The sequence below is a fragment of the Streptomyces sp. NPDC052016 genome (assembly GCF_044548445.1).
Taxonomy (GTDB): Bacteria; Actinomycetota; Actinomycetes; order Streptomycetales; family Streptomycetaceae; genus Streptomyces.
The window spans coordinates 56776-114446 of record NZ_JBIUBX010000010.1 but is presented as its reverse complement, the minus strand read 5'-3'; the positions used below and the strand labels follow the sequence as shown (position 1 = coordinate 114446).

The window sequence follows — 57671 nt, the reverse complement described above, 5'->3', positions numbered from 1 at the left end:
AGTTGAAGGCGTACTGGTAGATGAGGTGGACGACCGTCGTCGTGGAGCCCTCGGGGCCGGCGCCGCCGGTCAGCAGGAAGGGTTCGACGAAGACCTGCATGGTGGCGATGATCTGCATCAGCAGCATCAGCGAGAGCACCAGCCGGGTCTGCGGGATCGTCACGTGCCAGATCTTGCGGAACACCCCGGCTCCGTCGAGCTCGGCCGCCTCGTACAGCTCGCCGGGGATGCCCTGGAGGGCGGCGAGGTAGATCAGGGCGGCGCCGCCCATGTTCATCCAGGTCGCGGCGATGACGACCGAGAGCATCGAGGTGTCCGGGTCCTGGAGCCACTGCTGCTCGGGCAGTCCGAAGAAGCCGAACAGCTCGTTGAGGAGCCCGTAGCCGGGGTCGTACAGGTACTTGAAGAGGAGGACGGAGGCCACCGGCGGCAGCATCACCGGCAGGTAGACGAGCAGCCGGAGGTAGCCCTTGCCGTGCCGGAACTCGTTGATCACCACGGCGACGACGAACGGGACGGCGAAGCCGAGGACGAGGGCGAGGACCGTGAACAGCAAGGTGTTGCGCCAGGCCTGCCAGAACGCCGGGTCGTTGTAGACGGTGACCAGGTTGTCCAGGCCGACCCAGCTGGTGTGACCGCCCTCGGTCCGCTGGAAGGCCAGGAGGAACTCCCGGGCCATCGGGTACCAGGAGAAGAACCCGAAGCACAGGACCGCCCCGATGAGGAAGGCGTGGGCGGTGAGGTTGCGTCGCACGCTCCTGGCGAGGCGGCCGCCGGGCGGCACGGGGCCCGGTGCGCGAGGCGGGGTGCGGCGGCTGCGGTCCGCCTTGCTCTGGGTCAGGCTCGGGGCCGACATCGTTGCTCCTCGGTGCTGGTCTGCCGGGGTTGTTCGTCGCTCGGCGGCGGGGACGGCGGGCCCGTCCCCGCCCGCGTTCCGGTCACCGCGTGGCGAGGACCTGGTCGACCTGTGACGCGGCGGTCGAGAGCAGCTCGTCGATGTCGGCGTCCTCGTTGGTGAGGACCGCGGACATCACGTTGTCCAGGACCTTGTAGATCTCCTGGGCCTTGGGCGGCTCGGCCTTGCCGGGGACCGGGTTGTCCATGAAGGCCTTGAAGTTCTCGACCGGCATGGTGGCGTGCTCGGCGCGGGCGGCGTCGTCCTTGGCCTTGGTCTCGTTCAGCCAGAAGTTGGGCTGCGGGATGCCGACCGGCAGACCGTCGGCCTTGGTGCGCGCCCAGTCGAACTGGCCCTTGCCGACGGAGAGGTTCTTGAAGTTGAGCCAGGCGATCGCGGCCTTGATCTCGTCGGACGAGATCCCCTTCTTGATCATGTAGTTGTTGCCACCGGCCAGGGTGTTCTTCTGGCCCGGGATCGGTCCCATGCCGAAGTTCTCGTACTTCGCGCCGAGTTGCTGGACCATGTAGGCGATGTCGTCGGGTGCGGCGAGGAACATGCCGAGCTTGTCGGTGGCGATCTGCTTCTGCAGGTCACCCCACTTCAGCAGCTGGGTCTTGCCCATGCTGTCGTCCTCCCAGCGCATGGCGTGGAGGTTCTCGGCGACCTGCCTGCCCAGTTCGTTGTCGAAGGCCGCCTTCTTGCCGCTCGCGTCGACGACGTCGCCGCCGATGCTGTACATGTGCGCGGTGAAGTGCCAGCCGCCGGTGTTGCCGGCGCTGTACTCGCCGAAGCCCGCGATGCCGTCGCCGAGATCGGCGATCTTCTTGGCGGCGGCGCGGACCTCCTCCCACGTCCGCGGCGGGGTGTCGGGGTCGAGCCCGGCCCGCTCGAAGAGCTTGCGGTTGATCAGCAGGCCCATGGTGTAGTTGCTGGTGGGCAGGCCGTAGAGCTTGCCGTCGTGCTTGAGCGAACCCAGCACGTTCGGGTCGATGTCCTTCAGCAGCGGCACGGTCTTGTCGTTGACGTACGCGGTGATGTCCTCGGCGCCGTCGTTGTCGAGCACCTGGGGCAGGTCGGTGAAGTAGGTGTAGAAGACGTCGGGTTGGGACTTCGCCTTCAGCATGGCCGTGAAGCGGGGCGGTTCCAGGCACTGGCCCGGGGTGGAGCGGCCCTCGATGGTGACGTTGGGGTAGGTCTTGTTGAACTCCGCGACGTCCTCCTTCCACTCCTTCAGCTCGGCCTTCTTCGCCGCCGGCGGCATGCAGTCGATGGTGAGGGAGACCTTGGTCTTCGGGTCCAGCGGAGCCGCGGGGTCGGAGGACCCGCCGCTGTTGGACCGCGCGTCGTCGTCGCTGCTGCTGGTGCCGCAGGCGGCCAGTGCGGTGAGCGTGAGGGCGGAGACGAGGGTCAGGGCGCCGGCCCTGCGGACATGGCTCAACCGGGCACTTCTCATGGGTGGACCCCTTCGGGCATGAACGTGGACGGCGCCCCACCGCCGATGCGTTGTGGGGCGCCGCACACTCAACCACCGCAAACAAGACGACGCAATATCTCGCGCTGATTTCGTAATTGTTTGACAGTCAGGCGACGGAGGCGGGCAAGCCGATGTCAGTCGCGGGTCGGCACCCCCTGGGCGGTCGAGCCGCGGACGACGAGCTCGGGCTCGAAGAGCAGTTCGTTGTGCGGCACGTCGCTGCCCTGGATCTGGGCGGTGAGCAGCTCGACGGCCGCCCGTCCCATCGCCTCGATCGGCTGGCGGACCGTGGTCAGCGGAGGCTCGGTGCAGGTCATGAAAGCGGAGTCGTCGTACCCCACCACGGACACGTCCTCGGGGACCCGCAGCCCGCGCCGGCGCGCCGCCCTGACCGCCCCCAGCGCCAGCGGGTCGCTGGCGCACACGATGCCCGTCACACCGCGCTCGAGCAGCCGCGAGGCGGCCGCCTGGCCACCCTCGAGCGAGAACATCGACCGCTCCACGAACTCCTCGGCCAGCGAGCCGCCGGCGGCCTGGACGGCGGCCCGCAGCCTGCGCCTGGAGGGGATGTGGTCGGCGGGGCCGAGGACGAGCCCGATCCGCTCGTGCCCCAGGGAGACCAGGTGCCGCCAGGACTGTTCGACCGCCACCGCGTCGTCACAGGCCACGCAGGGGAAGTCGAGCCCCTCGACGGCCGCGTTGATGAGCACCACGGGAATGCGGCGCTGGGCGAGCTGCTGGTAGTGGTCGTGCGGCGCGTCCGCCTGGGCGTACAGGCCGCCGGCGAAGACCACCCCCGACACCTGCTGCTGGAGCAGCAGCTCGACGTAGTCCGCCTCCGACACGCCGCCCTTGGTCTGGGTGCACAGCACCGGCGTCAGCCCCTGCTGGGCCAGCGCGCCGCCGATGACCTCGGCGAACGCCGGGAAGATGGGGTTCTGCAGCTCGGGCAGGACCAGGCCCACCAGGCGGGCGCGCTCACCGCGCAGCTGGGTCGGCCGCTCGTAGCCCAGGACGTCCAGCGCGGTCAGCACGGACTGCCGCGTCGCCTCGGACACTCCCGGCTTGCCGTTGAGGACCCGGCTGACCGTGGCCTCGCTGACTCCCACCTTTTTCGCCACCTGAGCAAGTCGTCGCGTCATGTACGCAAGCGTAGCGCAAACGCTGCAAGGCGCTTGCGCTACGCAGTCCGGCCATGATCGCCGGGAGAGGGCGCTACGGGTTCTGAAGGATCTTGAAGGTGGAGGTGGTGTTGCGGATGTCCACCGCGTTGTCGCTCAGCTTGAGTCCGTTGAACACGACCTCGCCGACCGCGGGGCCCTGGCCCGGCTCCGGCATCTCGTTGGCCCAGATCCCGAAGCCCGACTTGGCGTCGAAGGCGTCACCGCTCTTGCGGGCGCCCGAGATGCTGACGTCCGTGAAGACCGTGTCCTTGATCGGGTACTGCGGCTGCCCTCCCACGTAGTTCGTCTGGAACATGATCCCGCTGTACGTCGGGTCGACGATGTCCACGTTGTTCACGCGGATGCCCTGGAAGACCTTGGAGGCCGAGAAGACCCAGATGCCGGGGAAGGTCTGGCTGCCCCAGAAGTGGCCGCCCGCCCGCACGACGGAGATGTTCTCGAAGGTCGTCGGATCGGTCCCGAAGCCGTTCATCGGGTAGCCGAAGTCCAGCGACGAGATGGTGATCCCGGAGTAGACCAGGGTGTCGGCGATGTGGATGTTGCGGAAGGTGTTGTGGTGACCGCCGTACACCGCGACGCCCGCGGCCCGCCACGTGAGGGTCGAGGTCAGGTTCTCGTAGACGTTGTTCTTCATGTCGGCGCCGCCCGCGTCGATCGCCGAGAACAGCGCGAAGCTGTCGTCGCCGGTGGCCCGGGCGTCGTTGTTGGCGACCAGGTTGTCCGTGGACCCGTTGGTCATGTTGACGCCGTCGGCGAACATGTTGCGGATCCGGGAGTTCTTGATCGTCACCCGGTCGGTGTTGGCCCCCCAGTACAGGCAGACCATGTGCTCGTTCCAGATGTTGTCGATGACGATGTCCGACACGTTGGAGAAGTCGAACACCTTGCCCGGGCCGTCGATGCGCGAGGTGTAGTTGCCGAAGTAGGCGAAGTTCGCGAACGAGGAGCCCTTGGCCGAGGCCTCGGCCCGGAAGCCGATGTCGGTGTTCTCCTGGGACGCGGGCGCGTGGAACCTGGTGTACCAGGGACCGGCGCCGACGACCTTCACGGCCTTGCCGTACACCTGGAACTTGCTCGACGTCCGGTAGTCGCCGGGCGGCAGGTACACGCCGGTCAGCTTGCCCGTGGTGTCCATCCGGACCCGGTCCAGGGCGTTCTGCACGTCCTGGTGGGTGAACCCGGCGGGCACGGCGTACGCCGCGGGATCGGGGTTGGCGACGGGCGCGACCTGCTCCAGATCGACGAAGTCGACGGCGTAGGTGGAGGTGTTGGCGGCGTCCTTCTGCAGCCTGATCCTGGAGCCCGCGGGGACGGTCTCGCCCAGCATGATGTGCGCCTCGTCGTAGATGTGGCGCGGCGCTCCGGCCCCGGGCGAGTTGCCGGGCGAGGCCTCGTTCCCATACAGCCAGGCGTAGCGGGAGGTCAGCGGCAGCGCCTTCCTGAAGACGCCGTCGACGTAGACGTTGAGGGTGGAGTCGATGCCCCCGCCGCCGGGCGCGTCCGGGATGGAGAACCGGGTGACCAGCGTGTTGGTGCCGGCCCTGGTGGTGAACTCGACGTACTCGCCGGTCGCGTCGAGGGAGACGGCCCTGCGCCCGGACGCCTCGCCCGCGATGTCGCCGACGGTCCGGTTGGGCCCGACGACCCGCGCGCCGCCGCCGACGGCGCCGTCCTCGGCCTCGTACTTGTCGTAGGGCATGTCGGCGCCGCGGCCGACGAAGAGCCGCCGGCTGGAGGTGTTGTTCTCCCGCTTGGCCGGCGGTTCCTCCGCGTCGGGCGCGACCGTGACCTTCACCGTGTACGAGCCGTTGACGGCCGTCCAGCCGCCGAGGGTGACCGGGGCGGTGGTCGCGCCCGGGGCGATGGCGCCCGTGTGGGAGCCGGTGAGCGTCTTGACGACGGTGCCCCGGGAGTCGGTCAGGGTCAGGGTCACCGGGTGCTCTCCGCCCGCGGAGGCGGTGGTGCCCTGGTTCCTCAGAGCGAGCTTGAAGGTCACGTCGTCGCCGGCGGCCGGGGAGGACGGGGACGTGGTCACGGCGGTGGCGACCAGGTCGGAGCCGGGGACCGGCTTGACCACGAGGGCGTCGGGGCGGGTGTAGGTGTTGTCGGTCTCGTTCTGCTCGATGACCGCGTTCGCCTCGTCGGCCACCGCGGAGAGCTGGTAGGAGCCCGCTGCCCGGGCCCCGAGGGAGGCCGTCACCGTGGTCTGCCCGCCCGCCGCCAGCGCGGGCACCGAGGCGGTGGCGACGGTCGTCCCGCCGAGGCGGAGGGCGACCCGGCTGGCCGGGGCGTCGGCCGCGCCGCTGTTGCGGACGGTGGCGGAGACGGTGATGTCGTCGGACTCGACCGGCACGGCCGGCGAGACGGTCAGCCCGGTCACCTGCAGGTCGGGGTTGGGCGCGGGCACGCCCAGCACCTGGAACTCGGCGACCTGTCCCGCCGTCGCGCCGCTGTTGGCGGTGAAGCGCAGCTGCACGTCGGCGGTCCGCGCGCCGACGGGGACGGTCACGCTGTTCGCGCCGTTCGCCGGGTCGAATACGTACTCCTTGGCGGCGACGAGCGAGGTGAACCCGGACGCGCTCTGCTCCCGGCCGAGGACCTGGACGGTCTGGGTGCGCCGGCCCCAGGCCGGGTCGAGGCGCAGCACCAGCCGGTCGACGTCCGCGTTGGAACCCAGCTTGACGGTGAGGGTGTTCGGATAGGTCCCGGCACCGCCCTCCCAGTACGTCGCCGTGTTGTTGTCGTTGGCGTTCTCGGCGACGTAGGTGTGGATCACGGAGGAGGCGGAGATCGGCTTGCCGACGGCGAGGTCGGAGGCGGCGCCGCTGCCGTTGCGGGTGACCGTGTTGCTGGGCGGGGACTGGTTGCCCGCCGCGTCCTTCGCCCGGACGGCGTAGGTGACGGTCGCGGACGCGGGCCGGCTGTCGGTCCAGGTGGTCACGTCGCCGGCGACCGACGCCCGCTTGGTGTTGTCGGCGTAGACGTCGTAGCCGGTGACGCCCTTGTTGTCAGTGGAGGCCGTCCAGGTGAGCCTGATCCGCCCGGCCTCGGGCTCGGTGAAGGCCAGGTTGCCCGGGGCGGTGGGGGCCTCGGTGTCCCCGGTGTCGCCGGCGCGGGTGACGGTGTTGCTGTTCGGGGACTGGTTGCCGGCCGCGTCCTTCGCGCGGACGTGGTAGCTGACGCGGGTGCCCGCGGGCCGGCTGTCGGTGTAGGTGGTGACGTCGCCGCCGACGCTGGTCAGCAGGGTGCCGTCGGCGTAGACGTCGTAGCCGGTGACGCCGGTGTCGTCCGTGGCCGGCTCCCACGTCAGCCGGATCTGCCCGGTGGTGGGCTCGGTGAGCGCGAGGTTCGCCGGGGCGGTCGGGGCCCGGGTGTCGCCGGTCGCGGGTCCGTAGACCTCCAGCTCGGAGATCTGGGCGCCGGGCTGGACGCTGTTGGCGGTGACGTGGACCCGTACGTAGCGGGTGGTGGTCGCGTCGAAGGTGAGGGCGGCCGAGTTGTCGCCGGCGGCGTCGAAGGTGTACGCCTTCTCGGCCGTCAGGTCGGTGAAGTTCGTGCCGTCGGTGCTGCCCTGGAGTTTCAGGGTCTGGCTGCGGGCGGGCCAGCCGTCGGGCAGCCGCAGGACGACGCGGTCGACGCGCACGGCGGAGCCGAGGTCGGTCTGGAGCCACTGCGGGAGGGCGTTGTTGCGGCTCTCCCAGTAGCTGGCCCTGTTGCCGTCGCCCGCGTTGCCCGGCGTGTAGACGTCGGTGTGGCTGCTGGCGGTGAAGGCGCGTCCGCGGGCGAGGTCGACCGACGACTCGCCGGCGCCGTGCACCTCCAGTTCGGAGAGCTGGGCGGCCTGCCAGCCGGTGTTGGCGGTGATCGCCACCCGGACGAACCGGGTCTGGGCCGCCGGGAAGCTCACGGTGACGGTGTTGCCGGCGGCCGGGTCGAAGGCGTAGGCGGCCGAGGTCCTCAGGGTGGTGAAGCCGGTGCCGTCGGCGCTGCCCTGCACGGACAGCGTCTGGCTGCGCCGTTCCCAGGAGGCGGGCAGTCGGAGGACCACCGGGTCGATCCGGTGGGTGCCGCCGAGGTCGGTCTGGACCCACTGGGGCAGGTCGCCGCCGGCGCTCTGCCAGTAGGTCGACTGCTGTCCGTCGGTGACGTTGGCGGCGCCGTACTCGCTGTGGGAGGTGCTCGCCGCGGCGGGGTCGCCGAGGGCGACGTTCGGTCCGCCGGCCGCCGAGGCGACGGTCGGCCAGGGGCCCGCCAGGGTCAGGAGCGCGGCGGCCAGCGCGGCGCCCATGCCGCGCGCGGCGCGGCGGGAGACGGAGGGTGGGATGTGGCGTAGGAGGTGTCTTGGGGTGGTCACGGGTCCCCGATCTCGTGCCCCGCCGCCGGGCGGCGGGGCACGACTCATGTCGGACGAGGGGTGGGGTGGGTCAGTCGCGCGCCGGCTGCCGGGACGCCGAGGCCGTTCCCGCGGTGCCGGTGAAGACGAACTGGGAGCCGGGCTCCTTCACGACGTCGCCCTCGGCGGAGCCGGTGATGGTCACGTCGGTGAGGTTCGCGCTGCCGCGTGCGCCGCCCATCGCGAGGATGCCGGAGCCGTTGTTCGACTTGTCGATGGTCACGTTGCGGATCTGGACGCCCGGCATCGCGCCGCCGCCGGTCTTGAACTGGATGCCGTCGTACGTCGAGTCGTGGATGTCGGTGTCGCGGATCGTGACCCCAGGGATGTCCGGGCCCTGCGCGAACAGGGTGATCGCCCCGAACTCCTGGGCCTCGCCCCAGAACGCCCCGCCCGTGCGGTACAGGCCGTTGCCCGCGATGAGGGTCTGGCCGGAGAAGGGCAGCGGGTCGTGGTCGGTGGCCAGCATGATCCCCGGATAGTTCATGGTGTCGGAGATCAGGTTGTTCTCGATGGTGTTGCCGTAACCGCCGTAGACCGCGATGCCGTTGGCGCGCCAGGGCAGTTGGACGGTGTTGTTGCGGAAGTGGTTGTCGTGGCCGATGTCGACCGAGGTGTCCTTCACGTACTTGCTGGCCCACACCGCGAGGGCGTCGTCGCCGGTGTTGCGGAAGGAGGAGTTGAAGACGGTCGAGTTGCGGGTGCCGTTGGCGAAGTTGACGCCGTCGGCGTAGGTGTTGCGGATCCGTACGCCGTTGAACTCGACCCGGTCGCCCGGCCCCCACAGCTCGGGGATGTTGGAGTAGTCGCGGCCGACCCAGGCGCCCACGTTGGCGTGTTCGATCCACACGTTGGTGATCTTGGTGTCCTTGCCGAAGCGGCCGTTGAACGCGACTCCGCCCTCGGCTCCTCCGTCGCCGCCCCGGATGGTGCCGGAGCCGAAGACGGCGATGTCGGAGATCTTGGTGTTGTCGTCGATGTCGAAGCCGAAGTTGCCCTCGTGCGGGTGGTTGATGCCGCCGGCCTGGTGCGGCGGGGTCAGGGAGTACAGCTGGGAGTGCCACATGCCGGCGCCGCGGAGGGTGACGTCCCGGATGCCGACCTGGTTGAACTGGCCCCGGTCGAGCGGATCGTCGGTGAGGATCTTCTTCTCCTGGCGCCACTGGCCCGCCGGGATCCACACGCAGGGGATCTCGCCCTTCTGGTCCGCCGTGACGGCGCGCTGGAGGGCGTCCGCGTCGTCGATCCCGTCGTTGGGGACGGCCCCGTAGGCGGTGATGGAGACGCACTCGGCGGGCTTGGCGGCGGGCGGGGCGACCTGCTCGAGATCGATCAGGTCGACGATGTAGAAGGCCGCGTCGTCCCCGGCGTCGCGCTGGAGCCGGAAGGTGGTGCCCGCCGGGTAGGTGTCGGTGAGCAGCGCGTGGGACTCGTCGAACAGCCGCCGCGCGTCGCCGCCGGGCCGGTTGGTCAGCCCCTCCGGGTCGTCGGTCGTGCCGTAGAGCCAGCTGTGCTTGGAGGACAGCGTCAGCTTGCGGACGAACCGGCCGTCCGCGTAGAGGCTGAGGGTGGCCTCCCGGCCGCCGCCGGCCGCCGCGTCGGGGATGGAGTTGCGGACGACGATCGAGTTCGACGGGCTGGTGGAGGTGATCTCCACGTACTGGCCGGTCGAGTCGAGGCGCACCGACTCGCGGCCCGAGGACTCGGTGGCGAAGTTGGTGTGCCCGAAGGTGCGCTTGGCGTCCGTCTTCAGCAGGGTGCCGTTGTACCGGCCGTCCTCCGCCTCGTACTCGACGTACGGAACGGCCGCGCCGCGTCCGACGACCAGGGAGCGGGCGAAGACGTTGTTGCTCTCGTTGGTCTCCGCGACGACGCCGGTGGCGTCGGCGGTCGCGGTGAGGGTGGCGCCGCCGCTGGTCGCGGTCCAGCCGCCGCCGATGGCGACCGTGGTGGAGCCGCCGGCGGGGATGCCGTCCGTGGTGCCGCTCAGGGTGGTGCCGCCGACTGTGAGCCGGGTGACCGATCCGGCGGGCACCGGGCTGGTGCCCCGGTTGCGGACGGCGACGGCGAAGGTGACCCTCGCGCCGACGGCCGGGGCGGCCGGTGTGGTGGTGATGCCGGTGACCTCCAGGTCGGGCCCGGGGGCCTGCCCGACGACCAGCCTGGTCGCCGCGTTGCGGCTGTTGTTGCTGTTGTCGAGTTCGGCGACCGTGTCGGTCGGGTCGACCACCGCGGAGACCGTGTACCCGCCCATGGGCCGTCTGCCGACGGCGACGGTGACCTTCACCGACTCGCCCGCGGCGAGCGCGCGGACGGCGGCGCTGCCCGCGACCGTGCCTTCGAGGCTGACGTCCACCGTGGTGGCGGGTGCCGCCGCGGTCCCGGTGTTGCGGACGGTGGCGTCCACGGTGATCGGGTCCGCCTCGGACGGCGAGGCCGGCGACCAGGACAGCTCGGTGACGGTCAGGTCGGGAGCGGGCGCGGCCGATCCGACGACCTCCAGCTCGGCGACCTGTCCGCCGCCCGCGCCGGTGTTGCCGGAGAACTGCAGGCGTACGTCCGCGTACCGGCCGGAGACCGGGATGGTCACCGTGTTCTTGTTGCCGGACGGGCTGAAGGTGTAGTCGGCCCGGTCCTTCAGGGACGTGAAGCCGGACTCCCCCGCCTTACGGCCCAGGACCTGGATGCTCTGGGTGCGAGGACTCCAGACCGGGTCGGGGTTCAGCTTGACCAGGACGCCGGTCAGGTCGGCGTCGGCGCCGAGGCGCACGGTCAGCGCGGAGGACTGGCCGCTCGCCTCCCAATAGGTGCCGGTGCTGCCGTCGTTGGCGTTGGCGGCGACGTAGTTCTGGGTGGTCGACGTGGCCTCGATCGGCTTGCGCAGCGCCAGGTTGGTGCCTGCCGGCGGGGTGCCGGGGTCACCGCCGCCGCCCGGGTCGCCGTACACCTCCACCTCGGACAACTGGGCGGCGTTCCATACGGTGTTGGCGCCGACCTGGACGCGCACGTACCGCGTCTCGGCCTCGACGTCGAGGGTCACGGTGTTGCCGGACGACGGGGAGAAGGTGCGTCCCGCCTGCGCGGACAGGGTGGTGAAGTTCTGGCCGTCGGTGCTGCCCCGGACGTCGAGGGTCTCGGTACGGGCCTCCCACGACGCGGGCAGCTTCAGCACCACCTCGTCGACCGCGACCGTGCTCCCGAGATCGATCTGCACCCACTGCGGGAACGATCCCGCGGGTCCCTCCCAGTACGACGCCTGGCTGCCGTCGGTCACGTTGCCCGCCGGGTAGCCCGGGTGCGCCCCGCCGGCCGTGACGGGCCTGCCGAGCGCCAGATTCGGTCCTTCGGCCGCGTGCGCCGCCACGGGCAGCAGCCCGACCGTCAGCAGCCCTGCCGTCACCAGGCCGGCGAACAGCTGCCGGCCGCGGTGTCTCCCTCTCCTCATTGAGGTCCTCTCGTTCCCTTCGCCGGACGAGGACGCGCCGACCAGGCGTGGGCGGTGCCCTGGCCGCGCCGATCGCTCCCAATCCAAAATTTGAGCGATTTAGTCAATCTCTTGCAGCAACGAGGTGACAGGTTTCTACCGGCTGTCTTCTTTGTCAACGGATCGGTACGGACCAAGGGGACACTTCCGCCTGGCAGAAGCCGCCTCGGAAACCCGGGCGCGCGCCGCGGTCACCGGAAGGCTCCGGGGACCGCCTCCCGGACGCTGCCGCCGGCCCGGACTCGGCCCGGACACAGCGCCGGCACGGGGCTGGGACAAGGTCGCCGAGCAACACGGCAGCAGGGGCCCGGGAGCACGTACTGGGCGGCGAACTCACCCTCGCCGACGTGCAGGTGTGGGTGACGCTGGTGCAGCTGGACACCGTGCACCGTCACCACCTGGACGCCGCCGCGGTGCACCGGATCACCGACCATCCCCGTCTGTGGGCGTACGCACGGCGGCTGGCGGCGCACCCCGCCTTCGGCTCTCACCTCGACCTGGACGGCATCGCCCGCAGGCACCACGCCCACTGCCGGGGCCGGGAAGCCGCCGGGGCGGCGGTACGGATCGTGGACTGGGCGGCCTGCGCACGACGGGAGGCACCCCCACCCGCCGCGTCCAGAGCGCCTACCTCGACTGGGTGTTCCGCCGGGCGCTCGCCGAGCTGCCCCCTCGGTCACCGTCGCTTGGCACCGCACCACCGCGACCGCCGTCACCGGTCCCCCGGACGGGCCGCAGCACGTGCACCTGGCCGACCGCCCCACCCCGCTCACCGCCGACCTGGTGGTCCTCGCGCAGGGCCACATCGGCTCCACGCCCGCCGCCGGGCACCGGGCCCACGCCGCCTTCGCCCGCCGCCACGGCCGCTTCCACCTCCCGCCCGAGTTCTCCGCCGACGCCGACCTGTCCCGGCTTCGCCCCGGCGAACAGGTCATCCTGCGCGGCTTCGGGCTGGCCTTCATCGACCTGATGGCGCTGCTCACCGAGGGCCGCGGCGGCACCTACCGCACCGAACCCGACGGCACCGCTTCGCCCGCCCCCGCACCAACGCCCCGCCTTCCTCCAGAACGACGCGGCCGCCCGCGCACTCCTGCGCACGCTGAGCACCCTCGGCGCCGTCGATGCCGAGAAGGTGACGGCTCCGGCCGCCGAGGCCGAGACCGCGACGGCTCCGGCCGCCGAGGCCGAGACCGTGAGGGCTCCGGGGGACGGACGGCCCCTCAGGGTGTGAGCACGGGCCGGCGAAACCCGCCGAGTCCATCGGCATCGCCGACATCGTCCGCGTCGTGGACGGACCACCGGTCCCGATGGGCGGGTCCGCCCGCCGGGGCCCGCCCGCCGGGTCCCGCATTCTGGCCAGGCCTTTCGCGGAAGCCCTTCCGCCTGGCAGAAGCCGCCTTGCGTGGCGGCCGCAGCCGTCAGGACCCTGAGTCCAACCACGGCACGCGGGGCGACGGCGCCCCGCCGACAGGGACGGGAACGCCATGCCTCACACCACCGCCTTCGCCCGGAACCAGTGGTACGTCGCCGCCTACAGCCACGAGGTCGGGCGCCAGGACCTGCTCGGCCGCACGATCCTCGGCGAACCGCTCGTCTTCTACCGGACCGAGGAGGAGGGGACGCCCGTCGCCCTGCACGACCGGTGCGTGCACCGCCGCTATCCGCTCTCCAAGAGCCGTCTCGACGGCGACCGGATCGTGTGCGGCTACCACGGCTTCACGTACGACACGACCGGCACGTGCGTGTACGTCCCGGGGCAGAAACGCGTCCCGCGCACCGCCCGGGTCGCCGCCTACCCGGTCGTCGAGCAGGACTCCCTGGTGTGGGTGTGGATCGGCGACCCGGCGCTCGCCGACCCGCGGGCCGTTCCGCGCGCCCGTCACCTCGACTCGCCCGGCTGGACCACCGTCCGCGGCATGGAGCCCATCGACGCCGACTACGGGCTGCTCGTCGACAACCTCCTGGACCTGTCCCACGAGACGTATCTGCACGGCGGCTACATCGGCACCCCCGAGGTCGCGGAGACGCCGATCACCACCGAGGTGGACGAGGGCGCGGGCATCGTGCGGGTGAGCCGGCACATGGACGACGCCGAGTGCCCGCCGTTCTATGCCCGTTCGACCGGCATCGAGGGCCGGATCACGCGCTGGCAGGACATCGAGTACCACGCGCCCTGCCTGTACCTGCTGCACAGCCGGATCGCGCCGGTGGGCGTCCTGCCGGAGGCCGACGGCACCGACCCGCACGGCTTCCACACCGAGATCACGTACGCGATCACGCCCTCGTCCGACGGCAGGGTGTACGACTTCTGGATGGTCTCCCGGGACTGGGCGACCGACGACGACGAGGTCACCGAGTTCCTGCGCGGCAACAACCACACGGTGGTGATGCAGGACGTCGACGCGCTCAACCTCCTGCAGCGCACCCTGGGTTCGGAACGCGCCGGCTACCAGGAGCTGAGCATCAACATCGACACCGGTGGCCTGGCCGCACGCCGTATCCTCGCCCGGCTGGTCGAGGAGGGCGACAAGCCCGTGGAGGCGGTGCGGTGACGTCCCCCTCCGCCCCCGGGTCGCGCGAGATCTACCGCATCGACTGGCTGCCGGGCACCGACGTCCTGCACGGCACCTGTCACTGCGGCGCCGAGCACACCGCCCAGGACCCGGTCGAGATGTGGGAGTGGATGCTCCGCCACCCCGAAGGACACCGGCCGCACCACCAGCCGCGAGAAGGCAGCTCATGACCACCGTGTACGAAGCCGAACTCGTCGTCGACCGTATGCAGTCGGCCGCCGACGGTGTGCGGACCCTGACCCTGCGCCACCCGCTCGGCGACCCGCTCCCCGCCTGGGAGCCCGGAGCCCACATCGACGTCGTGCTCGGCCCGGACCTGGAGCGGCAGTACTCCCTGTGCGGCGACCCGGCGGACCGCGGCGCCTGGCGGATCGCGGTGCTGCGCGAGCCCGCGGGGCGCGGCGGATCCGCGCAGGTGCACGAGCAGTTGGGGCCGGGCGACAAGGTGCGGGTGCGCGGTCCGCGCAACCACTTCGCCCTGCGGCCGGCGCCCCGCTACCGGTTCGTCGCGGGCGGCATCGGCATCACCCCCATCCTGCCGATGCTCGCGGCGGCGGAGGCGGCCGGCGCCGAGTGGAGCCTGCTCTACGGCGGCCGCACCCGCGGCTCCATGGCGTTCACCGAGGAGTTGGCGGCCTACGGCGACCGGGTGACCCTCGCCCCGCAGGACGAGACCGGGCTGCTGGACCTCGGCTCGGTGCTGGACGCGCTGCCGGAGGGGACCCTGGTGTACTGCTGCGGTCCCGGGCCGCTGCTCGACGCGGTCGAGGCGCGCTGCCCGTCCGGCGTGCTACACATGGAGCGGTTCCAGCCGCGGGAGCGGCAACCCGACGGCCCGGACGGCGCGTTCGAGGTCGAGCTGGCGCGGAGCGGCCGTACGCTGACCGTCGCGCCGGGCGTTTCCGTGCTGGACGCGGTCCGGGCCGCCGGTGTCGAGGTGCTCTTCTCCTGCACCGAGGGGACCTGCGGCACCTGCGAGACGGACGTGCTGCAGGGCACGCCGGACCACCGGGACTCCGTGCTCACCCCTCAGGAGCGGGAGGCCGGGGAGACGATGATGATCTGCGTGTCGCGCTGCCGGGGCGGAAGGCTCGTTCTGGACCTGTGAGTCCCGCCGGATGGGTGACCCGCAGGTCCGCCTCGATGCGGGCGACCGCCGCGAGCAGGTGCGGCAGCAGTTCGCGGCGGACGGCGGCCGGTGAGGTGCGGCCGGCGTGGACGGCGATGTTCACGCCGGCCACCACCGTGCCGTCCCGGTCGCGCACCGGGGCGCCCACCGAGCGCAGACCCTCCTCCAGTTCCTGGTCGACGAGGGCGTATCCCTGCCGCCGCACCCGGTCGAGTTCCGTCCGCAGGGCCTCCGCCGAGACGAGGGTGCGCGCGGTCAGGGGGCGCAGGTCCGTCCGGGCGAGGCGGGCGTCGAGGTCCTCCTCGGGCAGATCGGCCAGCATCACCCGGCCCACCGAGGTGACGTGCGCCGGGAAGCGGGTGCCCACCGTGATCGTCGCGGACATGATGCGCCGGGTCGGCACCCGGGCGACGTACACGATGTCGTCGCCGTCGAGGACGCACAGCGACGAGGACTCCCCCACCTGCGCGACGAGTTGCTCCAGGTGCGGCTGCGCGAGCTGAGGGAGCGTCAGGCCCGCGAGGTAGGCGTACCCGAGCTCCAGGACGCGTGGGGTGAGCCGGAAGAGACGGCCGTCGCAGTGGACGTAGCCGAGGTCGGCGAGGGTGAGCAGCAGGCGGCGGGCGGCGGCGCGGGTCAGGCCGCAGTCGCGGGCGACCTCGCTGAGGGTGCGCGCCGGGCGCTCGGCGTCGAAGGAGCGGATGACCGCGAGCCCCCGCTCGAAGGACCTCACGAAATGCGGTGCGCGGGCCTCTTCGGTGGACATCTCCACCCCCAAAGTGTCAACAATTTCGTCAGCCAAACCCGTTGACCCCGTCGAACACGCGGCTCTACGTTCCCTGCACGCCAGTTGAGCACTACTGTGCGGTGTGCGCACAGCCTGTCGGAACACCTTTTTTGTCTGTACAGGAGGAGCCATGCGTCGTCTGCTCGCCGGTCTCGCGGCCGGCACCTTCCTGCTCGCCACGGCGGCCTGTGGCTCGTCCGACGGCTCCGGCTCGTCGGACAAGGGCACGTCGTCCACAGGCACCACCACCGTCAAACTCGGCCTGATCCCCATCGTCGACGTCGCCCCCGTCTACCTCGGCGTGCAGAAGGGCTTCTACGACAAGCACGGCCTGAAGCTGTCGATCACGACCGCGCAGGGCGGCGCGGCCATCGTCCCCGGCGTCGTCAGCGGCCAGTTCCAGTTCGGCTTCAGCAACATGACCTCCCTCATGATCGCCCAGTCCAACAACGTCCCCGTGCGGGCCGTGTCGAACGGCATCGCCTCAACGGGCGCCCAGGGCAGGGACTTCGGGGCGATCACCGTGAAGAAGGGCAGCCCCATCAAGTCCGCGAAGGACCTGGAGGGCAAGAAGGTCGCCATCAACACCCTCAAGAACATCAACGAGACCGCCGTGCGCGCCTCGGTCCGCGAGGCGGGCGGCGACCCGGACAAGGTGAACTTCGTCGAACTCCCCTTCGACCAGATGCCCGCCGCCCTCGACGGCGGACGCATCGACGCCGCGATGGTCGTGGAGCCCGCCCTCGCGACCGTCAAGAGCCAGGGCGGCGTGGAGATCGCCTCCCCGCTGGTCGACGTCGCACCGAACCTCACCGTCGCCATGTACTTCACCTCCCACCAGTACGCCCAGCAGAACCCGGACGTGGTGAAGAAGTTCCAGCAGGCCACCGCCGAGTCCCTCGCCTACGCCGACGCGCACCCCGACGAGGTCCGGCAGATCGTCACCACCTACACCAAGATCCCCGCCGCGGTCCTGGAACAGGTGACGCTGCCCAAGTGGCCCGCGGAGGCCGACCGTTCCTCCATCGAGGCCCTGAAGAAGCTGGGCGACGAGGACGGTCTGTTCAAGTCGGACCCCGACCTGGACAAGCTCCTGCCGTGAAGGGGCTGAACCTGGTGCTCGGTGCGGCCGGGCTCGCGGCCTTCCTCGCCCTCGGCGAGGCGGTGCCGCGACTCGGTCTGGTCAAGGAGGCCTACTTCCCGCCGACGAGCCGCATCGCCCGGGCCCTCGGCGACGAACTCGCCGACAGCGCCTTCTGGACGGCCCTCGGCGACACCCTCACCGGCTGGGCCCTCGGCCTGGCCATCGCGGTCGGCGCGGGCATCGTCGCCGGAGTGGTCATCTCCGTCGTCCCGTACCTGCGCGAGGCGACGGCGTCGACGATCGAGTTCCTGCGCCCCATCCCCTCGGTCGCACTCATCCCCCTCGCCGTCCTGCTGTACGGCACCGGACTGCGCTCGGTCCTCCTGCTCGTCGTCTACGCCTCCTTCTGGCAGGTCCTCATCCAGGTCCTCTACGGCGTCCAGGACGTCGACCCCGTCGCGGAGGAGACGGCCCGCTCCTACGGCCTCGGCCCCTGGGCACGCGTCCGGCACGTCCTGTGGCCGACCGCGCTGCCCTACGTCATGACCGGCGTACGGCTCGCGGCGGCCGTCGCGCTGATCCTCGCCGTCACCGCCGAACTGGTCATCGGCGCACCCGGCCTGGGCGCGCGCATCGCGGTCGCCCAGACCTCCCAGGCGGTGCCCGAGATGTACGCGCTGATCGTCGTCGCCGGACTGCTCGGCCTGCTGATCAACGTCGGCGCGCGAACCGTGGAGCGGCGCGCGCTGGCCTGGCACCAGTCCGTGCGCGGGGAGGTGGCGGTGTGAGGCGCCTAGCGCTCCGGCTGACACTGGTGGTCGCCCTCCCGGCCGTGCTGGTCGCGGTGTGGTGGGCGGCGTCCGCGAACAGCACCGACGTGTACTGGCCGCCCCTGCGGACGATCCTCGAGACCTTCCCCGACGTGTGGACCGGCGAGCGGCTGCGCTCCGACGTCCTGCCGAGCGTGCTGCGCCTCGCGGGCGGTTACGCGCTGGCGGCCGTCGCCGGGATCGCGCTCGGCACGGTCATCGGCTCCCACCGGCGGGTGCGCGCGGTGTGCGAGCCGGTCCTGGAGTTCCTGCGGGCGGTGCCCCCGCCCGTCCTCGTCCCCGTCATCATGCTGTTCGCGGGCATCGGCGACACCATGAAGGTCCTGGTGATCGCTGCCGGCTGCGTGTGGCCGGTGCTCCTCAACACCGTCGAGGGCGTACGGGCGGTGGACCCGGTGATGGCCGAGACGGCCCGTTCCTACGGCATCACCGGCATCGCCGGCATCAGGGACCTCGTCCTGCCCTCGGCGAGCCCGCAGATCTTCGCCGGCCTGCGCCAGGCGCTCTCCATCGGCATCATCCTGATGGTCATCAGCGAGATGTTCGCCGCCAGCAACGGACTCGGCTTCACCATCGTGCAGTTCCAGCGCGGATTCGCCATCCCCGACATGTGGACCGGCATCCTGGTGCTCGGCCTGCTCGGCTTCCTCCTGTCGGTCCTCTTCCAACTGGTCGAGCGGCGTGTACTCGGCTGGTACCACGGGCTGCGCGCCTCCACCCGGCGGTCCCGGTGACCTCCCCGAACGGTTCGAAAGGGCAGGGCATGCTCGACGTACGCGGCCTGAAGAAGGTCTACGAGGGATCCGGACGGCGGGTGGAGGCGGTGCGCGACCTCACCTTCACCGTCGGCGCCGGCGAACTCGTCTGTCTCGTCGGCCCGTCGGGCTGCGGCAAGACGACACTGCTCAAGTGCATGGGCGGTCTGCTGACGCCGACGGCAGGCGAGGTGCTGCTGGAGGGACGGAAGGTGACCGGGCCGCCGCCCGGGATGGCGTTCGTCTTCCAGGAGTACGGGCGCAGCCTGTTCCCGTGGATGCGGGTCGGTGAGAACGTCGAACTCCCGCTGAAGCAGAAGGGGCTGAGCAAGGCGCGACGGCGGGAACTGGTCGCCGACGCGCTGGCCTCCGTCGGGCTCGCGGACGCCGCCCCGGCCTACCCCTGGCAGCTGTCCGGCGGCATGCAGCAGAGGGTGGCGATCGCCCGGGCCCTCGCCTACGAGCCGCGCGTCCTGCTGATGGACGAGCCGTTCGCGGCCGTGGACGCACAGACCCGCGCCGACCTCGAGGACCTCGTACGAGGCCTGTGGCGCGAGCGCGGGATCACCATCCTGTTCGTCACCCACGACATCGACGAGGCCGTCTACCTGGGCGAGCGGGTCGTCGTCCTGTCCGCCTCACCGACCGTCGTACGGGAACAGCTGAAGGTGGACCTGCCGCCGGAACGCGACCAGTTGCACACCCGGGTGGCCCCGCGCTTCGCCGAGCTGCGCACGCACGTGTACGAGCAGATCCAGGCCGCCAAGCGGGCCGGCAACACCGAGGAGGCGGTGCCCGCCGACGCCCCTCCCCTGAAGTGACGGCCGGGTCCCGGCCCGGCCCGGGCGCCGTCGGCGACCTGAACGCCGACGGTGCCCGGTCAGGCCTCGGGGGCGGGAACCACGCTGAGGTGCCCCGCGGTGCGGCGCGGCCGGCGCGCCCTGCGGGGCGCGGGCGCGGCGGCCTCGCGCAGCACCATCGTCAACCGCGTGTATCCCATATCCTGCAGGGTCTTCGGGGTGTCGCCGACGATACGGCACCGGGTGGCGCCCCAGCGAGGGTCCGGGTGGACCAGGGGCCGGACCGCGCCGTCGTGCTCCACGGCCTCCTCGCCGACCGCCCGGATCCAGTGCGGCAGACCCTGCCGGTAGGCGGCCTCCATGATCGGGTCCTGGGCGATCTCCCGGCGGATCGCCTGGAGGCCGTGGTCGTGGCCATGCCTCTCCAGCGCCGCCGCGAAGCGGGCCAGCATCGGCAGGCACCAGCTCGACTCGTGGTCGCCCAGGACCGCCGAGGCGTCGGGGTGGAACAGGACGAACCGGAGGAAGTTGTCGCCCGGCAGGGCCGTCGGATGCGGGCCCACCTCACGGAAAAGTGTCCGGAAAGCGGTGTTCGCCAGGACGACGTCCCAGCGGTGGTCGAGGACGACGGACGGGAAGGGGACGGCCTCCAGGTACGCGGCGTAGTCCTGAAGGTAGGCCTGGGCCTCGGAACTCTCGGGGACGGGCCGCGGTACCGACCGCTGCCCACCTGCCTGATACGCCATCGGGAGGTCACCCCTCTTGCCTCTGCGGCCTTCACGCGGCGCCCCGATCCTGCTGCCCCGACGCGAGGCATGTCAACTATCGTGGCATTCCACGCTCGTTGACGGCTGAAATAGGCCACAGTTGTGGCGAGACCTGGATGTGAGTTCGACCGACCCGCTACTCTCCGGTCAGTTCACGGCGATCGCCTGTGCCTGTGAGAGGGTCGTGAGAGACGTAGGAGACCTGTCGGTGACGGATGGCTTCGAGGTTCCGGGCGCCACGGCGACGGTGCTGCTGTCGGCCGTCGTCGCCCGCGTCACCGCACTCGCCGACCGGCTCGGCGTGCCGCACGCCGAGGTCTTCGACACCGGGCGGCTGTCCGTCGCCTGCGGCGTCCCCGAGTCCGTCGTCAAGGCCCTGCTGAGCGGCCGGCCGGCCGGCGAACCGGATGTGCAGGCCAGATTCCTGCAGCGGCTGGACCTGCTGCGCCGCACCCGGCTCAAGCCCAACGGACGCAAGTACACCCAGCAGGAGATCGCCGACGGCGCCGGCATGTCACGGCAACAGGCCGGCGCCCTCATCAACGGCGACCGCCGCCCCACGATGGAGCACTGCGACGCGCTCCAGCGCTTCTTCCGCGTCCACGCCGGCTTCCTCACCGCCGAGGACCCCGAGGCGCTCGCGGGCGCACTGCAGCACATCGAGCAGGAACTGCTGCAGAAGCTCGCCGCCCGGGAGGCGGCCGCGGCCGCCGAGGACCCGCTGGAGCGGCTGCTGCAGGACCACGGCGTGCGCGGAATCGCCTGGCGGGCCGCACAACTGCCCACCGACCAGCACCGCGACAAGGTCGCCGAGTGGCTGGACATGCTCCTGGAGAGCGTGAAGCGGCCCGAGTCGTGATCCGGGGGAGGACTGTGGGCATCGCCAAGGACATGCGCCGCCTGTGCGACGGGCTGGTCGCGGAGCTGACCCTCCCGGCCCCCGCCGCACCAGCCGACCTGTACACCGCCCTGTGCGACGGCATGAGCAGACGCCGCGGCCGCCCCGTCCACTTCCGTACGGCCGCCTTCCCGCCGGGCACCGCCAGCGGCCTCTGGCTCGACATGGCCGACCAGGACCTCGTCGTCGTCGAGGAACGCACCGCGCCCGACCACCAGTTGGTGATCCTCGGCCACGAGCTGTGGCACATGAAGGCGGGCCACTGCAGTCACCACGTCGAGGGCGCAGCCGTCGCGGCCCGTTTACTCCACGACGGCGCGGACCTGCAGGCGACGGTCCACAAGGTCGCCGCCCGCACCCGCTTCGACCAGGCCGACGAACGGGACGCCGAACAGTTCGGCCTGCTGCTGGCCAGCAAGTGCCGCACCTGGCTGGTGGGTTCGTCGGCACGCGGACCCGCCCGGCGCGATCATCTCGCGGGGCGGATCGAGGCGTCGCTGGGGTACCCGGGGCGGCAGGAGCGGGCCGGGGGCTGAAGGGCCGGGGGCTGAGGGGCGAGGCGGGGCGCGAGAGATCTGCGTCGTGCGTCGTCGGACGAGCGGTATCCGTAGCGCGCCGGCAGTCGGCTGTTGGCAGTCGGATGTCGGCAGTCGGGCCGACCGTCCTCCGGCGACTGTCTACTGTCGCCGGTCGAGTGCCGTCCGTTGTTCGTCGTCTATCGTCCGTCGACGGAACGTCGTCTGCCATCTGCAACCTGATGCCTGCTGTCAGCAGTCTGCTGTGAGCCGTCGACGGTCAACCCTCTACGGTCCGCTGTCCGCTGTCCGCTGTCCGCTGTACGGCGCCCCTTGAGAGTCCGCAGCCCGCTGCCCGGGCCGGCAGTGCACGCGGAACGCCGACCACTCGCCCGCTCAAGTCATCGGTCGCGGACGGCCGATGAAAGCCCTTCACACCAGCGTACAGACCGTTTTGGCCGGGGAATTGGATGCCGTTCCGCCTCCGCTAAGCGGGCGAACCGACGCGAAGCGCGGCCGGATTGTCAGTGGTGGGCGGCAAGCTGGGGGGTGCGCCGCCGCATGGTGGCGTACGCGCCGTCAGGGCGCGTGGGACACGACGCCGACGCGGGGAGAGCCGACCGATGCCCACTGCCGTACTGACCGACCGCGAGCGCACCGCCGTCCAGGCCTATCTGCGGCTGCTGCACACCGTCCGGGCCGCCTTCGGCGACGAGGCCTCGGGCCACACCTCCGGGCCGCCGCAGGACCGGTTGCCTCCGGTGGTCCCACCCGCCGTCCTGGCCGAGGCGGAACAGGCGCTGGCGGCCGCGGGCCTGGCGGGAAACGAGGAGGAGTTCTTCCGGCTGCTGCACAGCTGGTGCCCGGAGAGGTGAGCGGCGAGGTGAGCGGAGGAGGGGCGGGGACGGTGGTGTGGGACCACGGCTCCGGCGCGGGGCCCGGCAGGGACGTGGCGGCCGGTCCCGCATCGCGGGACCTCGCTGCCGGGCGCCGTTCGGCTCAGACCCGTGGGACCGTGACCGCTGTCGCCACGATCCCGCGCCCGACGGCCCAGCGGCCGTCGAAGTGTCCGATGCGGTGTCCGTCGAGCAGCGGGCCGGGGACGAGGAGCCGGGCACGGAAGGTGCCGCGCGCGCCGTCCGTGAGGCCGGCGTCGATGTCGATGTCGGCCTCGCTGAAGTCCAGCCACTTGCGGGTGAGGGGGAACCACGCCTTGTAGACGGACTCCTTGGCGCTGAACAGCAGCCGGTCCCAGTGCACCTCGGGCCGGTCCCCGGCCAGGCGGCGCAGCCGTTCCGCCTCCGCGGGCAGGGCGACGGCGGACAGGACGCCCTCGGGCAGCGGCCGGTGCGGTTCGGCGTCGATGCCGAGGGAGGCCAGGTCGGCGGTGCGCACCAGGGCCGCGGCGCCGTAGCCGTCGCAGTGGGTCATGCTGCCGGTCAGGCCGGCCGGCCACTGCGGGGCGCCGCGCTCTCCGGGCAGCACCGGCTGCGGGGGCACGCCCAGCTTCTCCATGGCGCGCCGAGCGCAGGAGCGTACGACGGTGAACTCGCGTCGGCGCTTGGCGACGGCCCGGGCCACGAGCGCCTCCTCCTCCGGGTACAGCGGCCCGTCCCCGAACTCGCGGACGCCCTCCTCGCCGTGGGCCGCCACGGCGACGACCGTCTCGGGCAGCAGTTCCTCGATCACGCGGCCGTGTCCTCCGTAGGCAGGATGCGGCGCAGCCGGCCGGGCGGCTGCGGGCGCTTGCGCCACTCGCGGGGGTAGCCCACCGACACCTCCTCGAAGCGGACCCCCTCGTGCCAGGTGGTCCGCGGGATGTGCAGGTGGCCGTAGACCATGGCCGCGACACGGAACCGGCGGTGCCAGTCGGCGGTCAGGCGGGTGCCGCACCACATGGCGAACTCGGGGTACCACAGGACGTCCGTGGGGTGCCGGTCCAGCGGGTAGTGGTTGACGAGGACGGTCGGCAGGTCCTGCGGCAGGGCGGCGAGCCGGCGTTCCGTCTCGGCGACCCGCGCCCGGCACCAGTCCTCGCGCGTCGGGTAGGGATCGGGGTGCAGCAGGTACTCGTCGTTGCACACGACACCGGTCTTGTGGGCGTACGCCAGCCCCTCCTCCTTGGTGGCGCAGCCGGCCGGCAGGAACGAGTAGTCGTACAACAGGAAGAGCGGGGCGACCGCCACCGGGCCGCCGGGACCCTCCCACACCGGGTAGGGGTCCTCCGGGGTCGTCACGCCGAGTTCGCGGCACATCTCGACGAGGTGCTCGTAGCGGGCGACACCCCGGAGGGTGACGGTGTCCTTGGGGTGGGTCCACAGTTCGTGGTTTCCCGGCGCCCAGACGACCTTGCGGAAACGGCTGGCGAGGGTCTTCAGGGCCCAGCCGATGTCGGCGACGCTCTCCGAGACGTCACCGGCGACGAGCAGCCAGTCGTCGTCCGACTGCGGGGCCATGCGTTCGACCAGGGCGCGGTTCTCCGGGTAGCCGATGTGCAGATCGCTGATGGCCAGCAGTTGTCCGGCGCCACCGGCCGTCGGCGTCACGTCCGCTCCCCCGTTCCCGCTCGGGCACGTGCGCCCCTGCCCGACACACGAACGGCACCACGACAGCACATTCCCGCGCGCGGGACAAGGAGGTACCCGACCGGCGCCCCGGTGTCCCCGCCCGGCACCGCTCCCGGTGCTCCTGCCGCTCCTCGGCCGGCGCCCTTACCCGTCCCACGGACCCCGTGAACATCATCGGAGAATCCGTAACACCGGCGTTGCACGCCGCACCTCCGCGAAGCCGTATGATCGCCCCAACACCTCCGCTTTGAACGCCCCTTCGCACGGGGCGGTTTGGTGTCCCTCCGTCCACCCTGCCCGGGCACGGGCCCGCTTCGCCCTGCCCGCGAACCGTGAAAGGCGGCCCGCATGGTCTCTCGCGTACGCGTCTGGCTCAACCGCACGTACGCGGAGAACGTGTTCTTCATGGATCAGCTGCGGCGAAATCCGAGCGACCGGGCCGTCGAGATCCATGCCACGCACGCGGACGCCGACTCGCCCGTGCTGGCCGCCGCCGACACCGCCGACCTGGAGCCGGAGGGCCTGTCCCCGGCCGGGTACGTGGAGTACGCGCTCGACCAGTGCGCGCGCCGCGGTATCGACGTGTTCGTGCCCCGGCTGCACCAGTCGGCGATCGTGGCGCACCGCGCCGACTTCGAGGCGGTCGGCACGGCGCTGCTGGCGCCGACGCCCGAGGCCGTCGCCGTCTTCCAGGACAAGGTGATCGCCTACGAGGCCGTCCAGGCGATCGGTGTGCCCGTGCCGCCGTGGTGGCGGGTGCGGACGGCCGACGAACTCGTCGCCGCCGTCGAGGAGTTGGAGGCGGGCGGTCACAAGGCGTGCTTCAAGCCCGCGTCCGGCGCGGGCGGGGTGGGCTTCCGCGTGATCACGCGCGCCCCCTTCTCCCTGGCGCATCTCAGCGGCTTCCCGAGCCCCTACGTCCAGCTGGACCTGGTCGTCGAGGCGCTGAAGCAGGCGGAGGAGCCGGTGGACTGGCTGGTCATGCCGCGTCTGGAGCAGCCGGAGGTGTCCGTGGACTGCCTCACCGGCCGCGACAACCGCGTCCGTCTCGCCATCGCCCGCACCAAGAACGGCCGCCGTCGGGGCTTCACCCTCCAGGACCAGTGGCTGGAGCCGGCGCGGCGGATCGCCGAGGGCTTCGGGCTGCACTACCTGTCCAACATCCAGTTCCGGATGTTCGGCGAGCAGCCGGTCCTGATGGACGTCAACACGCGTCCGGCGGGCGGGCTGCACCAACTGTCCCTCTGCGGGGTCAACGCGCCCTGGGCGGCCGTGCAGTTGGCGCTCGGCGAGGACCCCGGGGAGATCGTGCCGCCGTTCCTGGGACAGGACTACACGGTGGTGTCGGGGCCGCGGCCGGTACGGCCGGTGTCGCTTCCGCAGCAGCGCGTGGAGGAGACGGAGACCTTGCTTCCGGCGGTGCCCGCCCAGGTGGACTCCGTCGAGGACCAGGCGGCCCCGGCCTCCGCGGCGGTCACCTCGGCCGCACCGGCCGGATTCACCGGCTGATCGGACCCGTTCGTCGCACCAGAAGTCCCCCGGAGAATCTCCGGGGGATTTTTTTCGCCCGGGGTGTATCAGGGCCCGAGGTGCGTGCTCTTAAGGGTGTAACGCCGAAAGCCCACGGAGGAACGACGGGGGTACGGGGGATCACGGGGGCCTCCGTGGGAGCGCCGAGGGTGCGGGGAGCGCCCGCGGCATCGCGGAACACCGAGGGACCGACGGGGGAATCGGGGATCGACGGGGGATCCCCGGGGCACGGGGGATCGGGTCGGTCGGCCGCTGTCACGGGGAGCGACCGACCGGCCCGAAAGCGTCCCGCCCGCCGGGCGGGACCGCTGTGCCCGCCGCCGCGTCAGGAGCGGCCCGACCCCCGGTACAGCTCCAGCTCGCCGTCGAGTTCCACGGCGAGCACCGTGGCGTGCGGGTCGAGGTCGGCCGCCGGGGGCGGATCGATCCACAGCACGCCGACGGCCTCGTGCAGACCGCCGACGACTCGGTGCGCGAGCTCGGTCCCGGTGCCGAGCACCGTGACCCGGCGGACCGGGGTGACCAGACCGCGGACGCCGATCTCGGCCCGCGGGATGTCGAACAGGGTCAGATAGAGGGTGCGGCGGTCGGAGGAGAGGGTGCTGGGCCCGTAGTGGTGCCCGGCCGGGAGGCCGCGCACCGTCCCGTACACGGCCTCGGCGTGCCGGCGGATCCACTCTCCCAGACCCTCGAGGCGCTCGATCTGTGGCTGCGGGATCGTGCCGTCCTCCTTCGGGCCCACGTCGAGCAGCAGGTTGCCGCCGCCCCCGATGGTCTCGGTGAAGTAGCGGACGAGCTGGGTGAGCGACTTGTGGTGGTGGTCGTGGTGCCGGTACCCCCACGAGTCGTTGATCGTCAGGCACAGCTCCCACGGCCCCGCGGGCGGTTCGATGGGGACACCCTGTTCGGGAGTGGCGTAGTCCCCCTCGCTGAGCATGCGGGCGTTGAAGACGACGTCCGGCACGTACGACCGGATCAGGGCGGCGAGCTCCTTGATCCGCCACTGTTCCTCGCTGCGCTCCCACTCGCCGTCGAACCACATCAGGTCGGGCCGGTAACGGGAGGCCAGCTCGCGGACCTGGCCGTCGCGGAAGGCGAGGAAACGTTCCCATGCCTCGAGGTCCTCGTCCTCGGCGGCGACCTCGGAGTAGGGGTTGTCCTCCTGCTCCGGCGGACGGCCCGGCCTGCGGGTCGAGGCGTAGTCGGGGTGAAGTGGAGTTCCAGCGGGTTCCCTAGGCGAGGTCATCACGTTGTTGTCGCATATCAGCAGGTCGTCGGCGTGTCTCCGTCGATCACTCGTTAGTGTGGGATCTCTGCAGTAACTGGCAGATTCTGCGAGTGATCCCAGTAATTTGCCGGTTCATGGCGGATTCTGGAGCTCGTCGGCTTTCGCTGATCACAGCACCAGCACCGACGGCGAGCGAGCCGGAGCCTGCGGCAGAGGGCCTGGCGGATGTGCTGACGCTGCAGCGGCAGGCTGCAGCGTTCTCCGAGGGTGGTGACGAGGGCGCGTTCTTCCTCGACACGGTGGCCGAGTACACATGGGCGAGGGACGTGGCTGGCCTAGCGGCGACTACGCTGCGGCGGTTGGTACAGCCCGTCATCGAGGTCTGTGGTTTCTACGACACGGTGCCGTGGCGGCTCACGCCACGGCAGGTCGACTGCTACTTCGCCGGTCCGGGCAAGCGTGGGCGCCGCACGATCCGGTCGAAGATGGTCAAGATCGACGGCTTCTTCGCCTTCTTGGAACAGCGGTACGCAGGCGAGATCCTGCGGCGGTTCGGGGCGGCTGTCGAGTCTCCGGTCGACCCGTTCAACCGGCCCCGGCACCGCGGCGACTTCGGCCAGCGGATCCCACCGTCGAAACGGGCGATGAAGGAATTTTTCGCCGCCTGGCGAAAGGACCTGCCGAACGCGCGCAAGTACCCCGTAGCCGTCCGTGACTACTGCATGGCCAAGACCGCCTACACCTCCGGCGTCCGGGCCACGGAACTGTGCTCGGCGCGACTGGGCGACATCCACTGGGAGCTCGGCCAGTGGGGCCGCTTCATCGTCCAAGGCAAGGGCGCCCGCGGCTCGGGCCCACGCGAACGGGAGGCGTACATGTTCGCCGAGGGCCGCGAGCTGCTGTGGTGGTACGTCGAGGAGATCCGCGGCGAATTCGCCGACGACCCCACCGATCCATGTGCTCCTCTATGGCCGTCCGAGCGGCTGCCGGAGGCGGTCGCCTCGCTGAACGTACCCATCGCGCCAGCGATCGGCCCGGATGCCTTCCGCCGATCGCTGAAGACGGCCTCGGGACTCTACCTGAGCGGGCCGGTCACCCGGCTCTACCCGCATTTGCTGCGGCACGCGTGCGCGACGCACAACTACGAACCGATCAAAGGGCCGTATGACCGTCCGCCGGCATTTCGGCAACCACACCGTTTACCTCGACGAGCTCACCATGAAGCTGCTGACGAACTGGCTCCGCGAACGCGCTGCGCGATGGCCCCACAGCACCAACCCTCACCTGTTCGTCACCCAGCAGACAGCCCTCGACCCAAGCGGGCCACCCCTCGCGAAATACACGCTGCGGCCCCTCTTCCTCAGCCTCGGCATCCAACCACGGCAACTCCGTATCGACGGGGTCCTCGACGAAGCGCACGAAACCGCCGACCCCGTTCACCTCATGCGCGTCTTCGGCATCAGTGACACCACTGCCATGAAATACGTCAAAGCCGCTCACCCCCACCGCTTCACCAAAGATCCCACTCAGGCATAACAGGCGTAACTGGCAACTTCTGGGCGTGGTGGAGGCCGGGTCACCTTGCGTGCCCCGGCCCGGAGCACTGTCTGGTCTGAAATGAGGCCGCGTCTGTATCACCACCGTCCCGCTGGGTTCCTTCCCGCGTGTTCAGGCGTGTGGCAGCAACCGATCGCTGCCGCTCTCCATCACTGCTATGTCCGCCTGCGGTGGGTTTGCGCCAGTGACGGAGCACGTCAGGGCGGCGACGCGGGCGGCGAACATGCAGGCGTTGGTGACGTCTTCCAGGGTCAGTGCGTCGAGTCGGCCGCCGAGGTGTCCGAGGGCGGCGAGGCGGTGCAGTAGTCCGGCAGTGAAAGAGTCCCCGGCGCCGATCGTGTCAACGACGTCCACGGCCGGGGCAGGGACGGTGACGCGGGTGCCGTCGAGGGAGGCGAGGGCGCCGCGCCCGCCGAGGGTGATGACGACGAGGCGGACACCGGCGGCGTGCCAGGTGTCGCATGCCTCTTCGGGGCTGGTGCCGGGGAGGAGCAGGGCGAGGTCGTCCTCGCTGAGGCGGAGGATGTCGGCGAGGGCGCACCAGCGGGGAAGCCGTTCGCGGTAGGCGGAGGTCGGGACGAGCAGAGGTCGGACGTTGGGGTCGATCGATACGGTGACGTGCTCGCGCGCATGGGCGAGGTGGTCCTCGATGCGACTGCCGCCAGGTTGGCGTATCAGTGCCAGGGAACCGGTGTGCAGGCAGGCCGCGTCGTCCTGCTGGGTGGCGGCGAGTTCCTCGTCGGTCCACTGCCAGTCGGCGGCACTGTCGGCGTAGAAGGTGTAGGTGGCCTGGCCGGTCTCATCGAGGTCGGCGACGGCGAGTGTGCTGGGCTCTGGGGCGGTCACGCTGCCGGTCAGGTCGACGCCGGAGTCGCTGAGGCGGGCCCGGAAGAGGGTGCCGAAGACGTCGCTGGAGAACCGCCCGAGGAAGCGGGTGGGGGTGCCGAGCCGGGCGAGGGCGACGGCGGTATTGGCGGGGCCGCCTCCGGGCAGGGCGCGCAGCGCGAGTTCCCCGGAGCCGGAGCGGGCGGGGTCGGTGAAGGCGTCGGCGACGCACTCGCCGAGGACGGTGACGCTGCTGGGGGCCTGGGATCTAGCCATGGCGACTGCTTGCCTCTCTCGGTAGGGCGCGGGCTGCCAGCCCGGGACGGTGGCGTGATGCAGCCCATACATAGGTATTGACATGCCGCTCAAGACGGACGTAACTTCCCTGCCACACGGAAGTAACGCGCGTTATTAAAGCGCGAAACCGGAGGTGCTGTCTCGCCCCCGGTCGACCGAAGGGAACCGAAAGTGGCCACGAACAAGACACGTCGCGTGACCATGAGCGACGTGGCCCGCCACGCGGGTGTCTCGCGGACCACGGTCTCCTTCGTCCTTAACGACAAGCCCGGCGCCGCCATCCCCGACGAGACCCGTCAGCGGATCCTGGAGGCGATCGACGAGCTCGGCTACCGGCCCAACGCTGGGGCGCGGGCGCTGGCCGCGAACCGCAGTGGGTGGTTCGGGCTGATCACCGAGATCGTGACCGGTCCCTTCGCCGCCGAGGTGATCACGGGAGCGCAGAGCCGCGCCTGGGGTGACCGCAGGTTCCTGCTGATCGCCGCGAGCGAGGGCGATCCCGTGCAGGAGGCCGCCGCGCTCGACCAGATGCTGGAGCATCGCGTGGAAGGCCTGCTGTACGCCACGACCTGGCACCGGGCCGTCAGTCTGCCGAAGGCCGCCCGCGAGGTGCCGACGGTTCTCGTCAACTGCTACGACGCGGAAGGGGAGCTGCCGTGCATCCTGCCCGACGAGGCGTCGGGCGGTTACAAGGCGACCCGCCGGCTCCTGGACGCCGGGCACACCCGCATCGGGTTCATCAATCTCGACCCGAAGATCCCGGCCGCCATCGGCAGGCGCGAGGGGTACGAACGTGCCCTGCGTGAGGCCGGGATCACCCCCGACCCCTCCCTCGTCATCCCCGGCTTCGCCACTGCCGACGGCGCCTACACCGCCGCCTGCGACCTGCTGGACCGCCCGGCCGGCGACCGGCCGACCGCGCTGTTCTGCGGCAACGACCGGATGGCGATGGGCGCCTATGACGCGATCAAGGAACGTGGGCTGCGCATCCCGCACGACGTGGCCGTGGTGGGGTTCGACAACCAGGAACTCATCGCCGCCTACCTGCGGCCGAAGCTGACGACGCTCGCCCTGCCTTTCGAGGCCATGGGCACCAAGGGCGTCGACATGCTCGCCGCTCTCGCAGCGGGGCAGCCGCTCAACACCCACCGGGTGACGATCGACTGCCCGCTGCTCGAACGCTCGTCGGTCTGACCGCGAATCAGTCCGCCGAGGAATCCCATCCCCGTCTTCGTCCTGTGTGTTGAAGAGAGGAAAAGAGTCTTCATTATGGCACCCTCCCGCATACCTTCACGGCGGCTGCGCCCTGTCCTGAGAGCGGTCACCGCGACCGCCGCCGCAGCCCTGGTCCTGTCCGCCTGCACAGGTGGCTCGGGCGCCGCCGGCGCCGGTGACACCTCCGGCAACCAGCTGCTCACCATCCCGCGCGAGGACCTGGCGACGTTCACGCGCAACTTCAACCCGCTCTCCCCGCAGGCCGCCCCGATGACCTTGCAGTCGGTCTACGAGCCGCTGGTGGTGCACAGCATGGCTGACTCCAAGGACACGCCGTGGCTGGCCACCAAGTGGGAGCAGGCCAAGGACGGCAAGTCCCTCACCTTCACGCTGCGCGACGGCGTGAAGTGGTCGGACGGCAAGCCGCTCACCGCCGAGGACGTCGTCTACACCTTCGAGCTGCAGAAGAAAGTGCTGGGCGGCTTCGACTACCTGGACAAGGTCACCGCGGTCGACGCCCAGACGGTGAAGTTCGCCTTCAACAAGGCGTTCGCTCCCGCCTTCTTCGAGATCGGCGGCCACTACATCCTGCCGAAGCACGTCTGGTCCAAGGTGAAGGACCCGGCGAAGTTTACCAACCCCAACCCGGTCGCCACCGGCCCGTACACCAAGGTCGAGAAGTTCCAGAGCCAGTCGTACGAGCTGCGCAAGAACCCCGACTACTGGCAGCCGGACAAGCAGCAGATCGCCGGCATCCGGATGCTCGCCTTCTCCGGCAACGACAGCGCCAACGTCGCCTTCACCAACGGTGAGGTGGACTGGACGCAGTCGTTCATCCCGGACATCGAGAAGTCCTTCGTCGCCAAGGACAAGGAGCACAACCACTACTGGTTCCCGCCGGCCGGGGCGATGATCAACTGGCAGCTGAACACCACGAAGGCCCCCTTCAACGACCCGGCGGTGCGCAAGGCGCTCAGCATGGCGATCGACCGCGACCAGATCACCAAGGTCGCGATGAACGGCTACGCCGAGCCCGCCGACTGCACGGGCCTGGCCCGCACGTACGACAAGTGGCGCGACAAGGACCTCGCCGCCTCCTGCACCTGGACGAAGTACGACACCGACGCGGCGGCCAAGGCGCTGGACGCGGCCGGCTACAAGGACAGCGGCGGCAAGCGGAAGCTGAAGAACGGTAAGGACTTCACGTTCGACATCTCCGTCGGTTCCGCTTCCTCCGACTGGATCTCTGCGGCGAACATCATCAAGCAGAACCTGGCGAAGGTCGGCATCACCGCGACCGTGAAGACGCCCGACTGGTCGGCCGTGGTGAACTCCTACGAGCAGGGCACCTTTGACACCGGCATCGTGTGGAGCAACAACGGCGCCACCCCGTACGAGTACTTCCGCGGCTTGATGTCGACCGCCATGGTCAAGCCCGTCGGCGAGAAGGCCACCGAGAACTACCACCGCTACGGCGACAAGAAGGCCGACAAGCTCATCGACGCCTTCGCCGCAGCCCCGGACGAGCAGACGCAGCGCGAGCAGATCAACGCCCTGCAGAAGCTGTACGACGAGGACGCCCCGGCGGTGCCCCTGTTCACCGGCCCGGAGTTCGGCGCGTACACCGACAAGCGCTTCACCGGCTGGCCCTCCGAGAAGGACCCGTACGCCACGCTCGGCAACCGCAACGGCAGCACGATCCTCGTGCTCACCTCGCTGAAGCCCGTCAAGAGCTGACGCCGCCCGCGGACCGGCGGCCGCCCTCCTCCCCGACCCGGACGGCCGCCCCCGCGCACCGCACTTTCCGTTCACCCCCCACTGACAGGGAGCACGACCCGTGCGTCTCATCCTGCGCAACCTGGGGTTCTATCTGCTCGCCTTCTGGGCCTCCATCACCTTGAACTTCGTTCTCCCGCGCTTCATGCCGGGCGACCCGGTCTCCCGGATGTTCGCGCAGGCCCAGGGCACGATGCAGCCCGACCAGATAGACCAGTTGCGAAAACTCTTCGGCCTGGACGACCGCCCCCTGTGGGAGCAGTACGTCGCTTACGTCAAGAGCGTCTTCACCGGCGACCTCGGCATCTCCATCTCCCGCTTCCCGACCCCGGTCTCCGAGGTGATCGGCTCCCAGATCGGCTGGACCCTGCTGCTCGGCGGCGTCGCGCTGGTCATCGCCGCCATCGTGGGCAACCTGCTCGGCATCGTCGCGGCCTGGCGGCGCGGAGGCGTCCTCGACTCCGCCTTCCCGCCCCTGCTGATCTTCGTCGGCTCCTTCCCGTACTTCTGGCTGGCGATGGGGGCGCTGTACCTGTTCGGGGTGAACCTGGGCTGGTTCCCGCTGCGGCACGCCTACGACGCGGGTCTGACTCCCGGCTTCAACGGCGAGTTTCTCTCGAACGTCGCCACCCACTTGGTGCTGCCCGCGCTGACCATCGTGCTGGTCTCCATCGGCGGCTGGATGCTCGGCATGCGCAACACCATGATCGCCACTGCGGCCGAGGACTACATCACGATGGCCGAGGCGAAGGGGCTCCGCCCCTCGCGGATCATGTTCCGCTACGCCGCCCGCAACGCACTGCTGCCCTCCGTCACCAACTTCGGCATGGCGCTCGGCTTCGTCGTCGGCGGCGCACTGCTCACCGAGGTCGTGTTCGCCTACCCGGGCATCGGCTACCAGTTGCTGATGGCCGTCCAGGGGCTGGACTACCCGCTGATGCAGGGCATCTTCCTGACGATCACGGCAGCGGTGCTGCTCGCGAACTTCCTCGTCGACCTCGTCTACGTCCGCCTCGACCCGCGCGTCCGCGTCCGCTGAAGGGGGTTGCCGATATGACCGCCATCGAGATCGCGACGGCCACCACGCCGACAACCCCGGTGCGCGCTTCCCGCCGGCGCGGACTGGCGCGCCAGCTCATCGACAGCAAGAAGGCACTGACCGGGCTGGTGGTGCTCGCTCTCTTCGCGCTGCTCGCACTGCTCGCGCCCGTCCTCGCCCCGGGCGACCCGTCCCTGATCAACTCCACGGGCAGCCAGGCCCCCTCGGGGGCGCACTGGCTCGGTACGACCGCCAAGGGCCAGGACGTCCTCGCCCTCACGCTGTGGGGCGCGCGCAGCTCCCTCTTCGTCGGATTCTCCGTGGGGCTCGTGGCGACCGGGGTCGCCATCCTCGTCGGCCTCGCGTCCGCGTACTTCGGCCGCATCGTGGACGATGCGCTGACCCTGGTCACCAACGTCTTCCTGCTGCTGCCCGGGCTGCCGCTGCTCATCATCCTGGCCGCGTTCCTGCCGCCCGGGACCTCCACCGTGATCCTGGTGCTCGTCGTCACCGGCTGGGCGGGCTCCGCCCGAGTACTGCGCGCGCAGGCCAAGTCGATCCGGGGCAAGGACTTCGTGGCCGCCGCCGTCGTCACCGGGGAACGCCCGCTGCGCATCATGTTCCGCGAGATCCTGCCCAACATGGCGTCCGTGGTGATGACCACGCTGCTCGGCTGCGTGATCTTCGGCATCGGCGCCCAGGCCGGCCTGGAGTTCCTCGGCCTCGGCGACAGCAGCGTCGTCAGCTGGGGCACCAACCTGTACTGGGCCAGCAACGACGGCGCGCTGATGACCGGCACCTGGTGGGCCTTCGTCCCCTCCGGCCTGTGCATCGCCCTCGTCGCCTTCGCGCTCGCGCTCGTCAACTACGCGGTCGACGAGATCACCAACCCGAGGCTGCGCAACCGCCGCGCCCGCCGTGAGAGGAGGGGCTGAGCCTTGAAACCCGTACTTGAGGTGAGCGGCCTGCGTGTCGAATACCGCGGCGACGGACGCACCGTCGTGGGCGCCGACAATGTCTCCTTCTCCATCGGCGCCGGAGAGGTCTTCGGCCTCGCCGGAGAGTCCGGCTGCGGCAAGTCCACCATCGCCAACGCCGTGATGCGGCTGCTGAAGCCACCGGCGGAGATCACCGCGGGCAGCATCCGCTTCCAGGGCGGGGACGTCCTGGCCCTGGAGGCACGGGAGCTGCGTGCCTTCCGGTGGCGGCAGATCGCCATGGTCTTCCAGTCGGCGATGAACTCCCTCAACCCCGTCCTCACCATCGGTGAGCAGATCGTCGACATCTTCACCACCCACGAGCGGATGAAGAAGCGGGCCGCGCGGGAGAAGGCGGGCGAGCTGCTTCAGCTGGTAGGTATCGACCCGGGCCGGCTGAAGGCATACCCGCACCAGCTCTCCGGCGGTATGCGCCAGCGCGTGGTCATCGCCATGGCCGTCGCTCTGCGCCCCCGGCTGCTGATCATGGACGAGCCGACCACCGCGCTCGATGTCGTCGTGCAGCAGGAGATCATGGCGCAGATCCGCGACCTCCAGCGGGAACTCGGCTTCTCCATCCTCTTCATCACCCACGACATGTCCCTGATGGTCGAGCTGTCGGACCGCATGGGCGTGATGTACGGCGGACGGATCGTCGAACTCGCCGACGCCAAGGAGCTGTTCGCCAAGCCGCTGCACCCGTACACGGAGGCGCTGATGAACGCCTTTCCGCCGCTGACGGGCCCGCGCCGCGAACTCACCGGCCTCTTCGACGCCCCGCGCACCGCCGACAGTTGCGGCTTCCACGTCTGCTGCCCCGAGGACCGCTCGGACTGCTCCATGAACATCCCCGACCTGCGGGAGGTCGCGCCCGGCCGCTGGGTGGCCCGCAGTGAGGCCCGCAGTCCGGAAGGAGCCTCCCGATGACCGAACCCCTGCTGTCCGTGCGCGGTCTGACCAAGGACTTCCAGGTCGGCACCGTCTTCTCCCGGCGCCGCGTCCGGGCCGTCAACGACGTGTCCTTCGACCTGCCTGCCGGCCGGATCACTGCCCTGGTCGGCGAGTCCGGCAGCGGTAAGTCCACCATCGCCCGCTGCCTGGCCCGCCTCGAACAGCCCTCCGCCGGGCAGGTGCTGCTGGACGGCGAGGACGTCCTGCGCCGCGAGCGGCGCCGGGCGTCACGGGCGTACCGCCGCAAGGTCCAGATGGTGTTCCAGGACCCCTTCGGCTCGCTCAACCCCGTGCACCGCATCGAGCACTTCCTCACCCGGGCCCTCGTCCTGCACGGCCACGCGGCCACACCCGAGGCGCTGCGGGAGCTGATGGCGACGGTCGGCCTGACCGAGGACATGTTGCAGTCGTACCCGCACGAGCTCTCCGGCGGCCAGCGTCAGCGCGTCGCGATCGCCCGCGCCCTGGCCGTGGAGCCGCGCCTGATCCTGGCCGACGAACCGACGTCCATGCTGGATGTCTCCGTGCGTGTCGGCGTGCTCAACCTGATGCGGCGCCTGCGCGACGAGCGGGACATCGCCATGCTCTACATCACGCACGACCTGGGCTCCGCGCGCTACCTCGCGGACACCACGATGGTCATGTTCGCCGGCGAACTGGTCGAGGGCGGCGATGCCCTGGCGGTGATGGACGCCCCCGCCCACCCCTACACCCGTCTGCTGCTGTCCGCCGTTCCCGACCCGGAGCGGGCCGGGAGCTACGACCCGGTCGAGCGCGCCCGGCTGCGCGAGGAAATCCTCAACCCCACGTCCTGCCCGTACGGCGACGACGGCACGTGCAGCCGCACCGACCCTGTCCGCCACATCGTCGGCGAGGACGACGGACAGCCCCACTGGGTGCGCTGCCATCTGCGTGCACCCGCCTCCGACATCGCCCGCCGCGTCCTCAAGGCCACCGACCGGCCCGACGGCGAGGCCACCGACGACACCGAGAAAGCGGAGACCACCGCCGCATGACCCACGACCTCACCCTCCCCTCCGGCGCTCCCGTCGCCGAGGGGCTGGCCGAGCGCGCCCTGCGCGACCCCCACCGCCCCCGCTTCCACTTCACTTCGCCCGGTGGCTGGCTCAACGACCCCAACGGGCTGTCCCACTGGGACGGCGTCTACCACCTCTTCTACCAGTACAACCCGCTTGCCGCGGCCCACCACCGCATCCACTGGGGCCACGCCACCAGCACCGACCTCGTCCACTGGAGCGACGAGCCGGTCGCCCTCGTCCCCGGCGCCGACGGCCCCGACCGCGACGGCTGCTGGTCCGGCGTGCTCGTCGACGACGGCGGCGTACCCACACTCGTCTACTCCGGTCGGCACGGGGAGCGTGAACTGCCGTGTGTGGCACGGGGATCGGCGGACCTGAGGTACTGGACGAAGGACCAGGCCAACCCGGTCATCACCGCCCCGCCCCAGGGCGTCGACATCACCGCATTCCGCGACCACTGTGTCTGGCGGGAGGGCTCCGGTGAAGACGCGGTGTGGCGGCAGCTGGTGGGCTCGGGCATCCGGGGCGTCGGCGGAACGGCCTTCCTGTACGAGTCGGACGACCTGCGCACCTGGCGGTACGTCGGCCCGCTGCTGACCGGCGACGCCTCGCAGAACCGGGGCGAGCTCGACTGGACCGGCACGATGTGGGAGTGCGTCGACCTCTTCCGGCTCGGCAAGGACGAGGAGGCTGACAGCACCGATGTGCTGGTCTTCTCCGCCTGGGACGAGGGCACCACCCACCACCCCCTGTACTGGACCGGCCGCTACAGCGGCGACACCTTCACCCCGACCGCTCTGCACCGCCTCGACTACGGCGGCCGCTACTTCTACGCGCCCCAGTCCACCTGCGACGAGCACGGCCGCCGCATCATGTTCGGCTGGCTCCAGGAAGGCCGCACGGACGAGGCGAACGCGCAGGCCGGCTGGTGCGGCGTGATGTCCCTGCCGAGGGTCGTCACGCTGGGCGCCGACGGCAGCCTGCACCAGGCCCCGGCGCCTGAACTGACCCTGCTGCGGCGGGAGCGCGTAGAGGTGGCGCCGGGCCCGCTCACCGGCCCGTACACCCGGCTGCACCCGGTGCGAGGCGACCAACTCGACATCGAGACCACCCTGCGCCTTGCCCCCGGAGCGACCGCCCGGCTCGTGGTCCGCGAGACACCGGACGGCGCGGAGCGCACGGTCGTGGAGGTGAGCAGGACACACGACGGCGCGGGCGGCACCCTCCGCCTGCACCGCGAGGCCAGCAGCCTCGACCCGACGGTCGACGCCGAACCCCGGTACGGCGAGCTTCCGTTGGACGACGACGGCCTTCTGGACCTGCGTGTCCTCGTCGACCACTCCGCACTGGAGATCTTCGCGAACGGGCGGCCCCTGACCGCCCGCATCTACCCCACCCGCCCCGACGAAGCCGTAGGCGTCGGCATCGGTGCCGACGGCGACGTGACCCTGGAGCGGTTCGACGCCTGGCAGATGACGTCGGCCTTCGCAGAAGGGCCCCGGCCGCTGTGGCCGTGACGGCCTTACCCACGACCACGGCCCGGGGGGTGGACGTCCCCCCGGGCCGTGGCCCACCCTTCCCAGCTCTCCCTCAGGAGCCGCCATGAGCGTGTCCCGCCGTACCCTCCTGCTCGCAGGAGGCACCGCCGCCACCCTGCTGCCCCTCGGAGGCATCCTCCCCGCAGCCCAGGCCGCCACCCCGAGCGCCGCCGGAACAGCCCCCGCCCCCACCCCGATTCCGGACCCCCTCCCCGTGACCGGTACCTGGACCCGTACCGCCGACGGCGGCCAGAAGGCGACCGCCGACCGCCACGACCCCGCCCTCGCCCTGTCCGAGCAGCAACTCGCGGCCAAGGGCACGTACGCGGCCCGCATGACACCCCAATCCACCTCGTCCGTGGGCGCGTTGGTGTTCCGGGCCGCCCTGGACGGAACGACCGGATACGCGGCCGCCCTCGACCCCGGCCGCGACCGCATCCGGCTCTACGACCTGGCGAGCGGGGACACGATCGCCACGGCGTCACTGCCGGGCGCCCGCACAGGCAAGTCCTACGACCTGGAAGTGGCCGTGGACGGCGCGGAGTTGACGGTGTACGTCGACGGCAAGCGACTCCTGCGCACCGAGGACCACCGCCACGACTCCGGCTCGGTGGGCCTGCTCGCCCAGGGCGGCACCGTCACCTTCGGCCAGCCCTCCCTCTCCGCGATCACCACCAACCTCACCGGCTGGACCACGGCAGGCGGCACCTGGACGGCGACACCGCTCGGCTGGCGCGCGACCCCGTCCCAGGGAGCCACCGCCCGCGCCATCACCACGACCCAGGCGTACGACACCGCGCTCCAGGCCGACCTCATGCTCCACGACGCATCAGCCGTCGCCACCCTTCTCGTGCGCGCCAACGCCACGGCCACCCGCGGCTACGGCGTCCAGGTCGACCCCGCACAGGGTCGGCTGAGGCTGCTGCGCCTCGACGGGAACGTCACCCTCGGCACGTACGACACCACCATCAAGGCAGGTGCCGTCTACCGGCTGCGCATCGAGGCCGAGGGCAACGACCTGCGGGTCCACTGGCAGACGAACTTCCTCTCACCCGACGGCTACGCCCCCGCCATCACCGCCCGGGACTCCACCCACGCGTCGGGCCGGCTCGGCGTCCTGGTGTCCGGCGGCGCGGCCTCCTTCGACAGCCTCGCCGCCCCCGACCTCGTCTCGGACGTCCAGGGATGGACGGCGAGATCCGGCACCTGGACCCCCGACCTGCGCGGCATCCGAGGCGAAGGCGGCCTGCGCACCGCCCCCTTCACGAACGGCGACCTGGTGGTACGGGCCGACATCACCCCGGGCGGCACGTCGGCCTCCGCCGGCCTCGTCCTGCGCGCGTCCGCGAACGGCTCCGGCGGCTACGAGGCACGCCTCGACACCACCCGCAGCACCGTCAGCCTGATCGACCGCACCTCCGGCGCAAACCTCACCACGGTCGCCGCACCGGTCCGCCGCCTCACCGCCGGACGCACCTACCGAGTGGAGGCACACGCGACGGGGAGGACCGTCGAGGTGTACGTGGACGGCGTACGGGTGCTCAAGACCCGCGTGCCCCGCACCACGAGCGGCGCGGTCGGCATCAGGGCCGCGCACGGCACGTCGTACTTCCAGAACGTGCAGGCCAAAAGCACGGCCGACTACTTCACCGAGCCCTACCGCCCCACGTACCACTACTCCCAACTCACCGGCCGTACCAGCGACCCCTGCGGCCTGCTGTACCACGACGGCGAGTACCACCTCTTCCACCAGGACGAGGGCCGCTGGGCGCACGCGGTCAGCACCGACGTGATCCACTGGCAGCCCCTGCCCATCGCCCTCCCCTGGAACGAGTACGGCCACTGCTGGACCGGCTGCGCGGTCGTCGACACCGACGACACCTCCGGTCTCTTCGACGGCAGGCCGGGCATGATCGCCTACTACACCAGCTACCACCCGGACAAGCCGGGCGGCAACGCGAGCGTGCGCATCGCGTACAGCAAGGACAAGGGCCGCTCCTGGCACTGGCATGAGAGCTCCGAACCCGCCGTACAGAACCCCGGAGGCCCGGACGCCGGCTGGACCTTCCGTGACCCCAAGGTCATCCGTGACGAGGCCCACGACCAGTGGCTGATGGTGGTCTCCGGCGGCGACCACATCCGCTTCTTCACCTCCACCGACCTCCTCACCTGGACCCACGTCAGCTCCTTCGGCTACGGCGACTGGGCCACGCCGGGCGTCTGGGAGTGCCCCGACTTCTTCCCGCTCCCGGTCGACGGCGACAAGGACAAGGTGAAGTGGGTCCTCACCCTGAGCACGGGTGCCGTACGCGCCACGAACGGCTCGGCCGCCCAGTACTTCACCGGTGACTGGAACGGCGCGTCCTTCGCCCCCGACCAGAAGGCCGGCACCGTCCTGCGCGCCGACTCCGGCCGCGACTACTACGCCGCGATGTCCTTCTACGGCCTGCCCGACGACCGCCGCGTCTGGCTCGGCTGGATGAGCAACTGGGACTACCCGTTCAGCGCACCGACCGGCGCCTGGAACGGCCAGCTGAGCATCCCCCGCGAACTGACCCTCACGGACACCGCTGACGGCGTGCGCCTGGTGCAGCGCACGGTCCAGGAATTGACGGCTCTGCGCACGTCCGCGACGACCCGCAAGGACCTCTCCGTGACCCCCGGCTCAGCGAACCCGCTCGCGGGCGTCAGGAGCATCGCCTATGAGGTCGAGGCTGAGATCACCCTCGGCACCGCCACGGAGATCGGCTTCCGGCTCCGCGCGGACGACCACCAGCACACGACCGTCGGATACGACGCCGAGGCGAACCAGCTCTTCGTGGACCGGTCGGCATCGGGACTGAGCGACTTCACGCAGTACTTCTCGGGCCGTACGACCGCGCCGATGAAGGCGACCGACGGACGCGTGACCCTGCGCGTGTACGTGGACTCGTCGTCGGTCGAGGCATTCGGTGCGGACGGACAGGCAGCCGTGACAAGCCTGATCTTCCCAGCCCCGGAGGCTGACGGCATGGCCTTCTACGCCAAGGGGGGCACCGCCCACATCGAGTCACTCAAGGTGCACCAGCTGGACAGCACCTACCGCCTGGTGGACCGGGTAAAGCCACCGGTAGCTGCCCCGACCGGCGGTGAATTCCGCTCTGACCTCGGCAAGCTGACCATCACGCCAGCCGGCCACTGGTCGACGGACGGCGCAGGCCACGCCGGAACCTTCGACAAGGACTCCAACGCCATGTCCGCACGGACGCTGACGGACGTCGACTTCACCACCCTGGTCCGCCTCGGCAGCCCCGACCCGGACACCGGCGGCGCCCTCTCCCTCCTCTGGCGCGCCTCCTCCGACGGCACCGACGCCTACTGCCTCAACATCGACCCCGACCTACGCGTGATCCGCCTGGTCGCCAAGACCGACGGCTACTTCGACGACGCCAAAGCCCTCGCCCGCGTCCCGGCCCTAGTCCGCCGCGGCACGACCTACCCCGTCCGCGTCCTCACCGAGGGCAACCGCATCCAGGTGTTCCTCAACGGCACCCGGATCATCGACGTAACAGACACGACGTATGCGAGCGGCCACATCGGCCTCAACGTGTTCGGAGGGAGAGCGGCATACCAGGACACGTACGCCAAGGAACTGTGACCCCCGGTCAGGCCGACCGGCAACTGTAACCGCGGAGGCTCCGCCCTCGAGTATTCGAGGGCGGAGCCTCTGCAAGCTGGAGCGGCAATCTTCGCGGTCCAAGCACAACCACGATCGAGCGGAACCCATCGTCCATGTCCGCGACTGATGTCCGGATACCCTCGGGTTCCCGGTCACAGCCCTCCGGGAATCCACGAACCCGTCGCTTTCGCTCCAGTCGGAGTGCGAGTAGTAGAGGCCGACCTTGAGGCCCTGCTCGCGCAGGGCGTCGGCGTAGCCGGACAGGAGGTCGCGGCCCACGTCGAGGTCGCCGTACGCGGTGTCCCACAGGGCGACGCCGTCGTGGTGGCGGCTGGTCAGGACGGCGTACCTGGCGCCCGCGCGGGCGAACAGCGCGGCCCACTCGCGGGGGTCGTAACGGGCGCCCGTGAAGCGTTCGAGCTGGGACATGTACCGGTCGTGGGGGACGATGCCGTCGTAGAACGACCAGGACTCCGGGACGCCGTCGACGGCGTAGATGCCCCAGTGGACGAAGATGCCCAACTTGGCGTCGGTGAACCAGGGTTGCATCGCCATGGGTCAGTGAGCCTCCGCCCGCCTCAGGCGGAGCGTCAGGACCTGGAACGGCCGCAGCGTGACCGGGACTGCGCCGCTGCCGTCGGTGCCGGCGTCCTCGAGCGGCCGTTCGAGCAGGTCGGTCACCTGGGCGCCGGCGAGCGGGAACCCGGTGCGCAGCACGCCCCGGGCGCGGCCGCCGCGGCACTCGTACAACCGCACCACCACGTCACCGGACTCGTCGTCGGCGAGCTTCACCGCCTCCACGGTGACGCCCTCGCCGTCCACGGAGACGACCGGCGCGGGCGCGCCCGCCGCGTCCGCCACGCGCAGCGGGAGGTTGAGGGAGTAGCCCTCGGCGACCGCATCCTCGATGCTCGCGCCGGGCAGGAGGGCGTAGGTGAAGCGGTGCCTGCCCTGGTCGGCCTCCGGGTCGGGGATGCGCGGGGCGCGGACCAGGCTGAGGCGGACCGTGGTCGTGGTGCCGCCGTCCTCGCGGACCGTGCGGGAGACGTCGTGGCCGTACGTCGAGTCGTTGAGGACGGCGACGCCGTAGCCGGGTTCGCCGATGTGCACCCAGCGGTGGCCGGAGACCTCGAAGCGGGCCGCCTCCCAGCTGGTGTTGGTGTGGGTGGGACGCTGGACGTGGCCGAACTGGATCTCGGCGGAGGAGTGCGGGGCCCGGATGTCCACCGGGAAGGCCGCCTTGAGGATCTTCTCCGTCTCGTGCCAGTCGATGTCGGTCTCGATGTCGACGCGGGGGCTGCCGGCGCGCAGAGTGATCGTCTGGGTGATCGTGGAGCCCTTGCCGAAGGAGCGCGTGACGCGGATCGCGCCGACGAGGGGGTTCTGCTCGACGACGGTCACCGCGTCCGCTTGCAGCAGGTCCGTGTAGCGGTTCTTGTAGTGCTTGTCGATGTCCCAGGCGTCCCAGTGGTTCGGGAGGTCGGTGTGCAGGCGGAGGAGGTTGCCGGGGTCGGCGAGGACCTCGCGGTTCGCCCGAAGATCGTATACAGAGGACAGTGTCCCGTCGTCGGCCACCTGTACTCGCACCAGACCGTTGTCGAGGACCCGGCCGCTGACCGTGACCGGCTGCGGCGGCTCGGCGTCGGTGAGGGGCGCGCTGCCGTTCGCGGGCACCTCCACGTACGCCGGTGCGCCCTCGGCCGTGCGGACCACCTCGGCGCGGTCGTACGGGCTCGTGTTGAACACGCGCGGTCCGTCACCGCCCAGCGCCGTGACCGCCTCGGCCGTCAGCGTCTCCAGCTCCCGGGCGACGCGCGCGTACTCGGCCTCCGCCTCCCGGTGCACCCAGGCGATCGACGACCCCGGCAGGATGTCGTGGAACTGGTGGAGCAGCACCGTCTTCCACAGGCGGTCCAGCTTCTCGTACGGGTACGTGTAGCCCGGCGCGTGCAGGGCGGCCGTCGTCGCCCACAACTCGGCCTCGCGGAGGCGGTGTTCGCTGCGCCGGTTGCCCTGCTTGGTGCGCGCCTGGGAGGTGTACGTGGCGCGGTGGAGCTCCAGGTAGAGCTCGCCGTTCCACACCGGGGCGTCCGGGTACTCCTCGCGGGCCTTGGCGAAGAAGTCGTCGGGGTGTTCGACGACGACCCTGGGCGAGCCCTCCAGGTCGGCGAGCCGGCGCGCGCGTTCCATGATCTCGCGGGTGGGGCCTCCGCCGCCGTCGCCCCAGCCGAAGGGGGCGAGGGAGCGCGTACCGGCGCCCTTCTCCGCGTAGTTGCGCACCGCGCGGTCCATCTCCTCGCCGCTGAAGCGGGCGTTGTAGGTGTCGATCGGGGGGAAGTGGGTGAAGATGCGGGTGCCGTCGATGCCCTCCCACCAGAAGGTGTGGTGGGGGAACCTGTTGGTCTGGTTCCAGGAGATCTTCTGGGTGAGGAACCACTCGTTGCCGGCGAGCTTGGCGAGCTGCGGGTAGGCGGCGGTGTAGCCGAAGGAGTCGGGCAGCCAGACGCCCTTGGTCTCGATGCCGAAGTGCTCGATGAAGAACCGCTTGCCGTGGATCAGCTGGCGGGCCATGGCCTCGCCGCCGGGCAGGTTGCCGTCGGCCTCGACCCACATGCCGCCGACCGGCGCCCACTGGCCCTTCTTCACCGACTCCTGGATGCGCGCCCACACGTGCGGGTAGTGGTCGCGCACCCACTCGTACTGCTGGGCCTGGGAGCAGGCGAAGATGAAGTCGTCGTACTCGTCGGCGAGCGAGGTGACGTTGGAGAAGGTGCGGGAGGTCTTGCGCCGGGTCTCGCGGATGGGCCACAGCCAGGCGGAGTCGATGTGGGCGTGACCGACGCCGGAGATGGTGTGGGCGCTGGCGTGCGCGGGCCGGGCGAGGACGGAGGCGAGCACCTCACGGACGGCGGAGGCGCTGCCGGAGACGTCGTCCAGGTCGAGGGCGTCCATGGCCCGGTCGAGGGCGTGCAGGATCTCGTGGCGGCGCGGTTCGTGCTCGCCGAGGTGGACCATGAGCTCGCGCAGGACCTGGAGGTCGAGGTCGAGGTGCCACACCTCCTCGTCGAGGACGGCGATGTCGGCGCGGCGGAATGTATACAGTGGGCGGTCGCCTGCCGTCAGTACATCGCCCAGCGGTGTCGGTGCCGCGAAGTCGTCGGCCAGGATGTCGGGGTTGGAGGCCGCCTCGACCAGGTAGTCGATCTGTTCCCCGCCGGTCGCCGGGTTGGCGATCGGCACGTACTGGTTGAGCGGGTTGACCGCCTTCAGCGGCCGGCCGTCGGGAAGGTGGACCAGCGCCTCCGCCTGGTTGCCCGGCCAGTCGCCCACGAAGCCGAGGTCGATGACCGCCTCGACCCGCTTCCCGGTCCAGTCGGCGGGCACCTGCCCCCGCATCCGGAACCAGGTGGTGCCCCAGGGCGGGCCCCACGGGGTTCCCATGGCGAACGGCTCGTACCGTGCGGCAGCGGCCTCCTCGAAGGAGACCGGCTCCCCCGGTGCCTGCCACGCTTCGACCTCGAAGGGGACGGTGGCCGCGTAGATCGCGGGCTTGATGCGCTGGGTGTGGGCGCGTTCGACGCGCTCCTCGATCCGGCGGCGTTCGTCGTGCATGGGGTCTCCAGGGGAGGAAGCGGAGGGAAAGCGCTTACTTAAGGTAGTGCAGGCCGGGATGCACGGCGGTGTAGCCCTCGACGAGCCGCCGGGCCACGTTCACCGAGTCGACCAGCGGATGCAGCGCGAAGGCCTTCACCGCCGCGGCGCGGGAGCCGGACGCGGCGGCGGCCAGCACCTCCCGCTCGACCGCCTTCACCGAGCAGACCAGGCCGGTGGCGTGGCCGGGCAGCGGGGCCACGGCCACCGGGTGCGCGCCGTTGGCGTCGACCAGGCAGGGGACCTCGATGACGGCCTCGGAGTCCAGCACCGAGAGGGTGCCCTTGTTGCGGACGTTGAGGATCAGGGTGGTGCGTTCGTCGCGGGCGATGGCCCGCATCAGGGCGAGGGCCACCTTCTCGTAGCCGCCGGAGAGGTCGTCGGCGTGGCGTTCCCCCGCGCCGGCCGTCTCCCGGTTCTCGGCCATGTAGGTGGCCTCGCGCTCGGCACGGGTGCGGTCCCAGGCGGTCAGGGCCGCCGCGTCGGGGTCGCGCATCTCCTCGTAGAAGTGGGCCTGCTGCTCCCGCAGGAAGGCGCCGCGGGTCTTCTCGGCGTCCCGGTAGGCGCGGACGGCCTCGCGGTTGAAGTAGTAGTAGTGCAGGTACTCGTTGGGGATCGCGCCGAGCGACTGCAGCCAGTCGGCGCCGAAGAGCTTGCCCTCCTCGAAGGAGCCGAGCAGGTTGGGGTCGGCGAGCAGGCGCGGGAGTTCGTCGCGGCCGGCCACGCGCAGGCCGCGCACCCAGCCGAGGTGGTTCAGGCCGACGTAGTCGACGAAGGCGTCGTGCGGACTGACGCCGAGCACGCGGGCGATACGGCGGCCGAGGCCGACCGGGGAGTCGCAGATGCCGATGACGCGGTCGCCGAGGTGCCGGGACATGGCCTCGGTGACGAGGCCGGCCGGGTTGGTGAAGTTGATGACCCAGGCGTCCGGGGCGAGACGGGCGGCGCGGCGGGCGATGTCGACGGCGACGGGAACCGTCCGCAGACCGTAGGCGATGCCTCCCGCGCCGACGGTCTCCTGGCCGAGGACGCCCTCGTCGAGGGCCACCCGCTCGTCGTTCGCCCTGCCCTCCAGGCCGCCTACGCGGATGGCGGAGAAGACGAAGTCGGCGCCGCGCAGCGCCTCGTCGAGGTCGGTCGTGGTCGTCACGAGGGGAGCGTCGGAGACGCCGGCCGCCTGTTCAGCCAGTACACGGGCGACCGCATACAGTCGGCCGGCGTCCAGATCGTGCAGCACGACCTCGGTCACCCGCCCCTCCCCCCGGTCCCCGAGGAGCGCCCCGTACACCAGCGGCACCCGGAACCCGCCGCCGCCCAGAATCGTCAGTCTCACGCTTGCACCTCTCCTGCCATGACCACTTCGACGCCCGCCTCCTCCAGGGAGGACCGGGTCGCCGCGTCCACCGGCGCGTCGGTCACCACCACGTCCAGGTCCTCGGGACCGCAGACCCTCGCCATGCCCGTACCCGGGAACTTCGCCGCGTCCGCGAGCAGGACGACCTTGTCGCTCGCCTTGATCATGGCGCGTTTGACCGGCACCTCGACGACCGTCGTGTCCATCACCTGCCCGCCCGGCCGCACCCCGCTGGTGCCGAGGAAGAGCCAGTCGGCGTGCAGTTGGCGCAGGTTGTCCTCGGTGAGGAAGCCGACCAGGGAGCGGTACTCGCGGCGGACCATGCCGCCGAGCAGCACCAGTTCGACGCCCTCGTCGTCGGCGAGTTCCTCGTAGACCACGAGGTTGCTGGTGATCACGGTGAGGCGGCGGCCGTGCAGCCTGCGGGCGAGCCGGTAGGCGGTGGTGCCGATGTCGAGCAGCACCGACTGGCCGTCCTCGATCATCGCCGCCGCGCGCGCGGCTATGGCGTCCTTCTGCCCGACGCGGACCTCGGCGACCTCGGCGAAGGGCTGGTCGCCCTCCTCGACGACGGCGCCGCCGTGGACACGGGTGAGCAGGCCCTCCTCCTCGAGTTTGACCAGGTCACGCCGGATCGTGGCGGGGCTGACGCCCAGTTGCTCCGAGAGGTCGGTCACGGCCGCGGGGCCACCGGAGCGCAGGGCGCGCAGGATGAGTTGGTGTCGTCGTTCTGCCAGCACGCCATGAACACTACTCGTCATCTTCAATCAGAGCCATGCTCATTTCTGCTCGGGTATTGACCAATCTCCGTGAGGGGCGCACGATTCCGGTCACCGAAATGAAGAGTTCTGACGAGCCGTGACGAGAGGACGCCTCCGTGGACGACGACCGGCCCGACGTGCTGCTCACCGGGCTGCTCTTCTACGACCTGGTCCTCACGGGTCTGGGAAAGGCTCCCACCCCGGGCGAGGAGATCTGGACGACGGGGATGGGCTGCGGCCCCGGCGGCATCGCCAACCTGGCCGTGGCCGCCTCCCGCTTCGGCCTGCGGACCTCCCTCGCTACGGTCTTCGGGGACGACTTCTACGGCGCCCACTGCCGGGAGGTCCTCGCCGGACAGGAGGGCGTCGACCTCACGCTCTCCCGGGTGGCGCACGGCCGGCCGACCCCGGTCACCGTCGCCCTCGCCCTTGCCCACCCCCGCTCCGGCGAGGGGAGGACCGTCCACGACCGGGCCCTCGTCACCCACGGCCAGGAGCCGCCGTACTCGCAGGACGCGCTGGTGGGCGACCCGCCCGCGGCGCGCACGGCCCTCGTGCACCTCGAGGCCGAACCCCGCGCGTGGATCGGCAAGGCCGCCGCGAACGGCACGCGGATCTACGCCGACGTCGGCTGGGACCCCACCCAGCAGTGGTCCCGCGACCTGCTCGACCAGCTCGCCCTGTGCCACGCCTTCCTCCCCAACGAGACAGAGGCGATGGCCTACACCCGCACCGACAGCGCCGTCGCGGCGCTCGGCACGCTGTCGGAGCTGGTGCCGGTCGCCGTGGTGACGCGCGGCGGTGACGGCGCGCTCGCCGTGGACCAGACCACGGGCGAGTACGCGGACGTCCCCGCTCTCGACATCGATGTCCTGGACCCGACCGGCGCCGGCGACGTCTTCTGCGCCGCCTTCGTGACGGCCTCGCTCGGCGGCTGGCCGCTGGAGGAACGGCTGCGGTTCGCCGTACTCGCCGCCGGGCTGTCGGTGCGGCATCACGGCGGGGCACTGGCCGCCCCGGGCTGGTACGGCGTCGACCGCTGGTGGCGCTCCCTGACCGACCCCGGGCTGAAACGGGCGTACGGCTTCCTCGCGGACCGGCTGCCGGCCGACCCCGGCCCCCCGGTCCGGTACGCCCCCGTCACCCCGCCCGCACCGCACGGCTGACCCACCCCCTCCCCGACTCCCCCACGTACCCCTCGTACGCGAAGTCCCGAACAGATCCGAAAGGCGGTGGGAGCTGTGCGGCTCTCACGAAGAGGCCTGCTCCGCGCGGGCCTGGCCGGTACGGCCGCCACGGCGCTCGGCGGCCTGGCGGCCGGCTGCGCCGTTCCGACCGGCTCCACCGGCCGGAACATGGTCCTGTGGTACTGGAGCGGCGGCCTGAGCGACACCGTCGTCAAGAACGCCAAGGCCCGGTACGACAGCGCGGTGAACCTTCAGGCCCTCCAGATCGGCGGCTACTACCGTTCAAAACTGCTCACCACGATGGCCGGCCGTGCCCATATCCCCGACATCGCCGGCCTCAAGGGCGAGGACATGGCGTCCTACCTGCCCAACGCCGACCAGTTCGTGGACCTGCGGACGCTCGGCGCGGACCGGTACAAGGACCAGTACCTGTCGTGGAAGTGGGACCAGGGCATCGCCGACGACGGCACGATGATCGGATTCCCCATCGACTGCGGCCCGGTCGCGCACTTCTACCAGTACGCCGTCTTCCGGAAGGCCGGCCTGCCTTACGAGCCCGCCGACGTGTCGGCGCAGCTGAACACCTGGGAGAAGTTCTTCGCGGCCGGCGAGCGCCTCAGGAAGCGGATCCCGGGGACCTACCTGCTCACCGACGTCAACGCCGTGTTCGAGAACGTGGTGAACCAGGGCAGTGAGCGGTACGTCGGCAAGGACCGCCACTTCATCGGCGACCAGGAGCACGTACGCAACGCCTGGGCGCTGGCCGTGGAGGCCAAGCGCCGCGGGATCGTCTCGAACATCGTCAACGGCACGCCGGACCAGCTGTCGGCCGTCGAGTCCGGCAGGCTGCCCAGTCAGCTCGGCGCCTCCTGGGCGACCGGCGACCTGAAGAACGGCGTCCCGAAGACCGGGGGCAGGTGGCGGGTGGCCGACATGCCCGTGCGGCCCTCCAACAACGGCGGCTCGTTCCTGTCGATCACCAAGGCGTGCCGGGAACCCGAGCAGGCCTTCCGGATCATCACCTGGGTGCTGGGCGCGGCCAACCAGGCGCAGGGCTTCGTCGACGCCGGGCTCTTCCCCTCCACCCCCGCCTCGTACGGCATGAAGCAGCTGCGCGAACCCGATCCCTTCTTCGGCGGCCAGGTCACGATGGACGTCTTCGGGCCCGCCGCACAGAAGATCACGGTCGCCTACAACAGCCCGTACGACGTGGCGCTCGGGCAGCCCGTCAAGGACGAGATCAAGAACGTCGGCGTCCTCGGCAAGGACCCGGACAAGGCCTGGAGTGACGCCATGAGCAAGTGCCGGCGCATCGCCAAGCACCTGGGGGTGAGCTACTGATGGCCACCGTCCCCGCGCTGGAGAAGCCTCCGGTGACCGTGGTGGAGACCCCCGCCGCACGGCCCCGGTCGGGCCTGCGCAGGCACTGGCACCTCTACGCCGCGATCTCCCCGTTCTACCTGCTGTTCCTCGCCTTCGGCCTGGTCCCCGTCGGCTTCTCCTTCTACCTGTCCCTGCACCGCTGGGACGGCCTCGGCTCGATGGAGTGGGCGGGCCTGTCGCAGTACCGGTACCTGCTGAGCGACGGTGACTTCTGGCAGTCGATCGGGAACACGATCGTCATCTGGGCGCTGGCCACCTTCCCCATGATCTTCCTGGCGATGGTGACGGCCGTGATGCTCAACTCGGCGGTCCGCTTCCGCAAGCTCTACCGCTTCGCCTACTTCCTGCCGAACGTCACGTCCGTCGTGGCGATCGCGATCGTCTTCGGCTCGGTGTTCTCCACCAACTTCGGCCTGATCAACGCCCTGTTGCAGGCCGTCGGTCTCGACCAGGTCGCGTGGCTGAACACGCCGTGGGGCATCAAGGTGGCCATCGCCACGCTGATGACCTGGCAGTGGACCGGCTACAACGCGATCATCTTCCTCGCCGGGCTGCAGACCGTTCCGGGCGAGCTGTACGAGGCCGCGCGCATCGACGGTGCCGGCCCGGTGCAGACGTTCTTCCGGGTCACGCTGCCGATGATGCGGCCCGTGCTGCTGTTCGTGCTGGTCGTCTCGACGGTGACCGGTCTGCAGAGCTTCTCCGAACCGCAGGTGCTGCTGCAGAACACCGCCAACGAGTCGACGTTCTCCGGCGGTCCGGACCACGCCGGCCGCACGATGGTCCTCTACTTCTTCCAGCAGACCTTCGACAACAACGACTTCGGCTACGGCGCCGCCGTGGCGTGGGGCATCTTCCTCGTCGTCGTCCTCTTCTCGATCATCAACTGGCGCCTGGTGCAGCGCCGGGGCGAAGAACAGGGAGCCTGACCGCCATGGCATCCATACGGAACACGGGGCGTCCCCAGGGGACTTCGGGTTCACGGCGCCGGGGCATCGCCCTGCACGCGGTCCTGGTCGCCGGACTGCTGCTGTCGGCCTTCCCGTTCTACTGGGCCGTGATCATGTCCACGCACACCTCGTCGGAGATCTTCTCCTATCCGCCGAAGCTGCTGCCGGGCTCGCACTTCACGGAGAACGTCCGCAGCCTCCTGGACGCGATCGACTTCTTCGGGTCGATGGCGAACTCGCTGCTGGTCGCGACGACGGTGACCTTCCTCGTCCTGTTCTTCGACTCGCTGGCGGCCTTCGTCTTCGCGAAGTTCGACTTCCCGGGCAAGCGCATGCTGTTCGTGCTGCTCATGTTCATCTTCATGGTCCCGGCGCAGCTCGCGGCGATCCCGCAGTTCGTCATCATGGCGAAGATCGGCTGGATCGGCTCCATGACGGCACTGATCGTGCCGGCCGCCGCGAACGCCTTCGGGATCTTCTGGATGCGCCAGTACATGAAGGGCGCCATCCACGACGAACTCCTCGACGCCTCCCGCATCGACGGCGCGCACTTCCTGCGCCAGTACTGGCACGTGGCGCTCCCGGTGGTCCGGCCGGGCCTGGCCTTCCTCGGCATCTTCACCTTCATGGGCCAGTGGAACGACTACGCCTGGCCCCTGATCGCCCTGACCGACCCGGACAACGTGACCCTCCAGGTGGCGCTGTCCCAGCTCAACGGAACCCACGGCACCACCGACTACGGCATGGTCATGACGGGCGCGCTGCTCGCCCTGATCCCGCTGCTGATCGTGTTCGCGATCGGCGCCCGCCAGATCATCGGGGACCTCGCCAAGGGAGCCATCAAGTGACGGACCCCCTGCTGGCGCTGCGCCCCTGGGAGGCACCGGAGGTGACCTCCTGGGGGCGGCTGCCCATGAACACCGTGGACCGCAGGGCCGGGGCGCTGTCGCTGGACGGCCCGTGGCGCTTCCAGCTGCTGCCGGCGCCCGACGCCCCCGTGGGCGCGGTGTGGTCGTCGACGCGGGTGCCCGGTGCATGGACCATGCAGGACACGGGCGACCTTCCGCAGTACACGAACGTCCGTATGCCGTATACGGAATTCCCGCCGCGGTCGCCTGCGGACAATCCGACGGGCGTGTACGAGCGCGAGGTGGAGGTGCCCGCCGAGTGGTCCGGGCGCCGGATCGTGCTCCAGGTCGGCGCCGCCGAGAGCGTGCTGCTGGTCCACGTGGACGGGCGGCCGGTCGGCCTGTCGAAGGACTCCCACCTGGCCGCCGAGTTCGACCTGACGGGGGTCGTGCGCGCCGGGGAGCGGGCCGTCGTACGTCTGACGGTCGTCAAGTGGTCGGACGCGTCGCACATCGAGGACCAGGACCAGTGGTGGCACGGCGGGATCACCCGCCCGGTGCTGCTGTACGCGACCGATCCGCTGCATCTGGCCGACGTGGCCGTGCGGGCGCGCCGGGACGGGGAGCTGCGGGTCGACTGCCGGGTGCGGGACGCCGCGGGCGCCCTGCCCGGCGGCTGGTACGTAACCGGGGAGCTCGACGGGCTTCCGCTCGCGCGCGACACCGCGCTCGACCGTGCCCACGAGGAGGACGGGCGGGTCTCCGGCTTCCTGGGCGAGGTCCGGCTGCACACGGTCGTCCGTGCGGTGCGTCCGTGGAGCGCCGAGACGCCCGAGCTGTACGGGCTGACCGTCCGGCTGCACCGCGCCGACGGCACGGTCGCCGACACCGCCCGGTACCGCGTGGGCTTCCGCGACGTGGCGGTCGTCGGCCGGGATCTGCTGGTCAACGGCGAGCGCGTCTTCGTCCGGGGCGTCAACCGGCACGACTTCCACCCGCTGACCGGCCGCACGGTGTCGCCTGAGGACATGCGCGCGGACCTGGTCCTGCTGAAGCGTTTCGGCTTCAACGCGATCCGCACCGCGCACTACCCGAACGACCCGGCGCTGTACGACCTGGCCGACGAGCTCGGTCTCTACGTGGTCGACGAGGCGGACATCGAGTCCCACGACCACGCCCACGAGATCGCCGACGACCCGCGCTACCTGAACGCCTTCGTGGACCGGGTCTCGCGGATGGTCCTGCGGGACAAGAACCACCCGTGCGTCATCGTCTGGTCGCTGGGCAACGAGTCCGACTACGGCGCCCACCACGACGCGGCGGCCGGCTGGGTGCGCCGGCACGACCCGACCCGGCCGGTCCAGTACGAGGGGGCGGCCAGACGCGGCTGGGCGGATCCGGACCTGGCCTCGGACATCGCCTGCCCGATGTACGCGCCGCTGGAGGACTGCCTCGCGCACGCCCTGTCCGGGCGGCAGACCAAGCCGCTCATCCAGTGCGAGTACTCCCACGCGATGGGCAACAGCAACGGCACGCTGGCCGACCACTGGGCCGCCATCGAGGCCACCCCGGGTCTTCAGGGCGGGTTCATCTGGGAGTTCTGGGACCACGGGATCCTCCAGCGTGTGAGCGACGGAAGACCGGCCGGGCGTGGGGGCGCCGGCCTCTACGACAACGGTGTCACCGCACCGGGCCACCGCTGGGCGTACGGCGGCGACTTCGGGGAGCCGTACCACGACGGCGCGTTCGTCGCCGACGGGGTGGTCTTCCCGGACCGCACGCCCAAGCCGGTGCTGTACGAGCACCGGGAGCTCGCGGCGCCGCTGCGCCTGCGCTGCTTCCGGCACGAGGGGCTGGTCCTGGCCAACCACCAGCACTTCCGCGGCCTGGAGTGGCTCGCGGCCGAGTGGGAGCTGTCCCTGGCGGACGGCGGCACGCTGACCGCGCCGGCCGAGCTGCCCGCGGTGCGGCCGGGCGAGACGGCCGTGGTGCCGCTGCCGTTCGAGCTGCCGGCGGACGGCGGCGAGGCGTGGCTGACGCTGCGGGTGACCACGGCCGAGGACCTGCCGTGGGCGCCGCGCGGTACGGAGGTGTGCGCTCCGCAGCTGCGGTTACGCGCGGCCGTGCCCGCGCAGGAGGAGCCGGCGGTGGCGGCCCCGGTGGAGGTGGACGGTGACGGGCTGCTCGTCCACCCGCTGCTGACCGCCGCCCCGACGCTGTCGCTGTGGCGGGCGCCCACCGACAACGACGAGTTGGGCGGGATCGCGACGCGCTGGCGGGAGTGGGGGCTGGACGCGCTCGTGCGCAGGCCGCTCTCCGTGCACCGGGACGGCGTGTCGGTGACCGTCGTCGCGGAGTACGCGGGCACGACCGGTGTGGTCCGGCACCGGCAGGTGCTGACGCCGGTCGAGGGCGGGCTGCGGATCGACGAGGAGGCCGAGCTGCCGGAGGAGTTCGACGACGTGGCGCGGGTCGGGTCGGTCTTCGAGACGGTCGCGGGGCTCGACCTGCTGGAGTGGTTCGGGCAGGGGCCCTGGGAGTCGTACCCCGACCGCAGCGCGGGAGCGCCTGTGGGGCACCACTCCCTTCCCGTCGACGCGTTGTTCACCCCGTATCTGCGTCCGCAGGAGAGCGGGGGCCGCCACGGGGTGCGGCGGTTCACGCTGACCGCGCCGGACGCCACGGGCCTCGCGGTCACGCTGGACGAGCCGCGCCAGGTCTCCGTCACCCGCTACCGCGCCGAGGACCTGACCGCCGTCGCCCACCACGACGAACTGGTGCCGCGTCCCGGCTGCGTGGTGCACCTCGACGCGGCGCACCGGGGGCTCGGCACGGCTTCGTGCGGCCCCGACACCTTCGCCTCCTACCTCGTCGCCCCGGGCGTCCACCGCTGGAGCTGGACCCTGCGCGTTCTCTGAACCACCCGACCCCGAACCTGGTCCCGATCCCGATCCCCCAGCGGACTTCCGTTACGGAGCACACGTGTGCACTTCGCATGCCCATGAAGAGGGCGAGGCGTCCCGGGCCGGCGCCGGGCGCCGCGGCTTCCTGAGGGCGACCGCGCTGCTCGGGGCGGCCGCCACGGTGGCGGCGGCACTGCCCGCCGCCGACGCCGTGGCGGCGTCGCCCCGGTGGCGTCCCGACCCCGACAGCCGCCGGTTCACGCTCGCCGTCATGCCGGACACGCAGTACCTCTTCGACGGGCCGAGCATCGACGGCGCGCCCGTCGAGGCGTCGCTGCGCTACCTCCTGGAGCACGGCGGGGACGAGAACATCGTGTTCCTGTCCCACCTGGGCGACCTCACCCAGAACGGCACGAAGGCCGAGATCACCGCGATCAGCGAGGCGTTCGGGCTGCTCGACCGGCGCGGGGTCGGCTACAGCGTCCTGGCCGGCAACCACGACGTGAAGGCGTCGACGACCGACCAGCGCGGGGCGAGCCCGTATCTGGACGCCTTCGGCCCGCGGCGCTTCCAGGGCAGGAGGACGTACGGCGGGGCCTCCCCGGACGGCTACAACAGCTTCCACCTCTTCCGGGCCGGCGGCCGGCAGTGGATGGTGCTGGCGCTGGACTGGCGGCTGTCCGACCAGGGGTACGCGTGGGCGGCCGGCGTCCTGGCCCGGCACCCGAGGACGCCCGTCGTCCTCACCACCCACGAACTGGTCGCCGGGGACGACTCCCTGTCCGCGTACGGGCAGCAACTGTGGGACCGGCTGATCGAGGACCACGACCAGATCTTCCTGACCCTCAACGGCCACTACTGGCCCGCCGGCCGGGCGGTCCGCAGGAACGCGGCGGGGCATGACGTCCACCTGCACCTGACGAACTATCAGAACCGTTACTTCGGCGGCGCGGCGATGATCCGCCTCTACCGCTTCGACCTCGACCGCGACGTCATCGACGTGGAGACGGTCTCGCCGTGGATCCTGGGCCGGGCCGCGCGGGGGCTCAACGAGCTGGAGCGGCAGGAGATCGAACTGAGCGGGGACGCCGACCGGTTCACCGTCGCGATCGACTTCGCCGAGCGGTTCTCCGGCTTCGCCCCGGTGCCGGCGCGCCCCGCACGGCCCGCCTCGGCGATGCTGGTTGCGGGGACGGCGGCCTACTGGCGCTTCGAGTCGCCCGTGGACGGCGGCACCGTCCGCGACCTGTCCGGGCGCGGCAACGACCTCACCGTCGTCACGGTCGGCGGGGGCGCGCTGGGCTGGTCGGCGGACCACCACCCCGACCAGCCGGGGCACGGCAGCCTGGAGTTTCAGGGGTTCAAGTCGCCGCTGAGGGGGGCGTACCTGCGCACGGTCGACAGCGCTCCGCTCAACTCGTCGACGTTCACGCGCGGTTACACCGTCGAGGCGTTCTACCGCCTTCCCGCCGACTGGGACCCGGCGCACCACGCGTGGTCGGGACTGGTGGGCCGGACCGGCACGGGCGGTGCCGCCGGGAAGACGGCCGACGACACCGAGGAGCCGCTCGCCACGCTGTCCCTGTCCAACGACCGGGAGCCGCAGTGGGCGGTGCGCCCCCTGAACCAGGAGGGCATCGCCACCAACTGGGGCCAGGAGACCCCGCTGGAGACCTGGTGGCACCTGGCGGTCGTCAACGACGGCCGGCACACCACCCTGTACGTCGAGGGCTGTCCGGTCGTGCGCAACCCGAGGGCCGCCGCGGTCGGCATCTCCTCCGTGGGCCTGCCGTGGCTGCTCGGCGGATACGAGTACGGCGGCGCTATCGACCAGATCCTGCACGGCCGGCTCGGTGACGTCCGGATCGTCGAACGGGCGCTGCCCGTGACCTCCTTCATGAACCACTGACCCCCTGACGAGGATCACCGTGACCGAGCAGCAGCTCCCCACCTGGGCCGATCCGGCCGTCTCCCCCGCCGGCCTCGAGGCGCAGGGTGTGTCCCGGCGCGGACTCCTGCGCCGCGCGGGCCTGTTCGGGGCCGCGTTCGCCCTGGGCGGGGCGGCCACCCCGGCCGTCGCCGCCGCCGGCCGGGGCCACGGCGGTGAGGACCCGCGCCTCGCCTACCTGGTCGGCGACCACCACGTGCCCGGTCTTCGTGGACGTCGTGGGCTGAAGCGCCGGTGAGGGGCGCGGGGCTGTCTCGATGTGCGGCTCCGCCGCGTGGGCGGGCCCAGCCACGAACCGGCCTCGCGGTTCCCCACCCTCACCGGCCCCTACGGCACCGCACCCTCGAGGGGCGCAGGCCGCGCTGCTCGCGGTCGCCACCCGCCCCCGGTCCTCGCGGGCCCTACGCGTAGAACCGCGAGAGGCTCTGCAGCACGGCCGCCGGCTTCGGGGCGCCCTCGATCTCGATCGTGCCGTCGACCGTGATCTGGACGCCGCCGGGCACCTCCACGACCTCCGCCAGCCTCCCGGACAGGCGGATCCGCGAGCCGGCCTTCACCGGTGAGGGGAAACGGACCCTGTTCAGCCCGTAGTTGACCTTCGTGGTGACGCCCTGGACGTCCAGCAGTTCGGTGAAGAGCGGGATGAACAGGGAGAGCGTCAGGTAACCGTGGGCGATGGGCGCGCCGAAGGGGCCGCCCTTCGCGCGCTCGGGGTCGACGTGGATCCACTGGTGGTCCCCGGTCGCCTCGGCGAACGTGTCGATGCGCTCCTGGGTGACCTCGATCCACTCGCTGGTGCCCAGATCGCTGCCGGCCAGCTTCTTCAGCTCGTCGAGGCCGTTGACGGTGATGCTCATTCGGGGTTCCTCACATGGGAGTTCGACTCAGGGGTGGTGCCGTACCGGGAGCGCACCCTG

At 71.0% G+C, this 57671-nt stretch carries 41 protein-coding genes and 5 pseudogenes (2 of these 46 only partly in view); 29 read left to right on the top strand and 17 right to left on the bottom strand.

Features of this window, described 5'->3' with window-relative positions; genetic code table 11:
* The 5 genes from ACIHAR_RS14670 to ACIHAR_RS14650 all read right to left on the bottom strand — a co-directional run.
* A protein-coding gene (locus ACIHAR_RS14670) for a sugar ABC transporter permease (protein ID WP_365458225.1) crosses the window boundary here: on the bottom strand, positions 1 to 856 show its 5' portion. Its footprint begins 104 nt before the window's first position; 856 of the gene's 960 nt are visible here — the first part of the coding sequence; it begins with the start codon at positions 854 to 856; its stop codon lies beyond the left edge, outside the window.
* A gap of 82 nt (positions 857 to 938) precedes the next feature.
* A complete protein-coding gene (locus ACIHAR_RS14665) occupies positions 939 to 2351 on the bottom strand; it encodes an extracellular solute-binding protein (RefSeq protein WP_400019536.1) in 1413 nt (470 codons plus the stop codon).
* Positions 2352 to 2506: 155 nt separating this feature from the next.
* Positions 2507 to 3514 (bottom strand): LacI family DNA-binding transcriptional regulator, encoded by a 1008-nt coding sequence (locus tag ACIHAR_RS14660; protein ID WP_400019534.1) that lies wholly within the window; start codon positions 3512 to 3514, stop codon positions 2507 to 2509.
* 73 nt (positions 3515 to 3587) lie between these two features.
* Entirely contained in the window at positions 3588 to 7844 is a 4257-nt protein-coding gene (locus tag ACIHAR_RS14655; RefSeq protein ID WP_400019673.1) for a discoidin domain-containing protein, read from the bottom strand.
* A 136-nt stretch (positions 7845 to 7980) separates the two neighbouring features.
* Positions 7981 to 11394: a CARDB domain-containing protein gene (locus ACIHAR_RS14650; RefSeq protein ID WP_400019532.1), complete on the bottom strand. Its 3414-nt coding sequence runs from the start codon at positions 11392 to 11394 to the stop codon at positions 7981 to 7983.
* Between the two features lie 347 nt (positions 11395 to 11741).
* Between ACIHAR_RS14650 and ACIHAR_RS14645 the strand changes: the two are divergent.
* The 5 genes and pseudogenes from ACIHAR_RS14645 to ACIHAR_RS14625 form a co-directional block, all read left to right on the top strand.
* Positions 11742 to 12026, top strand: a pseudogene (locus ACIHAR_RS14645) (glutathione S-transferase C-terminal domain-containing protein); the annotation flags it as partial.
* A gap of 43 nt (positions 12027 to 12069) precedes the next feature.
* Positions 12070 to 12177 (top strand): annotated as a pseudogene (locus ACIHAR_RS14640) (hypothetical protein); the annotation flags it as partial.
* A gap of 740 nt (positions 12178 to 12917) precedes the next feature.
* Entirely contained in the window at positions 12918 to 13985 is a 1068-nt protein-coding gene (locus ACIHAR_RS14635; protein WP_400019530.1) for a Rieske 2Fe-2S domain-containing protein, read from the top strand.
* Positions 13982 to 14176, top strand: coding sequence for a hypothetical protein (locus tag ACIHAR_RS14630; protein WP_400019528.1), 195 nt, complete (start codon positions 13982 to 13984; stop codon positions 14174 to 14176). The genes ACIHAR_RS14635 and ACIHAR_RS14630 overlap by 4 nt, the downstream gene beginning before the upstream one ends.
* Entirely contained in the window at positions 14173 to 15114 is a 942-nt protein-coding gene (locus tag ACIHAR_RS14625; RefSeq protein ID WP_400019526.1) for a PDR/VanB family oxidoreductase, read from the top strand. The genes ACIHAR_RS14630 and ACIHAR_RS14625 overlap by 4 nt, the downstream gene beginning before the upstream one ends.
* On the opposite strand, the gene ACIHAR_RS14620 is transcribed toward ACIHAR_RS14625, so the two are convergent.
* Positions 15029 to 15901, bottom strand: coding sequence for an IclR family transcriptional regulator C-terminal domain-containing protein (locus tag ACIHAR_RS14620; RefSeq protein WP_365458567.1), 873 nt, complete (start codon positions 15899 to 15901; stop codon positions 15029 to 15031). The two genes, ACIHAR_RS14625 and ACIHAR_RS14620, sit on opposite strands and share 86 nt — an antisense overlap.
* A 151-nt stretch (positions 15902 to 16052) precedes the next feature.
* On the opposite strand from ACIHAR_RS14620, the gene ACIHAR_RS14615 reads away from it, so the two are divergent.
* From ACIHAR_RS14615 to ACIHAR_RS14600, 4 genes are read left to right on the top strand one after another with little or no spacing between them, the layout of a single operon-like run.
* Positions 16053 to 17024 carry an ABC transporter substrate-binding protein gene (locus tag ACIHAR_RS14615; RefSeq protein WP_365458168.1) on the top strand — a complete coding sequence of 324 codons (972 nt, stop codon included), beginning with the start codon at positions 16053 to 16055 and terminating at the stop codon, positions 17022 to 17024.
* Positions 17021 to 17794, top strand: coding sequence for an ABC transporter permease (locus tag ACIHAR_RS14610; RefSeq protein ID WP_365458165.1), 774 nt, complete (start codon positions 17021 to 17023; stop codon positions 17792 to 17794). Before ACIHAR_RS14615 ends, ACIHAR_RS14610 begins: the two co-directional genes overlap by 4 nt.
* Complete coding sequence (locus ACIHAR_RS14605) at positions 17791 to 18570, top strand: ABC transporter permease subunit (protein ID WP_365458162.1); 780 nt, start codon at positions 17791 to 17793, stop codon at positions 18568 to 18570. Before ACIHAR_RS14610 ends, ACIHAR_RS14605 begins: the two co-directional genes overlap by 4 nt.
* Before the next feature lie 29 nt (positions 18571 to 18599).
* Positions 18600 to 19412, top strand: coding sequence for an ABC transporter ATP-binding protein (locus ACIHAR_RS14600; protein WP_400019523.1), 813 nt, complete (start codon positions 18600 to 18602; stop codon positions 19410 to 19412).
* A 59-nt stretch (positions 19413 to 19471) separates the two neighbouring features.
* Here ACIHAR_RS14600 and ACIHAR_RS14595 read toward each other — a convergent pair whose 3' ends face one another.
* The gene (locus ACIHAR_RS14595; RefSeq protein ID WP_365458156.1) at positions 19472 to 20137 is read right to left on the bottom strand and encodes a hypothetical protein; all 666 of its coding nucleotides are present in this window, start codon (positions 20135 to 20137) and stop codon (positions 19472 to 19474) included.
* A 229-nt stretch (positions 20138 to 20366) separates the two neighbouring features.
* Here ACIHAR_RS14595 and ACIHAR_RS14590 point away from each other — a divergent pair, with 229 nt between their 5' ends.
* The 3 genes from ACIHAR_RS14590 to ACIHAR_RS14580 all read left to right on the top strand — a co-directional run bounded on the left by ACIHAR_RS14590 (position 20367) and on the right by ACIHAR_RS14580 (position 22446).
* Entirely contained in the window at positions 20367 to 21017 is a 651-nt protein-coding gene (locus ACIHAR_RS14590) for a helix-turn-helix transcriptional regulator (protein ID WP_365458153.1), read from the top strand.
* A 32-nt stretch (positions 21018 to 21049) separates the two neighbouring features.
* The gene (locus ACIHAR_RS14585; protein WP_400019670.1) at positions 21050 to 21592 is read left to right on the top strand and encodes a toxin-antitoxin system, toxin component; all 543 of its coding nucleotides are present in this window, start codon (positions 21050 to 21052) and stop codon (positions 21590 to 21592) included.
* A gap of 602 nt (positions 21593 to 22194) precedes the next feature.
* Positions 22195 to 22446, top strand: coding sequence for a hypothetical protein (locus ACIHAR_RS14580; RefSeq protein ID WP_365458150.1), 252 nt, complete (start codon positions 22195 to 22197; stop codon positions 22444 to 22446).
* A gap of 124 nt (positions 22447 to 22570) precedes the next feature.
* On the opposite strand, the gene ACIHAR_RS14575 is transcribed toward ACIHAR_RS14580, so the two are convergent.
* Both ACIHAR_RS14575 and ACIHAR_RS14570 read right to left on the bottom strand, forming a co-directional pair.
* On the bottom strand, positions 22571 to 23260 hold the full coding sequence (locus tag ACIHAR_RS14575; protein ID WP_365458147.1) for a 4'-phosphopantetheinyl transferase superfamily protein: 690 nt from the start codon (positions 23258 to 23260) through the stop codon (positions 22571 to 22573).
* Positions 23257 to 24117, bottom strand: coding sequence for a metallophosphoesterase family protein (locus ACIHAR_RS14570; RefSeq protein WP_400019520.1), 861 nt, complete (start codon positions 24115 to 24117; stop codon positions 23257 to 23259). The genes ACIHAR_RS14575 and ACIHAR_RS14570 overlap by 4 nt, the downstream gene beginning before the upstream one ends.
* A 369-nt stretch (positions 24118 to 24486) precedes the next feature.
* On the opposite strand from ACIHAR_RS14570, the gene ACIHAR_RS14565 reads away from it, so the two are divergent.
* Positions 24487 to 25647 (top strand): ATP-grasp domain-containing protein, encoded by a 1161-nt coding sequence (locus ACIHAR_RS14565; RefSeq protein ID WP_400019518.1) that lies wholly within the window; start codon positions 24487 to 24489, stop codon positions 25645 to 25647.
* A 346-nt stretch (positions 25648 to 25993) separates the two neighbouring features.
* Here the strand turns inward: ACIHAR_RS14565 and ACIHAR_RS14560 are convergent.
* Positions 25994 to 26878, bottom strand: a pseudogene (locus tag ACIHAR_RS14560) (alpha-L-fucosidase); the annotation flags it as partial.
* 152 nt (positions 26879 to 27030) lie between these two features.
* Between ACIHAR_RS14560 and ACIHAR_RS14555 the strand changes: the two are divergent.
* On the top strand, positions 27031 to 28362 hold the full coding sequence (locus ACIHAR_RS14555) for a tyrosine-type recombinase/integrase (RefSeq protein WP_400019516.1): 1332 nt from the start codon (positions 27031 to 27033) through the stop codon (positions 28360 to 28362).
* Positions 28363 to 28564: 202 nt separating this feature from the next.
* Here ACIHAR_RS14555 and ACIHAR_RS14550 read toward each other — a convergent pair whose 3' ends face one another.
* A complete protein-coding gene (locus ACIHAR_RS14550) occupies positions 28565 to 29554 on the bottom strand; it encodes a carbohydrate kinase (protein ID WP_400019514.1) in 990 nt (329 codons plus the stop codon).
* Positions 29555 to 29746: 192 nt separating this feature from the next.
* On the opposite strand from ACIHAR_RS14550, the gene ACIHAR_RS14545 reads away from it, so the two are divergent.
* The 8 genes from ACIHAR_RS14545 (at position 29747) to ACIHAR_RS14510 (ending at position 41748) form a co-directional block, all read left to right on the top strand.
* Positions 29747 to 30769, top strand: a complete 1023-nt coding sequence (locus ACIHAR_RS14545) for a LacI family DNA-binding transcriptional regulator (protein WP_400019512.1) — start codon at positions 29747 to 29749, stop codon at positions 30767 to 30769.
* 75 nt (positions 30770 to 30844) lie between these two features.
* Positions 30845 to 32527: an ABC transporter substrate-binding protein gene (locus ACIHAR_RS14540; RefSeq protein WP_400019511.1), complete on the top strand. Its 1683-nt coding sequence runs from the start codon at positions 30845 to 30847 to the stop codon at positions 32525 to 32527.
* Positions 32528 to 32627: 100 nt separating this feature from the next.
* Positions 32628 to 33605: an ABC transporter permease gene (locus ACIHAR_RS14535; protein ID WP_400019509.1), complete on the top strand. Its 978-nt coding sequence runs from the start codon at positions 32628 to 32630 to the stop codon at positions 33603 to 33605.
* A gap of 14 nt (positions 33606 to 33619) precedes the next feature.
* Entirely contained in the window at positions 33620 to 34540 is a 921-nt protein-coding gene (locus tag ACIHAR_RS14530; RefSeq protein ID WP_400019507.1) for an ABC transporter permease, read from the top strand.
* Positions 34541 to 34543: 3 nt separating this feature from the next.
* Positions 34544 to 35509 (top strand): ABC transporter ATP-binding protein, encoded by a 966-nt coding sequence (locus ACIHAR_RS14525; protein ID WP_400019505.1) that lies wholly within the window; start codon positions 34544 to 34546, stop codon positions 35507 to 35509.
* Positions 35506 to 36549 carry an ATP-binding cassette domain-containing protein gene (locus tag ACIHAR_RS14520; RefSeq protein WP_400019503.1) on the top strand — a complete coding sequence of 348 codons (1044 nt, stop codon included), beginning with the start codon at positions 35506 to 35508 and terminating at the stop codon, positions 36547 to 36549. Before ACIHAR_RS14525 ends, ACIHAR_RS14520 begins: the two co-directional genes overlap by 4 nt.
* A complete protein-coding gene (locus ACIHAR_RS14515) occupies positions 36546 to 38090 on the top strand; it encodes a glycoside hydrolase family 32 protein (RefSeq protein ID WP_400019501.1) in 1545 nt (514 codons plus the stop codon). Before ACIHAR_RS14520 ends, ACIHAR_RS14515 begins: the two co-directional genes overlap by 4 nt.
* Before the next feature lie 85 nt (positions 38091 to 38175).
* Entirely contained in the window at positions 38176 to 41748 is a 3573-nt protein-coding gene (locus tag ACIHAR_RS14510; RefSeq protein ID WP_400019499.1) for a GH32 C-terminal domain-containing protein, read from the top strand.
* A 201-nt stretch (positions 41749 to 41949) separates the two neighbouring features.
* Here the strand turns inward: ACIHAR_RS14510 and ACIHAR_RS14505 are convergent.
* The 4 genes and pseudogenes from ACIHAR_RS14505 to ACIHAR_RS14490 form a co-directional block, all read right to left on the bottom strand.
* Positions 41950 to 42324 (bottom strand): annotated as a pseudogene (locus ACIHAR_RS14505) (alpha-L-fucosidase); the annotation flags it as partial.
* Positions 42325 to 42327: 3 nt separating this feature from the next.
* On the bottom strand, positions 42328 to 45381 hold the full coding sequence (locus ACIHAR_RS14500; protein WP_365458135.1) for a glycoside hydrolase family 38 C-terminal domain-containing protein: 3054 nt from the start codon (positions 45379 to 45381) through the stop codon (positions 42328 to 42330).
* A 34-nt stretch (positions 45382 to 45415) separates the two neighbouring features.
* Positions 45416 to 46753 (bottom strand): 6-phospho-beta-glucosidase, encoded by a 1338-nt coding sequence (locus ACIHAR_RS14495; RefSeq protein ID WP_365458132.1) that lies wholly within the window; start codon positions 46751 to 46753, stop codon positions 45416 to 45418.
* On the bottom strand, positions 46750 to 47514 hold the full coding sequence (locus tag ACIHAR_RS14490; RefSeq protein WP_365458129.1) for a DeoR/GlpR family DNA-binding transcription regulator: 765 nt from the start codon (positions 47512 to 47514) through the stop codon (positions 46750 to 46752). The genes ACIHAR_RS14495 and ACIHAR_RS14490 overlap by 4 nt, the downstream gene beginning before the upstream one ends.
* A gap of 137 nt (positions 47515 to 47651) precedes the next feature.
* Between ACIHAR_RS14490 and ACIHAR_RS14485 the strand changes: the two genes are divergently transcribed.
* The 7 genes and pseudogenes from ACIHAR_RS14485 to ACIHAR_RS14455 all read left to right on the top strand — a co-directional run.
* Positions 47652 to 48701: a PfkB family carbohydrate kinase gene (locus ACIHAR_RS14485; RefSeq protein WP_400019496.1), complete on the top strand. Its 1050-nt coding sequence runs from the start codon at positions 47652 to 47654 to the stop codon at positions 48699 to 48701.
* A 75-nt stretch (positions 48702 to 48776) separates the two neighbouring features.
* Entirely contained in the window at positions 48777 to 50063 is a 1287-nt protein-coding gene (locus tag ACIHAR_RS14480) for an ABC transporter substrate-binding protein (protein ID WP_400019494.1), read from the top strand.
* Positions 50063 to 51034 (top strand): sugar ABC transporter permease, encoded by a 972-nt coding sequence (locus ACIHAR_RS14475; protein ID WP_365458120.1) that lies wholly within the window; start codon positions 50063 to 50065, stop codon positions 51032 to 51034. Before ACIHAR_RS14480 ends, ACIHAR_RS14475 begins: the two co-directional genes overlap by 1 nt.
* Positions 51035 to 51039: 5 nt before the next feature.
* Positions 51040 to 51903, top strand: coding sequence for a carbohydrate ABC transporter permease (locus ACIHAR_RS14470; protein ID WP_400019492.1), 864 nt, complete (start codon positions 51040 to 51042; stop codon positions 51901 to 51903).
* Positions 51900 to 54821, top strand: coding sequence for a glycoside hydrolase family 2 TIM barrel-domain containing protein (locus ACIHAR_RS14465; protein ID WP_365458114.1), 2922 nt, complete (start codon positions 51900 to 51902; stop codon positions 54819 to 54821). Before ACIHAR_RS14470 ends, ACIHAR_RS14465 begins: the two co-directional genes overlap by 4 nt.
* A 64-nt stretch (positions 54822 to 54885) precedes the next feature.
* Entirely contained in the window at positions 54886 to 56715 is a 1830-nt protein-coding gene (locus ACIHAR_RS14460; RefSeq protein WP_400019490.1) for a LamG-like jellyroll fold domain-containing protein, read from the top strand.
* Between the two features lie 19 nt (positions 56716 to 56734).
* Positions 56735 to 56953 (top strand): annotated as a pseudogene (locus ACIHAR_RS14455) (histidinol-phosphatase); the annotation flags it as partial.
* Positions 56954 to 57155: 202 nt separating this feature from the next.
* Here the strand turns inward: ACIHAR_RS14455 and ACIHAR_RS14450 are convergent.
* Complete coding sequence (locus tag ACIHAR_RS14450; protein WP_365458108.1) at positions 57156 to 57611, bottom strand: MaoC family dehydratase; 456 nt, start codon at positions 57609 to 57611, stop codon at positions 57156 to 57158.
* Positions 57608 to 57671: the end of an o-succinylbenzoate--CoA ligase gene (menE, locus tag ACIHAR_RS14445; RefSeq protein ID WP_400019488.1), read on the bottom strand. It continues 1472 nt past the right edge of the window; 64 of the gene's 1536 nt are visible here — the last part of the coding sequence; its start codon lies beyond the right edge, outside the window — the gene reads right to left on this strand; the stop codon is at positions 57608 to 57610. Before menE ends, ACIHAR_RS14450 begins: the two co-directional genes overlap by 4 nt.

What these genes read in the sequence shown, in the direction of transcription:
- ACIHAR_RS14665 (WP_400019536.1), bottom strand. Translation starts at nt 2,351, where the DNA reads ATGAGAAGTGCCCGGTTGAGCCATGTCCGCAGGGCCGGCGCCCTGACC.
- ACIHAR_RS14660 (WP_400019534.1), bottom strand. Translation starts at nt 3,514, where the DNA reads ATGACGCGACGACTTGCTCAGGTGGCGAAAAAGGTGGGAGTCAGCGAG.
- ACIHAR_RS14655 (WP_400019673.1), bottom strand. Translation starts at nt 7,844, where the DNA reads ATGGGCGCCGCGCTGGCCGCCGCGCTCCTGACCCTGGCGGGCCCCTGG.
- ACIHAR_RS14650 (WP_400019532.1), bottom strand. Translation starts at nt 11,394, where the DNA reads ATGAGGAGAGGGAGACACCGCGGCCGGCAGCTGTTCGCCGGCCTGGTG.
- ACIHAR_RS14635 (WP_400019530.1), top strand. Translation starts at nt 12,918, where the DNA reads ATGCCTCACACCACCGCCTTCGCCCGGAACCAGTGGTACGTCGCCGCC.
- ACIHAR_RS14625 (WP_400019526.1), top strand. Translation starts at nt 14,173, where the DNA reads ATGACCACCGTGTACGAAGCCGAACTCGTCGTCGACCGTATGCAGTCG.
- ACIHAR_RS14620 (WP_365458567.1), bottom strand. Translation starts at nt 15,901, where the DNA reads ATGTCCACCGAAGAGGCCCGCGCACCGCATTTCGTGAGGTCCTTCGAG.
- ACIHAR_RS14615 (WP_365458168.1), top strand. Translation starts at nt 16,053, where the DNA reads ATGCGTCGTCTGCTCGCCGGTCTCGCGGCCGGCACCTTCCTGCTCGCC.
- ACIHAR_RS14600 (WP_400019523.1), top strand. Translation starts at nt 18,600, where the DNA reads ATGCTCGACGTACGCGGCCTGAAGAAGGTCTACGAGGGATCCGGACGG.
- ACIHAR_RS14595 (WP_365458156.1), bottom strand. Translation starts at nt 20,137, where the DNA reads ATGGCGTATCAGGCAGGTGGGCAGCGGTCGGTACCGCGGCCCGTCCCC.
- ACIHAR_RS14585 (WP_400019670.1), top strand. Translation starts at nt 21,050, where the DNA reads ATGCGCCGCCTGTGCGACGGGCTGGTCGCGGAGCTGACCCTCCCGGCC.
- ACIHAR_RS14580 (WP_365458150.1), top strand. Translation starts at nt 22,195, where the DNA reads ATGCCCACTGCCGTACTGACCGACCGCGAGCGCACCGCCGTCCAGGCC.
- ACIHAR_RS14565 (WP_400019518.1), top strand. Translation starts at nt 24,487, where the DNA reads ATGGTCTCTCGCGTACGCGTCTGGCTCAACCGCACGTACGCGGAGAAC.
- ACIHAR_RS14555 (WP_400019516.1), top strand. Translation starts at nt 27,031, where the DNA reads ATGGCGGATTCTGGAGCTCGTCGGCTTTCGCTGATCACAGCACCAGCA.
- ACIHAR_RS14550 (WP_400019514.1), bottom strand. Translation starts at nt 29,554, where the DNA reads ATGGCTAGATCCCAGGCCCCCAGCAGCGTCACCGTCCTCGGCGAGTGC.
- ACIHAR_RS14540 (WP_400019511.1), top strand. Translation starts at nt 30,845, where the DNA reads ATGGCACCCTCCCGCATACCTTCACGGCGGCTGCGCCCTGTCCTGAGA.
- ACIHAR_RS14530 (WP_400019507.1), top strand. Translation starts at nt 33,620, where the DNA reads ATGACCGCCATCGAGATCGCGACGGCCACCACGCCGACAACCCCGGTG.
- ACIHAR_RS14520 (WP_400019503.1), top strand. Translation starts at nt 35,506, where the DNA reads ATGACCGAACCCCTGCTGTCCGTGCGCGGTCTGACCAAGGACTTCCAG.
- ACIHAR_RS14515 (WP_400019501.1), top strand. Translation starts at nt 36,546, where the DNA reads ATGACCCACGACCTCACCCTCCCCTCCGGCGCTCCCGTCGCCGAGGGG.
- ACIHAR_RS14510 (WP_400019499.1), top strand. Translation starts at nt 38,176, where the DNA reads ATGAGCGTGTCCCGCCGTACCCTCCTGCTCGCAGGAGGCACCGCCGCC.
- ACIHAR_RS14500 (WP_365458135.1), bottom strand. Translation starts at nt 45,381, where the DNA reads ATGCACGACGAACGCCGCCGGATCGAGGAGCGCGTCGAACGCGCCCAC.
- ACIHAR_RS14475 (WP_365458120.1), top strand. Translation starts at nt 50,063, where the DNA reads ATGGCCACCGTCCCCGCGCTGGAGAAGCCTCCGGTGACCGTGGTGGAG.
- ACIHAR_RS14470 (WP_400019492.1), top strand. Translation starts at nt 51,040, where the DNA reads ATGGCATCCATACGGAACACGGGGCGTCCCCAGGGGACTTCGGGTTCA.
- ACIHAR_RS14450 (WP_365458108.1), bottom strand. Translation starts at nt 57,611, where the DNA reads ATGAGCATCACCGTCAACGGCCTCGACGAGCTGAAGAAGCTGGCCGGC.